We start from the raw sequence: 57,671 nt of genomic DNA, 5'->3' as shown, positions 1-57,671 counted from the left end.
AGGAAGGGGTTGTAGTAGTTGAGCACCACGATCTGCGCCTGCGGCCCGGCGGCGGCGCGGACCGTGCGCACGATGGTGGGGACATTGCGCGCGACGGCCGCCAGGCCGGACTGCACACACGGCAGGTCGATCACGCCCGTGCGGGTGACACAGGTCTGCACGTCATTGGCACCGATGTCGATGGTGACCAGCCGAACCCGGCCCTTGTCCTTGGCGAGCACCTTCGTCGCGGCGGCGAGCTGGCTGCCCTCGGCGTAGGCGCACTTGCCGCCCGCGATCATCGTCACCGAGGTCTCCCCCGAGCGGGCCAGGTTGACCAGCTTGGCGCCGCGGTGCTTGCTGCGCAGCGTCTGATAGACGCCGCCGACATAGCCACCGGTCTTGTCGTCACCCAAACCGGGCTGGTAACCGGCCGCGAGCGAATCCCCTAGTGCCACATAGACACCCGACTGCGCCTGCTGCGGCGGGCTGGCCTTCGCCGGAGCCGCGGCGGCCGCTCCCCAGGCGGTCGCGCCCGAGGCGGCGAAGACGGCGGTGACGGCAACGGTGACGAAACGACGGCGCATGGGTCCTCCTGATGTGAGCCTCATCACAGCCTGGCACACCGATACCCTCGCGCCGATGGAACGGTGGCACGAGGATCGCTGGCGGGCAGCCGCGCAGGCTCACGAGGCGCGCGTCGATGCCGCCGTCGCCGGTCACCTGCACCGCCGCGACCGCGGCATCCGGCACCCGGTCGAGGACTTCCTCTTCCAGTACTACCGTCACCAGCCCTCCCACCTGCGGGTCTGGCACCCCGGCCTCGGCATCGCACTCGAGGGCGCTCGCGAGCGGGCCGCGTGGCCCTTCTACACGTATGCCGACCGCGCGGCCTTCGTCGACGACGTCGCCTTTGCGTCCGACCGGCAGGGGCTGGTGCGTTCGACGGTGGCGTTGCTGCGCGCCACCCTCGAGCGGCCGGCAACCTTCTCCTGCTTCGGGCTGCACGAATGGGCGATGGTCTATCGGAGCGCGCCGGCCGACATCCGGCACACCGGCCTGCCGTTACGTCTCGGCCATGACGGCACCGATGCGGTGGTCGAGCAGCACCCCTTGCGGTGCAGTCACTTCGACGCCTACCGCTTCTTCACCGACCCGGCGAAGCCTCGCAATTCCGTTGCGCTGCAAGCGGACTCGCGGACGGCATACGAACAACCGGGCTGCCTGCACGCCGGCATGGACCTGTATAAACACGCCTACCGGCTGAGCCCGGCGGTGGGCTCGGACCTGGTGATGGACTGCTTCGAGCTGGCCCGCGAGATCCGCACCCTCGACATGCAGGCCTCGCCCTACGACGTGAGTTCGCTCGGGCTGGAGCCGGTCGCGATCGAGACGACCGAGGGCCGCGCGGAGTACGCGCGTCGGCAGCGCGAGTTCAGTGAACGGGCACGGCCGCTGCGCGAACGTCTGCTGGCAGCGGTTGCTCCTCTGCGGACAGCCGCACCGGCACGCCGCGCCGCATCAGCCCGTAGGTGAAGGAGTCGACCAGCGCGATCCAGCTGGCATGCACGATATTGGGCGCCACCCCGATCGTGTCCCAGGTGTCGTCGCCACCGGTGGTCTCGATGAGCACCCGCGTGGTGGCATCGGTGCCCTGCGCGGTGTCGAGGATGCGCACGCGGAAGTCGCTGAGCCGGAACTCCGCCAGCTCGGGATAGGCATCGGCGAGCGCCTCGCGCAGCGCGTGGTCGAGGGCGTTGACCGGGCCGTTGCCCTCGCCGGTCGCGACGACCCGGCGGCCGCCCGCGCGCAGCTTCACCGTCGCCTCGGACAACGACTTCGCCGCGAACGACTCGGACTCGGTGATGATCCGCCACGATTCGATGTCGAAATAGTCCAGCCGGTCGCCGGTGATCTCCTCGCGCAGCAGCAGCTCGAAGGACGCGTCCGCCGCATCGAACGTCCAGCCTTGCAGCTCAAGGCTTTTCACCCGCTCGACGACCCGCTGGAGCAGCTCGGGCTGACCGCTGAGGTCATACCCCAGCTCCTGGCCCTTGAGCTCGATGCTGGCCCGGCCGGCCATATCCGACACGAGGGTGCGCATCGAGTTGCCGACCTTGGCCGGGTCGATGTGCTGGTAAAGGTCGGCGTCAACCCGTAACGCACTCGCGTGCAGCCCGGCCTTGTGCGCGAAGGCGCTGGCGCCGACATACGGCTGACGACCATAGGGGACGACATTGGTGACCTCGCTGATCGCGTGCGACAGGTGCAGCGCCTGGGCGAGCCGGTCGGGGTCAACGACCTCACGGCCGAGCTTGAGCTGCAGGTTGGCGACGACGCTGACCAGGTCGGCATTGCCGGTGCGTTCGCCATAACCGTTGACCGTGCCCTGCACGTGCATCGCGCCCGCCTCGACCGCGGCGACCGAGTTGGCGACCGCGCAGCCGGCGTCGTTGTGGCAGTGGATGCCGAGTCCGACATCGACGCTCTCGGCGACCGCGGACACCACCTCGGTGATCCAGGGCGGCAGCATCCCGCCGTTGGTGTCACACAAGGCGACCACATCGGCGCCGGCATCGGCAGCGGCACGCAACACCTCGACGGCATACTCCCGGTCGGTGCGATAGCCATCGAAGAAGTGTTCGGCGTCCAGGAACACGCGCCGGCCCTCACTCCGGAGCAAGGCCACGGTGTCGTGCACCATCGCGAGGTTCTCCTCGCGGGTGGTGCGCAGCGCATCGGTGACATGCCGGCTGTGCGACTTGGCGACGAGGGTGACCACCGGGGTCTGGGCCTCGAGCAGCGCGCGGACCTGCGGGTCATCCTCGGCGCGGACGCCGGCTCGCCGGGTCGAGCCGAAGGCCGCCAGCACCGCATTGCGCAGGTCGAGTTCGTCGCGGGCCCGGGCGAAGAATTCGGTGTCCTTGGGGTTCGCGCCGGGCCAGCCGCCCTCGATGAAGCCCACACCCAACTGGTCCAGGAAGCCCGCGATCGCCACCTTGTCGGCGACCGACAGGTTGAGACCCTCCTGCTGGGCGCCGTCGCGCAGCGTCGTGTCGTAGACGTGGAACTCGTTCATCTGACTGCCTTCATCCGTATGCCGGTCGTATGCCGCTTCCGCCGGACCGGTCCTTCGCTGCTCGCCGGGTGTGGGTGGCCCGGCCAAACAAAAAACCTCCCGGGGTGACGGGAGGTTGCGCGTCGGACCAGGTCCGACGCGCTAGACGATAATGAGGGTGGCGGTGGTGGCCGCGATCGCTCGGGACGTCATGAGCGACAGTGTGGCCGAGGCCGCGCGGACCTGTCCAGCACGTGGGCCATCCGTCTCACCCCCCGAAACGTCAGTAGAACCTCGCAAAGCGTCAGTAATGACTCGCGAAGCGTCACGAATACCTCGCGAAGCGTCACGAATACCTCGCGAAGCGTCAGTAATACCTCGCGAAACGTCAGTCATGCTTCGCGAAACGTCACCAGCTCCCGACGACGCGGATCCGCCTCCTCGGCTACGACGTCACGCGATCGAAGTGGGCCGTGAGCGCGCCGGCGACCGGGTCGATCGTGACGTCCTGGCCGTAGGGCAGCACCAACTGCGGCAGGGTGTGGCCGCAGTCGACGTCCAGCACGGCCACGGCGCCGGGGTTGTAAGTGTCGAGCGCCGCGAGCACCTGCTCCCGATGCTCGGTCCGGGTCGCGGCGGCTGCCCCAACATTCGACGGCACCATCGGGCCCTCCTCCACCTTCGGGCGGGCCCAGATGAGACCGGCGACCGGCGCCAGCAGCCCGCGCTCCCCGAGCACGCGCAGCATCCGGCGCACCTCATCCGGGGTCGGGCACTCCTCGGACGTCTCGAGCAGCAGCACCCCGTCGCGCAACTCCTCCGGCTCCGGGATCCACCTGCCGACACCCAGAATCCATTGCAGCACTTCGAGATTGCCACCCCACACCCGACCACGGACGGCGCGATCACCACGCCATACCCACTCGGACGCCGGGTAGGTGTCCGCCGCGAGCACCGATTCGGGCGTGCCCCATCGCTGGGTGCCCTCGCTGATCCGCGCGGGCGGAGTCAGCCGCACGTCGCCTCCGAAGAGGGCGGCCCGCATGGTCGCCTCGTGGCCCGGATGGACCGCCGGACCGGGCGCCAAGTGCACCTGGGTCGAGCTACCGTGCACCGACGGAACCCCTTGTGCCGCAAGCCAGTTCAGCAGATTGGTGTTGTCGGAGTAGCCGAAGAACGGCTTGGGATTGGCCCGCACCACCGTCGGATCTAGATGAGGTATGACGGTGAGTTGGTCTTCGCCTCCGATCGTCGCCAGCACCGCCGTGATCGTCGGGTCACCGAAGGCCGCCATCAGGTCGCGGGCTCGCTCCTGCGCAGTGCCCTGGAGGCGGGTCGTGGGGTATTCCACCGGCTCGACGTCGAAAAGGTGGCGCAGCCGCCGGAGCGCGACCTCATGCTCGGCCGGGAAGTGCTGCGGTGCGCACCACGACGGCGAGACGACGGCGACCCGGTCACCCGGGCGGACGGCATACAGGGGAAGCATGCGGCATTGCACCACGCGAGGCCGTAGGCACGCCAACGGATTTCAGCGGCGATGACTGCCCGCTCGGCGGAAGCGATTGGTGCTTCAGGCGAGGCGGGTGAGCCAGCCGCGCGAGTCCTCGGCGCGGCCGTACTGGATGTCGAGCAGCTTCTGCCGGATCGACAGCGCCACGGCATCCTGGTGGCCGTCGCGACGGTGGTCGCACGAGCCGCCGTTCCACTTCAGCTCGCCGACCGGCGTGATGACCGCGGCGGTGCCACAGGCGAAGACCTCCGCCAGTTCACCCGAGGCGGCCGCGTCCTTCCATTCCTGGATCGGGACGCGCCGCTCCTCCGGCTCCAGACCCAGCTCCTTGGCGAGCTCCAGGATCGAGCTGCGGGTGACGCCCTCGAGGATCGTGCCCGTCAGCTCCGGGGTGACGATCCGGCCGTCCTTGAACACGAGGAACAGGTTCATGCCGCCGAGCTCTTCGATGTAGGTGTGCGTCGAGGAGTCGAGGAAGACCGCCTGGTCGCAGCCGGCCTCGATGCCCTCGAGCTGCCCGGCGAGCGAGGAGGCGTAGTTGCCGCCGCACTTGGCCGCGCCCGTGCCGCCCTCACCGGCGCGCGCGTAGTCGGTCGAGACCCACAGCGACACCGGCTTCACCCCACCGGAGAAATACGAGCCCGCTGGCGAGGCGATCACGCAATAGGTGACCTCGTTGGCCGGCCGCACGCCGAGGAAGGCCTCGGAGGCGAACATGAACGGCCGCAGGTAGAGCGAGGTCTCCGCGCCGTCGGCCGCCTCGGGCACCCACGCGCTGTCGAGCTGCACGAGCGCCTTGAGGGAGTCGATGAACGAGTCCTCGTCGAGCTCGGGCAGCGCCATCCGCCGCGCGCTGCGCTGGAAACGCTGCGCGTTTGCCTCCGGCCGGAAGGTCCAGATCGACCCGTCCGCGTGCCGGTAGGCCTTCATCCCCTCGAAGATCTCCTGGGCGTAGTGCAGCACCGCCGCGGCGGGCGAGATCGACAACGGCCCGTATGCCGTGACCTGGCCGTCGTGCCAGCCCTCGTCCTTGGTCCAGGTCGCGCGGACCATGTGATCGGTGAAGTGCACGCCGAAGCCGGGGTTGGCGAGGATCGCGTCGCGGTCGGCCGTGCTGAGGCGGTCCGGGCGTTCGGAGACGGTGAACTGCAGTGCCATCGGGGCGTTCCTCTCGGGGATATGTCGTGCGCCGAGGGTGTGGCGCAGCTAACAAGGTCGCGGTGAGGCTCAGGCTACGCCCGGGCCCCGCGCCCCGTCATACCCGTGCCGCGATGGCGTCCCCGATCTGCGTGGTGGACCGGACGGCCGAGCCACGCTCGGCCAGATCCGCGGCCACCGCTGCTTCCACCCGGGCCGATTCCTCGTCGCGGCCGAGGTGCTGCAGCAGCATCGCGACCGACAGGATCGTGGCGGTCGGGTCGGCCTTGCCCTGCCCGGCGATATCGGGCGCCGAGCCGTGCACCGGCTCGAACATCGAGGGCACCGAACGGTCGGGGTTGATATTGCCGGAGGCGGCCAGACCGATGCCCCCGGTCACCGCCGCGGCCAGGTCGGTGACGATGTCGCCGAAGAGGTTGTCGGTCACGATGACGTCGAAGCGGCCCGGGTCGGTCGCCAGATAGATCATCGCCGCGTCGATATGCGCGTAGTCGTGGCTGACGTCAGGGAACTCGGCGCCGACCTCTTCGACGGTGCGGCGCCAGAGGTGACCGGCATACGACAGCACATTGTGCTTGTGGAGCAGGGTGAGCTTCTTGCGCTCGCGCGCCTGCGCGCGGGCGAAGGCATCGCGCACGACCCGCTCCGCGCCGAAGCGAGTGTTGACGCTGACCTCGGTCGCGAGTTCGTTCGGCGTGCCGACCCGCAGCGCGCCGCCGTTGCCGGTGTAGGGGCCCTCGGTGCCTTCGCGCACCACGACCAGGTCGATGCCGTCCGGGGCGACCCGCGCGACATCGAGCGGTGAGGCGACGCCCGGGAACAGCTTGGCTGGGCGCAGGTTGACGTGGTGGTCGAGCTCGAACCGGATGCGCAACAGCAGCTGGCGCTCGAGCACGCCGCTCGGCACCGACGGGTCGCCGATCGCGCCGAGCAGGATCGCGTCGTGCCCGCGCAACTCCTCCAGCACCGAGTCGGGCAGGGTCTCACCGGTCGCATGCCAGCGGCGGGCGCCGAGGTCGTATTCGGTGCGCTCGACCTTGGCGTCGGAGACCGCATCGAGCACCTTGAGCCCTTCGGCGACGACCTCGGGTCCGATGCCGTCACCGCCGATGACGGCGAGATTGATGGTGTCCGCTGCCTGTTCGGTCATGGCGCCAGGTTAGACGCGCGTCTTGACATGTGAAACTCGCGTCTCATCCATCGGTCGTCCCGGTTCGCGCATCCCGGAGCCGATTCACGACCTATGCTGACCGGGCCCGTTGTCCCCGACATCCCGGTCACCCGTGCCCTCTCCCCGCTCGCGCTTCGCCCCGGCCGCGCACCGCCCTGCCCTCGACGGCCTGCGGTCGTTCGCCGTGCTGTCGGTGATGCTCTACCACCTGCCCGTCTCCTGGGCGCGGGGCGGATTCCTCGGTGTCGACGTCTTCTTCGTGCTGTCGGGCTACCTGATCACCACCCTGCTGGTCAACGAGGAGCAGAAGTGGGGGCACATGGACCTCTTCGGGTTCTACGTGCGCCGTGCCCGCCGGCTGCTGCCCGCGCTCTTCCTCGTCGTCGCCTTCATCACCCTCGTCGGACCGCACGTGCTTACCGACGCGGCCCGCTCCAGCCTGCGCGGGGATGGCCTGGCCACCGTGCTCTATGTCGCCAACTGGCGATTCATCCTGCAGGGGCAGTCGTATTTCTCGCAGTTCGGCGACCCCTCGCCCTACCGGCACATGTGGTCGCTGGCGATCGAGGAGCAGTTCTATCTCGTCCTGCCGCTGCTGCTCGTGCTGCTCATCGCGGTGCTGGGCCGCCGCCGCAAGCGGCTCGCGGTCGCGCTCGGCGGGCTCGCGATCCTCTCGGCGATCTGGTGCGCAATGCTGTTCGACCCGCTCTCGGATCCCTCACGCCCCTACTACGGCACCGACACCCGCGCGCAGGAGTTGCTCGTCGGCTCCACCCTCTCGCTGCTGTTGCCGCTCGTGCGCCGCCGCCTGCGCGATCGTCCCGCCATCGGGTATGCCGGTGGGCTCGCCTTGCTCGGCATACTCGCGTCTTTCGTCCTGGTGTCCGACACGTCCAACGCGCTCTACCGAGGTGGCTTCCTCGCCTTCTGCGTGGTCGTCGCGGTGCTGATCGCCTCGGTCGAACTCGCACCCGGCGGCCCGGTCGGGCGGCTGGTGAGCCTGCCGCCGCTGGTGTGGATCGGGTCCATCTCTTATGGGCTCTACCTGTGGCACTGGCCGGTTTATGTGTTCCTGTCCCCCGATCGCACCGGCCTGCCGGGCATCGTGCTGTTCGCGCTGCGGATGGCGGCGACCTTCGGCGCGGCGGCGGCGTCCTATTACCTGCTGGAACGGCCGATCCGGGAGGGCCGGATGCGGCGCAGCCTCGGCTCGACCCGCAGCGCGCTCATCGGGCTGGCCGCACCCCTCGCGGTGATCATTGCCGTGGTGGCCACCACGACCGGCATACCGTATGTCCCGCCGGCCAAGGCGGGGTCGCAGCTCGACGTCGGCAACGGCAGCGCCGGCAAGTCCGCGCGCATCCTCGTGGTCGGCGACTCGGTTGGCTTCGCCCTCGGTTATGCCTTCCCGCAGAGCAGGTTCCCGGACGTCGGCGTGCTCGGCAAGATCAAGATCGGCTGCGGCACCGCGGAGCAATGGCTGGTGGTCAACGGCGTGCGCCAGGCCGGGAGCAATCCCGACTGCAACGATCTGTTCCAGACCTGGCAACAGGGCGTGCAGAGTCAAAAGCCCCAGGTCGTGCTATGGATGCTCGGCCCGTGGGATGTCTTCGACCATTACGTCGACGGGAAGGTGCTCAAGGAGCAGTCCCCGGCATACGCCAGCTATTTCACCGGGCGGCTCGAGCAGGGGCTGAAGGCACTCGGCCCGGACGCGAAGGTCGTCATCCCGAATGTGCCGTGCTACAAGCAGCCGAGCTTCGTGGTCGAGGGGCAGGACATTGCGCCCAACCGCAATGACCCGGGCCGCGCTGCGGCGCTCAACAAGATCCTCGCCGGGTTCGCCGCCAAGCACCCCGACCGCGTGCGGATCCTGGACTACGCGTCCTGGATCTGTCCGAGCGGCAAGTACACCGACACGATGAACGGGCAAAAGGTGCGCCAGGACGGCGTGCACCTGACCAACACGGGGGTCGAGTACTTCTGGACCTGGGCGATGCCGCAGCTACGCCCCTGGCTCCGGTCTCCCGCTGGTTGAGCGCCGTCCTGAGCGAGCGCAGCGAGTCGAAGGGCGAGGCCCTCCCCCGCTGGTTGAGCGAGGCCCGACGAAGGAGGGCCGAGTCGAAACCACCTGCGGCGCACCGGGTTTCGACGCGCTCCTCCGCTTCGCTCCCCCGCTTGCTCAACCAGCGGTGCTGTTTCGATGCGCTCAACCAACGGGAGGTGGCTCAGGAGCGGGCGGCGGAGCCCTCGGTGTAGTCGCTGTCGGTGTCCTTGATCCAGCTCATCAGGCCGCGCAACTCCTTGCCGGTCTTCTCGATCGGGTGCTGAGCGCCCTTGTCGCGCAACGCCTTGAACTCCGGCGCACCGGCGTCCTGGTCGTCGATGAAGTGCTTGGCGAAGGTGCCGTCCTTGATCTCCGCCAGGATCGTCTTCATGTTCTCCTTCACGTGCGGGTCGATCACCCGCGGGCCGGAGACATAGTCGCCGAACTCGGCGGTGTCGGAGATCGACCAGCGCTGCTTGGCGATGCCGCCCTCGATCATCAGGTCGACGATCAGCTTCAGCTCGTGCAGGCACTCGAAGTAAGCAACCTCGGGCTGGTAACCCGCCTCGGTCAGCACCTCGAAGCCGTACATCACCAACTGCGAGGTGCCACCACACAGCACCGCCTGCTCGCCGAACAGGTCGGTCTCGGTCTCCTCGGTGAAGGTGGTCTTGATGCCGCCGGCGCGCAGGCCGCCAATGGCGGCGGCATACGAGATCGCCAGATCCCAGGCCTTGCCGGACGCGTCGACCTCGACGGCGACGAGCACCGGCACGCCGCGGCCGTCGACATACTCCCGGCGGACCAGGTGACCCGGGCCCTTCGGCGCGACCATCGCGACGTCGACGCCCTCGGGCGCGGTGATGTAGCCGAAGCGGATGTTGAAGCCGTGCGCGAAGAAGAGCGCGTCGCCGGACTTCAGGTTGGGCTGGATCTCGCTCTCGTAGAGGCCACGCTGCACCTGGTCCGGCGCAAGGATCATCACCACATCGGACTGCTTGACCGCGTCCGCGACCGACAGCACCGTGAGGCCCTCGGCCTTGGCCTTCGCCGCCGACGACGAGCCATCCCGCAGACCGACGACGACCTGGACGCCCGAGTCACGCAGATTGAGCGCGTGCGCGTGACCCTGGCTGCCGTAGCCGATGATGGCGACCTTGCGCCCCTGGATCACCGAAAGGTCGGCATCGTCCTCATAGAACATCTCGGCCACTGGTTCGTCTCCTTCTGATCAATTTCGTTGCGGTTCAAACGTTTTGGTATGCCGTCGTCACGCCGACCGGCGCGCTCGGTCGGTGATGGAGCGACCACCGCGGCCGATGCCCACCATGCCGGACTGCACGAGTTCGCGCACGCCGTAGGGCTGCAGCACCTCGAGCAGCGCGGAGAGCTTCTCGGGGGTGCCGGTCGCCTCCAGGACGACCGAGTCGACCGCGACGTCCACGACATTGCAGCGGAACATCGTGGTCAGGTCGAGGATCTCACTGCGGGTGGAAGCGTCGCTGCGCACCTTGATGAGCACCAGCTCGCGCTGCACCGAGGCGTCCCGGTCGAGCTCGACCACCTTGAGCACCTCGATGAGTTTGTTGAGCTGCTTGGTGACCTGCTCGAGTGCGATCTCGTCGACGTCGACGACGACCGTCATCCGGGAGATCTCCTCGTGCTCGGTCGGGCCGACCGCGAGCGAGTCGATATTGAAGCCGCGGCGGGAGATCAGGCCGGCGATGCGCGCGAGCACACCGGGCTTGTTCTCCACGAGGACGGACAAGGTATGCCGGGCCATCAGCTCTCCTCCCGAGGAACGTCGTCACCGTCGTCGTCGCGGTCCCACACCGGCGTCATCGCACGGGCCATGGTGACCATGTCGTTGCTGACGCCGGCCGGCACCATCGGCCAAACCATCGCGTCGCGCTCGACGACGAAGTCGATGACGACGGGAACATCGTTGATCTCCAACGCTTTTCGGATCGTCGCGTCGACATCTTCGGGCTTGTCGCAACGCAATCCGACGCAGCCGTAGGCGTCGGCCAGCTTGACGAAGTCCGGCACCCGCGAACCGACCGCGGTGTGCAGGTCGGTGTTGGAGTAGCGCTCGTTGTAGAACAGCGTCTGCCACTGGCGGACCATGCCAAGGCTGGAGTTGTTGATGATCGCGACCTTGATCGGGATCTTGTTGATGACGCAGGTCGCCAGCTCCTGGTTGGTCATCTGGAAGCAGCCGTCGCCATCGATCGCCCACACGGTGCGCTCGGGCTCGGCCGCCTTGGCGCCCATGGCCGCCGGCACCGAATAGCCCATCGTGCCGAGGCCGCCGGAGTTGAGCCAGGCGTTGGGCCGCTCGTACTGAACGAACTGGGCGGCCCACATCTGGTGCTGACCCACACCGGCGACATAGGTGCCCTCGGGTCCGGTCAGCGCGCCGATCCGCTCGATGACGTATTGCGGGGCGATCGCTTCCGCCTCCTCATCCGGGGTGTACCCGAGCGGGAACTCGCGGACCCAACGCTGGGTGCGCGCACGCCATTCGTCATACCGGCTGGTGTCGAAGTCCTCGCCAAGTTCGGCGATGAGGTCTTCGATGACCTCGCCGCAGTCGCCGACGATCGGCACGTCGGCGACGCGGTTCTTGGAGATCTCGGCCGGGTCGATGTCGGCGTGGATCACCTTGGCCTCAGGAGCGAAGGACGACAGCTCACCGGTCACCCGGTCATCGAAGCGTGCGCCGAGCGTGATCAGCAGGTCGGCCTTCTGCAGGGCGGTGACGGCCGAGACCGAGCCGTGCATGCCCGGCATACCGAGATGGAGGTCGTGGCTGTCCGGCACCGCGCCGCGCGCCATCAGCGTGGTCACCAGCGGGATCTGGGTCTGCTCGACCAGCCGGCGCAGCCGGTCGCTGGCACCGGCGCGGATCACGCCACCGCCGACATAGAACACGGGGCGTTCGGCCGACCGGATCAGGTCGGCGGCGGCGCGAATCTGCTTGTGGTGCGGGCGCGTCACCGGGTGATAGCCCGGCAGGTCGATCTCCGGCGGCCACCGGAAGGTGGTGGTGGCCGTCAGCGCGTCCTTGGTGATGTCGACCAGCACCGGACCGGGACGGCCGGTGGCGGCGACGTGGAAGGCCTCGGCGATCGCCCGCGGGATCTCCGCCGGGTCGGTCACCAGATAGTTGTGCTTGGTGATCGGCATCGTGATGCCGCGGATGTCCGCCTCCTGGAAGGCGTCGGTGCCGATGGTGCGCGAGCTGACCTGACCGGTGATCGCGACCAGCGGGACCGAGTCCATGTAGGCGTCGGCGATGGGCGTGACGAGGTTGGTGGCACCCGGCCCGGAGGTCGCCATACAGACCCCGACCTTGCCGGTGGCCGACGCGTAACCCTGCGCCGCGTGCCCGGCGCCCTGCTCGTGGCGGACCAGCACGTGGCGCACCTTGACCGAGTCGAGCAGCGGGTCGTAGGCCGGCAGGATCGCGCCGCCCGGGATGCCGAAGACCGTGTCGACGCCGACCGACTCGAGCGACAGGACGAGCGACTGCGCGCCGCTGACGTCCTCGATCTGGACCGGCTGCGACGCCTGAGGGGCGCGCGCAGCGAGGTCGCTCGGTGTGGGAACGGCCTTGGCCTGGGTCACCGGGATCACCTCGTTATCTGCTGGCAGTGGGTGGGCTGGTCTCGGACACAAAAAAACCCTCCGGCCCATCGGGGGCAGTGAGGGTTTGCGCGCCGGCTGATCGAGGGATCAGCGAGCGCGCTTGGGAAGTACGAGAATCCGTGCCACGCGACGAGTCTCGCTCCCGGGCTCGCGATGCGTCAACAATGTGAGACGCGCATCTCACCATCTGGGCGTGTGCTCTCCCTCACACCTCCGCGAAACGTCACTAGATCCTCGCGAAACGTCAGTAATTCCTCGCGAAACGTCACCAGTTCTCCGCGAGACGTCACCAGTTCTCCGCGAGACGTCACTGCCGGCGGCCTTGTCGGTGCTCGCCCCTACCGTCACCCGTATGCCGACCCGCCCGCGCCTGATCGTCTCCCTCACCCCCTCGCTCGACGGTCGCATTGCGCTCAACCGAGCCACCCGGCTTCTGCAGCCGGAGATCCACGAGGCGTGGCGGCAGGGCTGGAGTGATGAGGTCGAGCCACTGCAACGGCGTGTGGCCGCGTGGATCGAGCAGACCTATGCGCCGACGGTGCTGCTCGAGGGCAGCGGCAGCTTCGTGGCCGATGACGCGCCCCCGCTCGACCTGCCGGTGGACCGCCCGCGGGAGGAGTTGCTCACCGACCATCTGCCCGGACGGGCGCCGCGACGCTGGTTCGCGGTGGTCGACGGTCGCGGCCGGGTGCCCTGGGAGTTCTTCGGCGACGACGACACTCGGCTGATCGTCATCGCTTGTCGCACAACGCCTTTGGGATATCTCGCCGACCTTCGCCGGAGAGCGGTCCCCTACCTGATAGCGGGCGACGAGCGAGTCGACCTCACCCAGCTGCCCGGCGTGTTGGCGGACCGGCTCGGTGCACAGTGCATCGTCAGCGAGGGTGGTGGCGGGCTCAATGGCGCCCTGCTGCGGGCAGGTCTGGTCGACGAGGTCAACCTCGTGATCGCGCCGATGGTGGTCGGTGGGCGGGGCACTCCGGCGACCTTCGACGGTGAGCCGCTGGCGGACGGCATACCGGCGACGGCGATGCGGCTGGAGCACGTCGAGCGGGAGGGCGACGCGCTGTGGTTGCGCTATCTACGGAAGTGAGGTTGCGGCGGCGTCGAGGTCCGCCCGGGTGAAGACGCTGAGGGTGCGCACGCCGAGGCCGGGCAACCGGCTGCTGTCGGCCGAGCTGCGGTCGATCGCGCACACCACGGCCTCGACGGTCGCGCCGCGGGAGCGCAACGCGGTCGTCGCATCGCAGACCGCACCGCCGGTGGTGATGATGTCCTCGACGAGGGTGACACGCCGACCATCCACCTCACCGCCTTCGGCGAGTCGGCAGGTGCCGTAGGTCTTGGCCTGCTTGCGCACGAACAGCGCGGGCAGCCCGGTGAGGCTGCTCATGACGGTCACGATCGGTATGCCGCCGAGCTCCAGCCCGCCCAGCACGTCCGTCCCGGCAGGCACGAGCGGCACCATCGCCTCGGCGACGCGACGCAGCAGCACCGGGTCGGCCTCGAAGAGGTATTTGTCGAAATACTCCGTCGCCACCTGACCAGAGCGCAGCGTGAACTCACCGCGCAAACGACAGGTGCGGTCGATGTCCGCGGCAAGCGCAGCGAGATCGGGCGTCATGAGCGGCAGCCTGCCACACGGCATACGGGACAACCCGCGCGCTCAGCCGCAGACCGCTCCCACCGACGCGCTTTGCACGAGCTGGCGGTATTTCGCCATGACGCCACGGGTGTACTTCGGCTCGGGCGCGGTGACGCCCTCGGCGCGCCGGCGCTCCATCTCAGCCTCGTCGACGAGCAGGTCCAGGGTGCCGCTGGCGACATCGAGGCGGATGCGGTCGCCGTCGCGCACGAACGCGATCGGTCCCAGGTCCACCGCCTCCGGGGCGACATGGCCCACGCACAACCCGGTCGTGCCACCAGAGAAGCGGCCGTCGGTGAGCAACAGCACGTCCTTGCCCAGCCCCGCGCCCTTGATCGCGCCGGTGACCGCGAGCATCTCGCGCATGCCCGGGCCGCCCTTGGGCCCCTCGTAGCGGATGACGACCACGTCGCCGGCGCTCATCGTGCCGTCCGCGATCGAGTCCATCGCGGCCCGCTCACCATCGAAAACCCTTGCGGTGCCTTCGAATACGTCGTTGTCGAAGCCCGCCGACTTCACCACGGCACCGTCGGGCGCCAGTGAACCGGTGAGGATCGTCAGGCCGCCGGTGCGGTGGATCGGGGTGTCCATCTGCCGGATCACCTTGCCGTCGATATGCGGCGGGTTGAGCTCGGTGAGGTTTTCGGCCATCGTCTTGCCGGTGACGGTGAGGCAGTCGCCGTGCAGCAGGCCCGCGTCGAGCAGGGTCTTCATCACCACGGGGATGCCGCCGATGTGGTCGATGTCCTTCATCACAAACTCGCCGAAGGGCTTCACGTCGGCCAGGTGCGGCACCTTGGCGCCGATCCGGCGGAAGTCTTCGAGGGTCAGGTCGACATCGGCCTCACGAGCGATCGCGAGCAGGTGCAGCACCGCGTTGGTCGAGCCGCCGAACGCCATGACGACGGCGATGGCGTTCTCGAAAGCCTCCTTGGTCATGATGTCGCGCGCGGTAATACCCTTGCGCAACAAGCCGACCACGGCCTCTCCGGAGCGGCGAGCGAAGCCGTCGCGCCGCCGGTCGGTGGCGGGCGGCGCGGCCGAGCCGGGGATCGACATACCGATCGCCTCGGCGACCGCGGCCATCGTGTTCGCGGTGTAGAACCCGCCACACGCGCCCTCGCCCGGGCAGATCGCCCGCTCGATCGCGTCAACATCTTCGCGCGGCATCAGCCCGCGTTGACAGGCGCCGACCGCTTCGAAGGCGTCGATGATCGTGACTTCCTTCTCCGAACCGTCGGACAGCTTGGCGATGCCGGGCAGGATCGACCCGGCATACAGGAAGACCGAGGCGAGATCGAGGCGAGCCGCGGCCATCAGCATGCCGGGCAGCGACTTGTCACAGCCGGCGAGCAGCACCGAGCCGTCGAGCCGCTCGGCGCTCATCACGGTCTCGACCGAGTCGGCGATGATCTCGCGGCTGACCAGGCTGAAGTGCATGCCTTCGTGGCCCATCGAGATGCCGTCGGAGACACTGATCGTGCCGAACTCCAGCGGATAGCCGCCGGCCGCAAAGACACCATCCTTGACCGCCTTGGCGAGCCGGTCCAGCGACAGATTGCACGGCGTAATCTCGTTCCAGGAGCTGGCGACACCGATCTGCGGCTTGGCGAAATCCTCATCGCCCATGCCGACCGCGCGGAGCATGCCGCGCGACGCGGCCTTCTCCAGGCCGTCGGTGACGTCACGGCTGCGGGGCTTCAGATCCGGGGTCTCGCTCATGTCCGCATCGTAGGACGCGCGTCCGAGGGATGGGATACCTGTTCCGTATGCCGGTCGCTGGGCGCGTCCCGCTCGCCGTCCCGTGACGTCTCGCGGGGATCTGGTGACGTTTCGCGAGGCACTAGTGACGTTTCGCGGGGATCTGGTGACGTTTCGCGAGGCACTAGTGACGTCTCGCGGGGATCTGGTGACGTTTCGCGAGGTATTACTGACGTTTCGCGAGGCACTAGTGACGTTTCGCGGGGATCTGGTGACGTTTCGCGAGGTATTACTGACGTTTCGCGGTTTAGGCGTTGTCGGCGCGGCCGACGTGCAGCGCTTCGACGGTGCACGTGCCCGGCGCCAACTCGGCCCATTCGACCGGCACGTCGAGCACGGCGGCCGCGGCGGTGACGAAATGCTGCTCCAGCTCAGCCGGCTGCGCACTGCCCTCGCTCAGCACCGCGACCAGCCCGGGGATGCCCGGAGCGTGGCCGACGATCGCGACCGTCCGCGCCTTCTTCGGTGTCTCGCGCAGCACCTGCAGCAAGGTCGGCACCGAGGCGTTGTAGATGCGCTGCTCGTGATCGACCAGCCCACCGGAGGCCGAGGCCTCGACGATCTCGGCCCAGGTCTGGCGGGTGCGCGCGGCCGTGGAGCACCACACGAAGTCGGCGTGCAGCCCGTGCTCCTTGAACCACGCACCGAGGGCACGGGCATCGGCGGAACCCCGCTCGGTGAGATTGCGCTCGTGATCGGGCGCCGAGTCGGCAGCCTCGGCCTTGGCGTGACGGATGGCGATGAGCCTGCGCGGGGAGTCGCTCATGATGCACAGATTCTCACGACGAGCGCAGGGCGTGTCGAGCCGGGCGCCGCGGGCCGGTCAGCAGGCTGAGCAACAGCCCGAAGACCGCCCACCACACGAGCGTGGCGACCGACCAGGGCTGCACCGAGCCGGGCAGATAGAGCAGGGCGCGCACTCCCCCGACCGCGGACCCTGCGGGGGTCCATGGCAGGACGGCGCGCCACCAGGCCGGCACCACCCCGAGCCCGAAGGCTCCGGCGAACTGCGGGTCGGCGACGACGAGCAACTGCGCCACCGCGGCCAGCGCGAAACCGATCGGGCCGAAGGCGCCGCCCAGCCCGTCCGTCAGCAGCGACCCGGCCAGCACGATCGCGGTGCCGATCCCCAACAGCGGCAACGCAACGAAGCTCCACGTCGGCACCATCATCTGCGCGACGCCGACGCCGGCCGCCGCAGCGGACACCGCACCGACGAGGTGCGCGAGCAGGCGCACGCGCAACCGGCGCAGCAGATCCAACGCCCGCAGCGCCGCCCCCAGCCCGAAGCCCGCGACCACCCAGGCGACCGCCAGCCGATAGCCGCCGAGCGACCGCGGGTCGCCCACCTGGGTCGACGTCACGTCGGTGGTGGTGACCGACCGACCTTCGGCGGCCAGCACCTGCCGCACGGTGGTCGCCACCAGACCATTGGCGCCCTGCCCCTGAGCCGAGCTCACCGACAGGGCGTCGGCCGGAGCGGCAGGGTCCACCGCGAGCACCGCTTGGGTGCGATCACCGGCCAGGTCGGCGTGCGCGGTCGCCCGGTTGGTCACGACGAAGGCCCGCACGGGGTGGCCTTCCACCGCGTTGATGCGGTTGGCAACCAGGCCGGACCACCCCGAGTCGGCCGACACCACGAGCACCGAGGGCGAGGAGGTGGGCCCGGAGTCGGCCATCGAGAAGCCGATCAGGACCAGGCACTGCAGCCCGACGACCGCGAGCAGGGACACCACGATCTGCCATGCTGCCCGCGCCCGCATCGCCTCAACTCCCCGTCGCGACCACGTGCTCGAGCGCACCGGTCTCGGCATACCGGGTGAGCTGCTCGCGCAGCAGCCGCACCAGGCGCGGCGAAAAAGCCGAGGTGGCTCCCCCCACATGCCCGGTGATCAGCACGCCCGGGCAGGACATCAGTGGGTGCCCGGCGGGCAGCGGTTCGGGGTCGGTGACATCGAGGGCGGCGCGAACCCGCCCCGACGCGCACGCCTCGACCAGGGCCTCGGTGTCCACGACGCCACCACGAGCAACGTTGACCAGCAACGCATTTCGCGGCATACGGGCCAGGAAGTCCGCGTCGACGAGGCGGCGCGTCGCGTCGGTCAACGGGACGATGAGGATGACGATCTCGGCCTCGGGCAGCAGGTCCGGCAGCTCGGACACCGCGTGCACGCGATCAACCAGGTCGTCGCCCTCCCGCGCCGACGAAGCGCAGACGGTCACCTCGACCTCAAACGGCAACAGCCGCCGCACGATCGCCCGGCCGATCGAGCCATAACCGACGACGAGCACCTTGCGGTCGGCGAGGGAGGGCTGCCAGGCCAGGTGCTCCCATTCGCCCCGGTCCTGCGCCCGCACGGCCTGCGGTATGCCGCGCTGCGCGGCCAGGGCCAGCGTCAGCGCCAGCTCCGCGGTGGAGGTGTCGTGCACCCCCTTGGCATTGGCCAGCACCACGCCTTCGGGCAGGTGTGGCAAGGCGTGCTCGAATCCAGCGGTCGGGAGCTGAATCGCCTTGAGCGACTTCAGGTTTCGCAAAACTGCCAGCCGGCGCGAGGACACCTCGTAAGGCGGCACCAAAACCTCGATGTCGTCCCGCGGCGGCGGGCCGCTGAGGTCCCACACGGTGACCGTCAGCCCGGGCAGGTCGGCGATGCCCTCGGCCCAGTCGACCCGCGGCACGCTGACGACGGTCACGACGCGTCCGGGGCCAGCTTGGCGAGGATCAACTCGCGTGCCTTGGCGGCATCGGCCTGGCCCTTCATCTCCTTCATCACCTGGCCGATCAGCGCACCGGCGGCGTTGAGCTTGCCGTCGCGCACCTTCGCGGCGATCGGTTCGTTGGCCGCGATGACCTTGTCGACCGCGGCTTCGAGCGCGGAGTCGTCCTGGACGAGTTCCAGCCCGCGCGTGTCGGCGACCTGCGTGGGTGTGCCCTCACCGGCGATGACGCCGTCCATGACCTGGCGGGCCATCGAGTCGTTGAGCCGGCCCGCCTTGACCAGCCCGTCGAGCTCGGCGACATGCGCCGGCGTGACACCGAAGTCGGAGACCGTCTTGCCCTCGGCGTTGGCGCGGCGGGCGAGTTCACCGCTCCACCACTTGCGCGCACCGGCCGGTGAGGCGCCCGCCTCGACGGTCTGCTCGATGAGGTCGACCGCGCCCGCGTTGACCACATCGCGCATCTCCAAATCCGAATAACCCCAGGCGGATTGGAGTCGCTTGCGACGTTGGGCCGGTGGCTCGGGCAGCGTCTCGCGCAGCCGGTCGACCTCGGCGCGCGAGGGGGCGATCGGCACCAGGTCCGGCTCGGGGAAATAGCGGTAGTCGTCGGCATCCGACTTGGGCCGGCCCGAGGTCGTCACCCCGGTGTCCTCGTGCCAGTGCCGCGTCTCCTGCAGGATCGAGCCGCCGGCGTTGAGGACGGCCGCCTGCCGGCTGATCTCATAACGCACCGCGCGCTCCACCGAACGCAGCGAGTTGACGTTCTTGGTCTCGGTCCGGGTGCCGAACTTCTCCGCGCCCTTGGGCATGATCGAGACATTCGCGTCGCAGCGCATCGAGCCCTGTTCCATCCGAACATCGCTGACGTTCAACGCTTTCAGCAGGTCTCGCAACGCGGCGACATACGCCTTGGCCACCAGCGGAGCCTTCGCACCGGTGCCGGTCAACGGCTTGGTGACGATCTCGATCAGCGGGATGCCCGCCCGGTTGTAATCGACCAGCGAATACTCCGCGCCCTGGATCCGGCCGGTCGAGCCGCCGACGTGCAGCGATTTGCCGGTGTCCTCCTCCATGTGCGCGCGCTCGATCTCCACGCGGTAGGTCGACCCGTCCTCCAGCTCGACGTCCAGATAACCGTCGAAGGCGATCGGCTCGTCATACTGGCTGGTCTGGAAGTTCTTGGGCATGTCCGGGTAGAAGTAGTTCTTCCGCGCGAACCGGCACCAGTCGGCGATCGAGCAGTTGAGTGCCAGACCGATCCGTATGGCGGCCTCAACCCCCTTCTCGTTCACGACCGGCAGCGCGCCGGGCAGGCCGAGGCACACCGGGCACACCTGGGTGTTGGGCTCGGCGCCGAAACCGGTCGCGCAACCGCAAAACATCTTGGTGGCGGTGTTGAGCTCGACGTGGACCTCCAGGCCGAGCACCGGGTCATAGGCGGCGAGCGCCTCGTCGTAGTCGACGACCTCGTCGGTGATGCTCATCGGGATTCCTCCAGTCGCGGTGCCTTGGTCCACAGCGGCGCACCCCACTGCGCTTCGAGGGCGCGCTCAAGGGCGCCGCCGACCTGATAGAGCCGTTCGTCCCGGGTGGCCGGGGCGAGGATCTGCAGGCCGCTCGGCAGCCCATCCTCGTCGGCCAGGCCGTTCGGGATCGAGATGCCGGGCACGCCGGCCAGGTTGGCGGGGATGGTGGCGACATCGTTGAGGTACATCGCCATCGGGTCGTCCAGCTTCTCGCCCAGCTTGAACGCCGTGGTCGGCGCGGTCGGCGTGACGAGCACGTCGACCTGCTCGAAGGCAGCGGCGAAATCGCGCGCGATGAGCGTGCGGACCTTCTGCGCCTGGCCGTAGTAGGCGTCGTAGTAGCCGCTCGACAGGGCGTAGGTGCCGAGGATGATGCGCCGCTTGACCTCGTCGCCGAAGCCCGCGTCACGCGTCGCCGCCATCACCTGCTCGGCGCTCGGCGCGACCACGCCCTCCGGACCGACCCGCAGGCCGTACCGCATGGCGTCGAATTTGGCGAGATTGGACGATGCCTCGCTGGGCAGGATCAGGTAGTAGGCGGCCAGGCCCTTCTCGAAGGAGGGGCAGCTCACCTCGACGATCTCGGCGCCGAGCTCGGCCAGCAGGTCGAGCGATTCGGTGAACCGGGCGCGCACCCCCGCCTGGAAGCCCTTGCCGGACACCTCCGTGATGACCCCGACGCGCAGGCCCTTGACGTCACCGCGGCGGGCCGCCTCGACCACCGGGGGCACCGGCGCGTCGATCGAGGTCGAGTCCATCGGGTCGTGCCCGCCGATCAGCTCGTGCAGCAACGCCGCGTCGAGCACCGACCGGGTGCATGGCCCGGCCTGGTCGAGCGAGCTCGCGAGCGCGATCAGGCCGAACCGGGAGACCCCGCCATACGTCGGTTTGGTGCCGACGGTGCCGGTGACGGCGGCCGGCTGGCGGATCGAACCGCCGGTGTCGGTGCCGATCGCGAGCGGCGCTTCGAAGGCCGCGACCGCGGCGGACGAGCCACCGCCGGAGCCGCCCGGGATCCGCTCGAGGTCCCAGGGGTTGTGCGTCGGGCCGTATGCCGAGTGCTCGGTGGAGGAGCCCATCGCGAACTCGTCCATATTGGTCTTGCCGAGGATCGGCATACCGGCGGCCTTGAGGCGGGTGACCAGCGTCGCGTCATACGGCGGGATCCAGCCCTGCAAGATCTTCGAGCCCGCGGTCGTCGGCAGCCCCTGGGTCGCCACGACGTCCTTGACGGCGATCGGGACCCCGGCGAGTGCGGGCAGCGTCTCGCCCGCGGCCCGCCGGTCGTCGATGGCGCGAGCCGTGGCGAGGGCACCCTCGGCGTCGACGTGCAGGAATGCGTGCACCGCGCCGTCGACGGCGGCGATGCGATCCAGGTGAGCCTGGGTGACCTCGACGGAGCTGAGCTGCTTGGCCGCGAGTGCGTCGGCGAGGTCAGCGGCGGAGGTGTGGATGATGTCGGTCAACGTGTCGCCTTCGAATTCCGTTGTGGGTCAGTCCTCGTCGAGGATGCGCGGCACCTCGAAGCGGCCAAGATCGCTGGCTGGAGCATTGGCGAGCGCCTGCTCCTGGGTCAGGCTGGGGCGCACCTCGTCCGGCCGGGTGACGTTGACCAGCGGCAACGGGTGCGACATCGGCGGCACGTCGTCGGCCGCGATCTCGTTGACCTGGCCGACATAGCCGACGATCTGGTCCAGCTGGCCGGCGAGCTTGTCCAACTCCTCGTCGGACAACTGGATGCGGGCGAGCATCGCGACATGCGCGACCTCGTCACGGGAGAGCGAAGACATGCCGGTCAGTTTATGGGTGCGCGTATGCCGCCCGCCCGGCCCGTCCGCATCTGCGCACCTGTCGGGCTGTGGCGGGCACCCGCCGTCGCGACATCTGGCACGCCGCCGCACATCTGGCACGGCATACGGTGCCAGTCGCCACCTGCCGTGCCAGTTGTGACATTCGCGTGCCGGATGCGACGGGTCGCCCCGGCGGCCTCACTCGTTCCAGCCGGGGCCACGCCCATCCCGCACACCGAAGGCATCCAAAGCCTCCAGATCGGAGGCGCGGTGCACGACATACTCCTCGACCCATTCGACGACCTGCGGAAAGGAGCTGCCGCCGATGACCGCTGCCCCGGCTGCCTCGGGGTCGATGGGCGTCGTGCGCAGGTGCACGCCGCGGCTGTCGAGGAGCGCCCAGGGCACGCCGGTGCTGCCGTACGGCATACCCGTGCTCCCGCTATTGACCACCCAGCGCCGGTCGACCAGCCGCGCGAACGGCATATGCGTGTGCCCGCAACACACCACGCGCACGCTGTCCGGCAGGCCCGCGAAGGCCTCGGCCCAGCGCGACGGCCGGGTGTCGACGAGCACCACCTCGTTGTCGTCGCGCGGTGAGCCATGGCAGAAGAGCACCTCACCGACCCCGGTCAGATCGACCGTCCACGGGTGCGGCAGGCTCGCCAGCAACTCGACCTGCTCAGCGGACAGTTGCTGCGCGGCCCACCGGTCGATCGCGGGCAGGCCGGGCGGCGCCGTCTCGCCCCGAGCCAGCGCCACCAGGTCGCGGTCGGCGTTGCCGCGCACCAGCTGCACCCGTTCGCCGAGGCCGACCAGCCGGTCCAGCACCTCCCCTGGTTGCGGCCCGGCCGCGAGGTCCCCGGTCACCACGACCAGATCCGCGGCCTGCACGTCCGGCTCGGCCAGCACCGCCTCCAGCGTCGGCAACACGCCATGGGTATCGCTGAGCACCGCAATCGTGTGGACCATTCACCCACCCTCGTGCCCGGCCGGTCTCGGCGCCAGCGCTTTCGCCCAGGGCGCAACACCCAGATCAGGAGTGGGGGTGCCGCTCGGCTGCGACTCAGTGACGTTTCGCGAGGAACTACTGACGTTTCGCGGAGCACAAGTGACGCTTCGCGGAGCACTACTGACGTTTCGCGGAGCACAAGTGACGTTTCGCGGGATCAGCGGGGGTCGGCGCGCACCAGATCGGCCGTCAGGTCCAGGTGTCCGCGATGCTGAGCCAGCTCCTCGTACAGATGCATCAGCACCCCGCCGCAGGTGCGCACCGCCCGCAGTTGTTCCGGCGTCCAGTGATCGCGGCGACCGGTGACGGCATACGGCCGAGCTCCGTCGAAGCCCGCCAGATCCTCGGTGAGTTGCGCTCGCTGCCGGCGCACGCGCTGCACGAGCTCGGCCACGCGCCCGGTCGCGCGGAACTCCGCCTCCCGATCGCGCTCGATCTCCCGCCCGGCGAGTCGCGCGCCGGCCCAGTACTCGATCACGCCGAGACAGTGCGTGACGATCGCGTATGCCGAATTCGCCCCCGGCAGATCCGGCCGACGGTTGACCAGCTCGTCCCCGAGCGACTCCACGGTGGCGCACATCCCGTCGAGCGCGAGGTCGATGTGGTCGAGCACAGCCTCGATCGGGATGTCGGTGCTCATCAGTTTTCCTCGAGGGTGAAGCTGCCGTCGGTGCCGGTGAAGGTCACGGTGAGACCGGTGTCCCAGCCTTCGACTTTGCCCTTGCAGTTGCTCGTCGCGCCGTCCTGCAAGGCGGCAACGTCGTCGCAGTTCATCGTCGCCGACCCGCCGTCCTTGTCATACGCGTCCTGCACCGCGGTCGCGATCTGCTGCCCCGACACCGGTTGGCCTGCCGACACCTGCGGAACCTGTCCGTCCAGCGTGTACCCGCCCTCCATCGGGCCGACACCTGCCGACAGCGCGACCACCAGAGCTGCCGCCGCCAGCAGGCAGGCGACGCCGCTGAGCACCACCGCAACCACCCCGAGGGTGCGCCCCGGCCGCGGCTGGGCCACTGCCGAGCCGCTCGATGGATAACCCCCGGCGCCATAGACGGGGTATGCCGGGTGCGCGGCATACGGACCGCCCGGCGGACCCGACCACGCGGGCCCCGACGCAGGCAACGGCGGCGCGGGCTGCGCCGGCGCGGACCACGCGGCTGGTTGTTGCGGGACCGGACGGGTCGTCGCGTCGCCTGAGGGTGGCGCCCAGGGGTCGGGTGCTTCGGTCGCGGACATGGCCGCAGCGTAGGGCCACTCCGGCGAAGCGGCGCGCATTCCCGCCCGCTCGGGCGGTGATGACTGCCCGCTCGGGCGGTGATTACTGCCCGATCGGCAGATCGCTCGCTTGATCGTCGCTCGGCGGTGTTCTCTCGCCGGCTCCTCAGCGCTCCGATCCGCCTCGCCCGCTCGGCAGATCAGTCGCTTGATCGTCGCTCGGCGGTGGGCCGTCGGCGAGAAGGGCCTTGAAACCGTCCTCATCGAGGATCGGCACCCCCAACTGCTCGGCCTTGTCCGCCTTCGACCCGGCGTTCGCGCCGATCACCACGAAGTCGGTCTTCTTGCTGACCGAGCCGGCCGCCTTGCCGCCGCGAGCGATGATCGCCTCCTTGGCACCGTCGCGGCTGAAGTCCTCCAGCGAACCGGTCACCACGACCGTCAGTCCCTCCAGCGTGCGTTCGATCGACTCGTCGCGCTCGTCGGCCATCCGCACACCGGCGGCGGCCCACCGGTCGACGATCTCGCGGTGCCAGTCGCTCTGGTCGCCGTCGAACCATTCGCGCACCGCCTCGGCGATGACCGGCCCGACCCCCTCGGTCGCCGCGAGGGCCTCGACATCGGCGGTGCGGATCGCCTCGATCGAGCCGAACTCGGTCGCGAGCGCCCGCGCCGCGGTGGGCCCGACATGCCGGATCGACAGCGCGACGATGACCCGCCACAGCGGCTGGGCCTTGGCCTTCTCCAGCTCCGCGAAAAGCTTGTCGGTCGTCGCCCGCGGCACCGCCGGCTTGGCCGCCGTGCCCTTGGTGAAGAAGAAGGGTTCGCGTGCCGGGGGCTGCTCCTCGCCGCCCTTCTTGCGCCGCCGCCATACCGTCACCTCGGCGAGATCCTCGGGGCGCAGGTCGAACAGCCCGGCCTCGCTCGACAGCACCGGTCGCTGCGGCGGGTCCTGGTCGGGATCGGCGTCCTCCGGCCGGCCGTAGTCGGGATCGGTGAGCGCGATCGCCGCCTCCCAGCCCATCGCCTCGATGTCGAAGGCGCCACGCGACCCGAGCGAAAACATCCGCTCCCGCAATTGCGAGGGGCAGGTGCGCGCGTTGGGGCAGCGGATGTCCTTGTCGCCCTCGCGTTCGTAGGCGAGTTTCGTTGCGCACGAAGGACATTCGGTCGGCATGACGAACTCGCGCTCGCTGCCGTCACGCAGGTCGACCACCGGTCCGACGATCTCCGGTATGACGTCGCCGGCCTTGCGCAGCACCACCGTGTCACCGATGAGCACGCCCTTGCGCTTCACCTCGAAGGCGTTGTGCAAGGTGGCCATCTCCACCGTCGAGCCGGCCACCTTGACCGGCTCCATCACGCCATACGGCGTGACCCGGCCGGTGCGCCCGACATTGACGCGGATGTCGAGCAGCTTGGTGTTGACCTCCTCCGGCGGGTACTTGTAGGCGATCGCCCACCGGGGCGCGCGCGAGGTCGAGCCGAGCGCCCGCTGGGCCGGGACCTCGTCCACCTTGACCACGATGCCGTCGAGCTCGTGCTCCACCGAATGCCGATGCTCGCCGTAGTAGCGGACGAACTCCACCACCTCGTCGGGCTTCGCGACGACCTTGGAGTGATCGCTCACCGGCAGCCCCCACGCGCGCAGCAGGTCATAGGCCTCGCTCTGCCGGGCGATGGTGAAGCCCTCGCGGTGACCGATGCCGTGCACGAGCATCCGCAACGGCCGCGAGGCGGTCACCCGCGGATCCTTCTGCCGCAGCGACCCGGCCGCGGTGTTGCGCGGGTTGGCATAGGGCGGCTTGCCCGCCTCGACGAGTTGGGCGTTGAGCTGCTCGAAGGCCTCGACCGGCAAGAAGACCTCGCCGCGGATCTCCACCCTTTTCGGGATCGCGACGTCCTTGGTGGCCGTCAGCCGCTGCGGTATGACGTCGATCGTGCGCGCGTTGAGCGTGACATCCTCACCGGTCGTGCCGTCGCCCCGGGTCGCCGCGCGGGTGAGCACGCCGTCCTCGTAGAGCAGATTGATCGCTAGCCCGTCGATCTTGAGCTCGCACAGGAAGTGGATGTCGCCACCGGCATCGCGCTCGGCCCGGGCGAGCCACTCGCGCAGCTCGTCCTCGCTGAACACATTGTCCAGGCTGAGCATCCGCTCCAGGTGCTGCGCCGGCGCGAAATCGGTGTTGAACGCCCCGCCGACCTTCTGGGTCGGGCTGTCCGGCGTGCGCAGCGCGGGATGGGCGTCCTCCAGCTCGTTCAGCCGGCGCATCAGCGCGTCATACTCCCCGTCACTGACCGTCGGCGCGTCCTTGACGTGATAGGCGAACTGATGCGCGGTGACCTGCTCGGCCAGCTCGGTCCACTCGTGCCGGGCGTCGTCGGGGATGTCGCTGCTCACGTGCGCCATCCTGCCGCAGCGCGCTGACAGTCGTCAGTCGGTGGCGCGTTCGGCGAGTATGCCGGCCGCCTCGCCGGCCGTGCGCAGTGCGGTCCGCGCCGCCTGCTCGGTGGCGCCCGCCAGGCCGCACGCCGGTGTCACCACGACCTGGGCGAAGCGGTCAGGCTCCAGCCCGAGCCGGTCGAAGCGGCCCAGCAGCGGCTCGGTGATGGCGTCGGGCCGGGCGTCGAGCCGGTCGGTGGGCAGCAGTCCGGCATACAGCGTGCGACCGGATTCGAGCAGACCGGCGATCTCGTCCCACTGCCGATCGCCTGCCAGCGCCGTGTCGAGCGACACGTCCGCGCCGGCTTCAGTGAGCAGGCGCACCGGCACGTCCGGCGCGCAGGAGTGCACGACGACCGGCGCTCCCACGGCGTCGACGATCGCGCGCAGCCCGTCGCGAACTACACCCGGGTCGGCCGCGCGCAGCCGGCCGTAACCGCTCGCGGTGGGGATCGAGCCGGCGAGCACGCCCGGCAGGCCGGACTCGTCCAGTTGCAGCACCGGCTCGATGCCCGGCACGAGCGCGCGGACTCGGGCGAGCTGGTCACGGGCCGCCTCGGCCAGCGACTGGGTCAGGTCCCGCGTTGCGCCGTGGTCGGACAGCATCCGTTCACCGCGCGGCAGCGCGAGCGTCGCCGCGAGCGTCCACGGCCCGGTGAGTTGCACCTTGAACCGGCCGGACCATCCGTCATACGCCTCGGCGACCTCGTCCAGATCTTCGCGCAGGTATGCCGTGGCGCGCCGGGCGTCGCGCCCGGGCGCATCGGTGAGTCGCCACCCGGACGGTTGCAGGTCGACGGCCAGCCCGGGCAGCAGCGCGGCGGTGCGACCGATCAGGTCGGCGCCGGGGCCGCGCCCAGGGAGCTCGGGCAGGAAGGGCAGGTGCCCGTCGGCCAGCATGTCGCGCACGACCCGCACCGCTTCGCGCGGCGAGGTGCCCGGCCACGACCCGATCCCCGACGCGACGGTGGGCATCAGCGCTGCAGCGGCTTCTTGCCGATGCCGGCCAGCGATCCCTTGATCGGCTTGCCGTCGGCGGTCTGCACGAAGCAGACGTAGAGCTGGTTGCCCTGCTTGGTCCAGTTGGGTTCGCCGGCGTGGTTCTCGGCCACAACCAGGTCGCTGCGCTCGACATTGCCGAGGTACTTCTTCACCTGCGGGCGGCAGAACGCCTGCGCCTGCTGCGCGATGCTGGGCCCCGGGAAGGGTGCGCCGAAGGGCGCGGTGAGCTTGGCCCCCACGGCCTCTGACGCGTGCGGCTCGTCGCACCCGATGATCACCGGGTTGTCGTCACTGGCGCGGCCCTTGATGCACAGCTTGTATTTGTTGAAGGCGCCGGCCGGCTTGAGCGCGCCCTTGTTGGCGGTCGTCACGATCTCGTAGCCGCTGTCGTCTTCCTTGGTCAGCGCGATGAGGCAGATGAGTTTGTTGGGGTCGGGCGAGGCCGAGGTCGGGACGGAGTCGGCGATGAAGCGGGTCGCGTTGACCGAACCGCCGAGATAGCCGTAGGCCTGCTGCTGGCAGGTGAAATTGGCCCAGGCCTTGCGCTTGATCAGATCCTTGGCATAGGCCGTGCCGTCGACGATGGCAGACACCTCGAGCTTGTGACCGCTGGTGCAGGGCGTGACCGAGTAATCCTTCGTGCTCACCACACAGTCGCCGACCTTGAAGTTCGCGGCTGTCGAGGACGACGAACTGGACGAGGTGTCCGAACTGGTCGAGCTCTCCGACGAACTCGAGGACGAACTGTCCGAACTCGAGGACGAACTCGAAGAACTCGACGAGGTCGAGGAGCTGGTGCTCGTCGAGCTCGGCGCCCCCACCGTCGGTCCCCCGGAGTCGCTTCCGCACCCGGTCAACAGCCCCGCCCCGATCGTCACGGCGGCCAACGCCGCCGCAGCCGTCTGTCGGCCCATCACTCCCACCTCCGCGTGTTGTGTCCGGGCCTACGACAACGCTGCGGCCCGAACGGTTCCGTCATTGTGTCGTGACACCGACCCGTGTGGCGGCGGTGATCGTCGCCGACCCCACCACCCGGCTGCCGTCATACAACACGATCGACTGTCCGGCGGCCACCCCGCGAGTGCGCCGGTCGAGTTCGGCGACCACCCGGTCACCGTCCACGCGCACCGTCGCGGGCAGCTCCTCACCGTGGGCGCGCAACTGCGCGCCGAGGCGGACGGTGCCCGCGGGAGCCGGGCCGCACCAGCGCAGGTGGTCGCCGACGACGCGGTCCACGCCGAGCAGGTCCGCGGTGCCGACCACGACCGTGTTGCGCTGCGGGTCCACGGAGGTGACATAGCGCTTGGCGCCGTCCGGACGCGGCACCTTCAGCCCCAGCCCCCGCCGCTGACCAACGGTGTAAGCGAACGAGCCTTCATGTTCGCCGACGACCTCACCGGTTTCGTCCACGATCGGACCTGGCTGCGCGCCCAGCCGACCCGCGAGCCACCCGGCGGTGTCTCCGTCGGCGATGAAACAGATGTCGTGGCTATCCGGCTTCTTGGCGACGGAAAACCCGCGCTCGGCCGCCTCCTGGCGGATCTGTGGCTTGGTCGTGTCCCCCAGCGGGAAGAACGAGCGGGCCAACTGCTCGGCGTCCAACACCCCCAGCACATAGGACTGGTCCTTGGCCGCATCCACCGCGCGGTGCAGCTCGCGCCCATGCGGCCCGTCGACGATCTGCGCGTAGTGCCCGGTGGCCACCGCGTCGAAGCCCAGCGCAAGCGCCTTGTCCAGCAGCGCCGCGAACTTGATCCGCTCGTTGCACCGCAAGCACGGGTTCGGGGTGCGGCCGGCCGCGTATTCGGCGACGAAGTCCTCGACCACGTCCTGCTTGAACCGCTCGGCCATGTCCCAGACATAAAACGGTATGCCGAGCCGGTCGGCCACCCGTCGCGCGTCACCTGCGTCTTCGATCGTGCAGCAGCCCCGCGCCGACTCGCGCAGCGTCGCCGCCGACTGCGACAGCGCGAGATGCACCCCCACCACGTCATGGCCGGCGTCGAGCATCCGGGCCGCGGCGACCGCCGAATCGACTCCGCCACTCATGGCCGCGACGACGCGCATCAGCCGCGCCCCGCCGTCGCCTGGTGGGCCCGGCGGGCCCGCTCGACCGCGCCGGGCAGGGCGGCGATCACCGCATCGACATCGGCCTCGGTGCTGGTGTGGCCCAGGGTGAGGCGCAGCGCCCCGCGAGCCTGCTCGTCGGCATACCCCATGGCGAGCAGCACGTGACTCGGCTGCGGCACTCCGGCCTGGCATGCGGACCCGGTCGAGCACTGCACGCCGGCCGCGTCGAGCAGGTAGAGCAATGAGTCACCGTCGCACCCGGGGACGCGCAAATGAACATTGCCGGGCAACCGGTCCTCGGCGCTGCCCTCGGTGTGCGCCCCGCTGAGCTCGATGCCCAGCCCGAGTTGCAGGGCACCCTGAATCAGCTTGTCCCGCAACGCAATCAGTCGTGCGCGCTCGGCATCGAGTTCGTCCGTGGCGGCTGCGACGGCGACGGCGAGGCCACGGATCGAGGCGACGTCGAGCGTGCCGCTGCGCAGCTGCCGCTCCTGACCGCCGCCAAAAGTCAGCGGGGTGAGCTGCACGTCGCGGCGCACCAGCAACGCGCCCACACCCTGCGGACCGCCGATCTTGTGACCGGACAGGCTGAGCAGGTCGGCACCGCACTCACCGAACGCGACCGGCACGTGTCCGACCGCCTGCACCGCGTCGGTGTGGAAGGGCACGCCGCGCTCGCGGGCGGCGGCGGCGACCTGAGCCACCGGCTGGAGGGTGCCGACTTCGTTGTTGGCCCACATCATCGACACCAGGGCGAGCTGATCGGCGGCCTGGGTGATCGCGGCGGCTGCCGCCTCCGCGTCGACCACGCCCGCACGGTCGACCTCAAGCCAGTCGACCTTCGCACCCTCGGCGTCGACCAGCCGGCCGACCGGATCGAGCACGGCGTGGTGCTCGATCGTGCTCACCAGCAGCCGGGAGCGCGCCGGATCGACCGTATGCCGCTGCCGCCACGCGCCGAGCACCGCGAGGTTGTCGGCCTCGGTGCCACCAGAGGTGAAGACGACCTCCGAAGGGGTCGCGCCGAGCCGGTCGGCGATCAGCTCACGCGACTCCTCGACGACCCGGCGGGCAGCCCGCCCGGCGGTGTGCAGGGAAGAGGCGTTGCCGAGGTGACCCATCTGTGCGGCGATCGCTTCGATGACCTCCGGCCGGATGGCCGTGGTCGCAGCGTGGTCGAGATAGGCCGGGGTGGACACGGCCTTAAGTCTAAGGCGGCTCACCGACCGGCCCGCACGGCGTTCCGGCGGACTCCCGGCGCGGCCGGCGAGCCGATTTGCCAGACTTGGCCACCGACTCGCCCCGTCACCCGATCAGCCGAAGGACCCCGATGACCTCCCGACGTGTCCGCAGCGCCGCGGTGGCGTGCGCCGTCGCAGCCCTGTCCGCCTGCTCCTCCCCCGGCGCGGCGCCGTCCTCCACGTCGGTGCAGCCGACCCCGACGAGCGCGACGAATTGCGCCGGCGGGAAGGCCCCGGCATACCGCGGTGGACAGACGGCGTATGACGCCCCCGCACCGGTCGAGCAGACCAAGGCGCTGGAGGCGCAGGCGTCCGAGCCGGCGATGACGAGCACGCCCTCGCGGCGCGAGGGCTACCGGATCGCGCAGGTGAAGGTCAGCGCGAAGGTGCGCACCAACGGCATCTTCGGGGTCGAGCCGGGCAACTTCGTGCTCGTCGACGGCTCGGGCAAACGATGCGAGCAGCCGGCGACCAACCCGCTGCCCAACGCGTTCTCGGTGCTGCAGGTGGACGAAGCCACGACCGGGTCGGGCACCGTCGCCTTCCTCGTGCCGGCCGAGGCGAACCTGTCCGATTACACCGTGTACTACCTCCCGCGGCCGGACGCGAGCACCGCCACCGCCGCCTGGTCCGGCAGCGGCACCGCCCCAACGGTCGCCACCCAGACCGCCTGCTCGACCACCAAGTCGCAGGTCACCTCCGACGGCGTGACCGCGCACGACTTCGGCACGCCCTTCACCGCCGGCGACAGCGTCGTGTCCCAGGTCGTGACGCCGAGCAAGCCGACGATGCGCACCCTGCCGCCCAGCGCCAAGCAACCGAATGACGTTACCGGCGTCGCGATCGACGTCACCGTGCAGGCCAAGGGCGCCGAAGGTTTCGTCGAGCGCTCGCAGTTCGAGTTGATCGACACCGCCCGCAACCGGTGCGGTTACAGCGCGCTCGGCAGCGACGGTGAGACCCTCACCAATGCGCTGGTGCCCAAGGATAAGTCGCAGAAGTTCACGCTCATCTTCTGGACTCCGAAGGGCAGCACCGTGCACTCCTGGATGCTGCTGTACGTGCCCGACCCCAAGAGCCGCAAGGCCACCGCGGCCTGGTGGATGAAGACCGGCCAGTAAGCCGACGGGAGTTGGGGCGAGGCTGAGACCTCAGACTCCGCGCCGATCGCCCAGTTGGGCGTTTTGCGCCAGCCGCACCACCCACACCCGACGCCGATCGCCCAGTTGGGCGTTTTGCGCCAACCGCACCACCCAGGCCCGACCCCGATCGCCCAACTGGGCGTTTTGTGAGAACAACACCGCCGCCCACCCCAGTCGTGGGGTGGGCGGCGGTGATTTCGGCGGGGCTCAACCGACAACACAGCCGGGTGAGCGTCGAGGGCGAGCGGTCAGCCGTTCTTGGCGGACTTGATCGCCTCGGTCGCCTGCGGCAACACCTGGAACAGGTCACCGACGACACCGAAGTCGACCAGCTCGAAGATCGGTGCCTCCTCGTCCTTGTTGATCGCGACGATCGTCTTGGAGGTCTGCATGCCGGCCCGGTGCTGGATGGCGCCGGAGATGCCCGCCGCGACATACAGCTGGGGCGAGACCTGCTTGCCGGTCTGACCGACCTGGTTGCTGTGCGGATACCAACCGGCGTCGACCGCGGCGCGCGAGGCACCGACGGCGGCGCCGAGGGTGTCGGCGAGCGCCTCGACCGGCGAGAAGTCGCCGGAGGTGCCACGGCCACCGGAGACCACGATGGCGGCCTCGGTCAGCTCAGGGCGACCGGACTTCTCCTTCGGCTTGGTCTCGGTGATCTTGGCGCCCTTGGCGGCGTCGGAGACGGTGACCTCGACCGGCACCGGGGTGGCGGACGCCTGGGCGGCGGTCGGCGCGGTCACATTGGGCTTGACGGTGATGATCGGCGTGCCCTGGGTGACCTTGGAACGGGTGGTGTATGACGCCGCGAAAGCCTGCTTCAGCACGTTCACCGCGCCGTCGGCGACCTCGACCCCGGTGGCATCGGTGATGACGCCGGAGTTGAGCTTGATCGCGAGGCGGCCGGCGGCCTCCTTGTAGTGCGCCGTCGTCGGCAGCAGGATCGCAGCGGGCTGCGCCTGCTCGGCGATGGTCGCGAGGGCTTCCGCCAGCGGGGCGACGAGATAACCGGTGACATCGGGGTTGTCCACGACATACACCTTCTCGGCGCCGAACTGCGCGAGCCGCGGGCGCGCCGCGTCGACATTGGAGCCGACGAAGACGGCGGACGGCGTGCCGATCTCACGGGCGATCGTGAGCAACTCGGCAGTGGTCTTCTTCACCTGTCCGTCGGTGTGATCCACCAGGACGAGAACTTCAGCCATGTCGAATCTCCTTGTGGCTCAGACGAACTTGTGGGTGGACAGGAACTCGGCGAGCTTGGTGCCACCGTCGCCCTCGTCGGTGACGACCTGGCCCTGCTCACGCGGCGGGCGGGCCTCGAAGGACTCCACCTGCACCCACGCGTTGTTCAGGCCGACCTGGCCCGCGTCGACACCGAGGTCGCCGAGCGACCAGGTCTCGACCGGCTTCTTCTTGGCGGCCATGATGCCCTTGAAGGACGGGTAGCGCGGCTCGTTGGTCTGGTCGGTGACCGACACCAGCGCGGGCAGCGAGGCCTCGATGGTCTCCGAGGCGGTGTCGCCGTCGCGACGCCCGGTCACGGTCGAACCGTTGACCTCCAGGCTGGAGACCAGCGTGACCGCCGGCAGGCCGAGGCGCTCGGCGACCATCGTCGGGACGATGTTCATCAGCCCGTCGGTCGAGCCCATGCCGGTGAGGATGAGGTCGGGCTGGCCGATCTTCTTGATCGCCTCGGCGAGCAGCAGCGAGGTCGCCACGGCGTCCGAGCCGTGGATCGCGTCGTCGCTGATGTGCACGCCCTTGTCGGCGCCCATCTGCAGGGCCTTCTTCACCGCCTCGGCAGCCTCGTCCGGGCCGATGGTCACTACGGTGACCTCGCCCTCGCCGGCCTCGACCAGCTTGAGCGCCTCTTCCACCGCGTACTCGTCGAGCTCGGAGAGCAGCCCGTCGACGCCCGCGCGGTCGGTGGTCTTGTCGTCGGAGAACGTCCGGTCGCTCTGGGCGTCCGGGACGTACTTGACGCACACGACGATGTTCATAGTTCGCCTGTCCTGTCGTCGCTGTATGACGCGGCCTGTCGGCCGCCTTGCATGGGTCTCACCCTACGTGGCCAAGTTACCCGTGAGTACGGGACCCGGCAGATCAGGAGTAACGCGCCCAGATGATCAGCATGCCGACCAGCGTCAGCAGCACGATCAGCCAGGGCGCGATCTTGTTCAGGAACAGCTGCCGGCCGGTCGGCTTCTGGCCCGGGTCGAGCGCATACACGTCGGCCCGCGAGCCGAGCACGACATCGGTGATCGCGGCGCCGAGCGTCAGGATCAGGCCGATCACGAAGGGGACCACGGGCGACATACCGAGCAGGGAATCAACCTGGCGGCGCATGCCGGTCCAGCCCCACAGGGTGAGGAACATGCCGATCAACCCGACGATCTGCAACACGATCGCGCGCGCCCGGCTGGCCTTGGCCGCCTGGGTGCCGGGCAGCACGATGCCCTCGGCGTATTTCTCCGGGTCGCCGAAGAGCTCCCGTGCCGGCTTGCCCTTGGCCAGGCACTCCTGGTCAACACCCGAGAGCGCCCCATTGATGGCGTGCCCGTCGGCGCCGCGCCGGGTGAGCGCCGCCACGAAGGGCTCCTGCCACTCGGGCTCGATATTCCATTTCTTGGTGGTCACGTCCGCGCTTTCCTTCCGCCGATTCTCCGCGCGCAGCCTAGCGGTCGTATGCCGATCGTCAGCGGCCTTCGAAGGAAGCCTTCCCCGGGCCGTTCTCGATGAAGGAGGTCATGCCGATCTCCCGGTCCTTGGTGGCGAACAGTCCGGCGAACAGCATGCTCTCGATCCCGAGGCCGGTGCCGAGGTCGCCGTCGAGCCCTCGGTCGATGGCTTCCTTGGCGGCGCGCAGCGCGACGGCCGGGCCGGTGAGGAAGGGCGCGACCTTGGCCTTGGCGGCCTCGAGCGCCGCGCCGGGCTCGGCGATCTGGTCGACCAGCCCGATCCGCTCGGCCTCGGCCGCATCGATCATCCGGCCGGTGAAGATCAGGTCCTTGGCCCGGGCCGGGCCGACCAGGCGGGCCAGCCGCTGGGTGCCGCCCGCACCCGGGATCAGGCCCAGCAGGATCTCGGGCTGCCCGAGCTTGGCGTCGCTCGCCGCCACCCGGAAGTCGCAGGTGAGCGCGAGTTCGCAGCCGCCGCCGAGCGCATAGCCCTCGATCGCGGCGACGGTCGGCACGGGGATCCGCGCCACCGCGGTGAAGCATTCGGAGAGACGACCGGAGCGCCGGACCATGTCGACATACGACATCTCCCGCATCTGCTTGATGTCGGCGCCGGCGGCGAAGACCTTCTCCCCTCCCCAGACGATCACCCCGCGCACGGCCGGGTCGGCCGACAGGGCGGCGGCCGCGGCGGCCAGGCCCTCCTGGACCTCGTCGTTGAGCGCGTTCATCTTCGGGCGGTCGACCCGAAGGACGGCGAGCCCGTCGGTCACCTGGGTGCTGACGAACTCGCCGTAGGACGCGTCGGTCACGCCCGGCCCTCGGGACCCTCAGCGCCCGGCTGGGTCTGCGGCAGGATGTCGCCGGCTTCGGCGGGGTCGGCGGTCGCGGCGTGCGGACCGCCCGAGGTCACCGACTGGTGCCACAGGCCGACCGCGTGCAGCACCATGCCGGTCGTGGACTGCACCAGCATCGGCAGGTCGGAGCCGTCGTTGATGAGGTGTTCGCCCATGACGACGAGGTTGCCGTTGGCGATGCCGCACTTGATGATGTTGAGACTCAGGGTGACGTCGTTGGCGGCCAGCAGGTGCACCTGCACGTCCTGGGGCAGTTCGTCAGAGATCTGCCACTGGCCGAAGATGCGGATCACCGCGGGCTGGCCGGCCTCCTGGCTCTCGACCACGCGGGCGAAGAGCTGGTTGCCTTCGACGCGGTAGCTGACGTCGTCGTCGACGTCGATCTCGGGGCGGAAGCCGTCCTGCTGGAGCACGGCCACCACCTGGTCGCGCACGGGCGTCGCACCGGGGGCTCCGTTGGAGTTCGGACCGGACGGCTGGCCACCGCCCTGGGGGGAGAAATTGGGCAGTGAAGTCGGATCAGTCATACGGCCAACGTAATGCACTCCCGTAGGTTGTGGCCCATGCCCACACCCTCGGTTGCGACTGTGCTGCGCTCGCTCGACGCCCCGCCGCCGCTCGGCGCGACGGCCTGTCCCACCGGCACCGAGTTCGGGGTGTATGCCGCCCACGCCACCGCGGTCTGGGTGTGCCTCTTCGACGAGCACGGCACCGAGCAACGCGTGCCCTTGGCTCAGCACGCGGGCGGCGTCTGGGGCGGTCATGTCGAAGGGGTCGGTCCCGGGGAGCGCTACGCCTTCCGCGCCGACGGTCCGTGGGCGCCGCGCGAGGGTCACCGCTACAACCCGGCCAAGCTACTGCTCGATCCCTACGGCCGGGCGATCGAGAGCGAGGTGCAGTGGTCGCCGGAGGTCTTCGGCCACCAGGTGGATGACTCCTTCGCCGGTGACGACACGATCATCGACCAGCGCGACAGTGCGGCCAAGATGCCCCGCAATGTCGTGATCGACCCCGGCTTCGACTGGGGTGCCGACGCGCGCCCGCACGTCGGGTGGGACCGCACCGTGCTCTACGAGACCCACGTGCGCGGCCTGACGATGACCAATCCCGATGTGCCCCAACACCTTCGAGGCACGTATGCCGGGGTCGCGCATCCCGCGACGATCGCTCACCTGCACCGGCTCGGTGTCACCTCGGTCGAGTTGCTGCCGGTCCACGCGTCCACCGACGAGCCGCGCCTGGCACAGTCCGGCCGCACGAACTACTGGGGTTACAACACCCTCGGCTTCTTCGCCCCGCAGGCGAGGTATGCCGCCGCCTCCGATCCGCAGGGTGTGATCGATGAGTTCAAGGGCATGGTCAAGCTGCTGCACGCCGCCGGCATCGAGGTGATCCTCGATGTGGTCTACAACCACACCGCGGAGCAGTCCGCGCCGGCCGGCGCGACCCTGTCCTGGCGGGGGCTGGACGCCGCGGAGTATTACCGCTTGGACGAGCGCGGCGCCGACATCGACGTGACCGGTTGCGGCAACAGCGTCGACACCGCCCAGCATCCGACGCTGCAATTGGTCCTGGACTCGCTGCGCTATTGGGTCACCGAGATGCATGTCGACGGCTTCCGGTTCGACCTGGCGGTCACCCTCGGCCGGGGCGCGGACGACTTCTTCACCCCCGATCACCCCTTCTTCGCCGCGCTGCGCACCGACCCGACCTTCTCGGGCGTCAAGCTCATCGCCGAGCCGTGGGATCTCGGCCCGCACGGCTGGCGCACCGGCCAGTTCCCCTCGCCCTGGGCGGATTGGAACGACCGTTTCCGCGATTGCGCGCGCACCTTCTGGGTGGCCGACCTCGGCGCCGTCACCTCCGGGCAGAGCGGCCACGGCGTCGCAGAGCTGGCGACCCGCATTGCGGGATCTCCGGACGTCTTCGCCAGCCGGTCGCCCCTGGCCTCGGTCAACTTCGTCACCGCGCACGACGGCTTCCCGCTGGCCGACCTCACGGCATACGACAGCAAGCACAACGAGGCCAACGGCGAGGACAACCGGGACGGCTCCAACGACAACCGGTCGTGGAACTTCGGGGTCGAGGGGCACGACGGGGCGAGCAAGGATGTCCAGACGATGCGGCGGCGGGCCGGGCGCAACCTGCTCGCGACGTTGCTGCTGTCCAGCGGTGTGCCGATGCTGCTCGGTGGCGACGAGCTTCGCCGCACCCAGGGCGGCAACAACAACGCCTACTGTCAGGACAACGAAACCAGTTGGTATGACTGGCAACTCGACGATCAGGACCAGGCGCTGATCGACACGACGGCGTTCTTGATCGAGCTGCGAGCAGCCCACCCGGTGCTGCGGCAGCGCAGCTTCTTCCCCGGTGATCCGATCGAGGGTGACGAGCTCGCGGCGCTGCACTGGCACAACATCGGCGGCGAGCTGATGAGCACGCTGGAGTGGCAGAACCCCGCGACCCGCACCGTTCAGGCAGTCTTCGACGGCACCGACATCGGTGACACCCAACTGCTGCTGGTGCTGCACGGCGATGTGACCGAGGCGCAGATCACGCTGCCTGCCGCGCAGAACGTCACGGCATGGAAACTGTTGTGGGACAGCGCATGCGAGCGTCCACAGGACGTGCCGAGCACGCAACTGCCGGTCGGCGGCAGCTACCCGATGCGCGCTGCCAGCTTCGCCGTCTTCGCTGCTGGCTGACCGATCAGCGCGAGCGTCGCAGCCACCAGAGGCCGACGATCGGGAGCACCAGCGGGACATAGCCGTAGCCCTGGCCGAACTTGCTCCACACCGTCGTGTCGCTGTTCGAGCCGGGGGCGACGAAGGCGGACGGGTCGGCATACGACCAGATGCCGACGGCGAGGACGCCGAGCAGCTCGATGCTGATTGTGACGAGCGCGACCCGAGCGCTGGTGCGGTCGCCGCGGGCGAGCGCGACGGTGGCGACCAGATAGATCACCGCGGCGACGGCGGACAGCACGAACGGCATCGGTGGGTGGGGCCAGGTCTGCGAGATCTGCAGCACCGAACGCCCGGTCGCGGCCAGCGCGAAGAGTCCGTAGACCGCCACGAGGACCCGGCCGAAGCCGCGCCCGGTCGCGCGCTCAGGCATGCCCGCCCCACAACTGCACCAACCGCACCACCATCACCATGAGGCCGAGCGTAGCGACCAGCAAAACCCCTGTGCCCCAACGGGTTTCGCGCTCCGCGAAGGACCAGAAGGCTGCCACCGGCAGCACGAGCACCATGCCGGCGAGGTAGGCGATGAAGACCGCGTGCGACATCCGGGCACTCGAGCCGTGGATGCGCGCGATGCCGGTGACTAGCTGCACGATGAGCAGCACCTCGGCCAGACAGGCGAGGTAAAACAACGGGTTGTCGATGGCGCGGCTGCGCAGCGTGAGCCAGCCGCTCCAGCCTGCCAGGGCGGCGAGAGCGACGAAGATCGCGATGGTCAGGGGGTCGAACACGGCCGCCATCCTACGAAGGACCCGGTTTCCAGGGAGTTCCCAGGCCAGTTGCGCCCCATGGGCGGTCCGCGCCACCGACAGTGGGAGGACCACCCGTCCGACGAGGAAGGCCATCCGTGGGAGCCAAGTCCGCCCTCGGTGCGCTCGGCGCTGCCGCCGCAGCCCTGACCGCACACGACCTGATCCAAAAGAAGCACTCGGTGCTGCGCAACTACCCGGTCGTCGGGCACCTGCGCTATCTGCTCGAAGACATCCGGCCCGAGCTGCAGCAGTACTTCATCGAGCGCAACTGGGATGGCCGGCCCTTCGACCGCGACACCCGCACGATCGTCTACGAACGAGCCAAGGGCATCCACGGCGAGCAGGCCTTCGGCACCGAGCGCGACGTGAATCAGCCGGGCTACGAGTACCTCATCCACTCCACCGCGCCGCTCGATCCGCCCAAGGAGGAGCACCGGGTGATGGTCGGCGGTCCGGACTGCTCCAAGCCCTACTCGATGTCGCTGCTCAATGTCTCCGCGATGAGCTTCGGAGCGTTGTCCGCCAACGCGATTCGAGCCCTCAACAAGGGTGCGGCGATGGGCGGCTTCGCGCACGACACCGGTGAGGGCGGGCTGTCGTCATACCACCGGGAAAACGGAGGTGACCTGGTCTGGGAGGTGGGTTCGGGCTACTTCGGCACCCGCACCAAGGACGGCGACTTCGACCCGGACGAGTTCGCCGAGAAGTCACAGATCGACCAGGTCAAATGCGTGTCCCTCAAACTCAGCCAGGGCGCCAAGCCCGGCATCGGCGGAGTGCTGCCGGCCGCGAAGGTGACCAAGGAGATCGCCGAGATCCGCGAGGTGCCGCAGGGCCAGAAATGTGTCAGCCCGTCGGCCCACAAGGTGTTTCGCACCCCGGTCGAGTTGATCGAGTTCATCGCCAGGATGCGCGAACTGTCGGGTGGCAAACCAGCCGGCTTCAAATTGTGCGTCGGCTCGCGGATGGACGTGCTGGCGATCTGCAAGGCGATCCTCCAGGTCGGCACCGCACCGGACTTCATCATCGTCGACGGGTCCGAGGGCGGGACCGCCGCCGCGCCCCAGGAGTATGAGGACCACGTCGGTATGCCGCTCACACACGGGCTGATGACGGTGCACAACGCGCTCGTCGGCACCGGGCTGCGCGACCGCATCCGGATCGGCGCGAGCGGCAAGGTCGCGACCGGCAGCGACATCGTCAAGCGCCTGATCCAGGGCGCTGACTACACCAACGCCGCCCGCGCGATGATGATGGCGGTCGGCTGCATCCAGGCCCAGCAGTGCCACACCGATCACTGCCCGGTCGGGGTCGCGACCCAGAGTCATCGTCGAGCCCGAGCGCTCGACGTCGGCGACAAGAGCGAACGGGTCAAGCGGTTCCACGAGGCGACGGTGCAGCAGGCGGCCCAGATCATCGGCTCGATGGGAGCGCACGCCCCTGCCGAGCTCACCCCGCACCTGCTGCGGATCAACCTGTCCGAGACCGAATCCCGTTCCTACGCAGAGCTCTACGAGTGGCTGGAACCTGGTGAACTGTTGGCCGAGGCGCCACAGTCCTGGGCTGCGGACTGGAACGCCGCCCGCGCCGACAACTTCCTGCCGGCGACCCACCACCTCCGGGGAGGCATTACGCCATGACCACCGTCGCTCGCATGATCGTCGACGCTCTCGCCACACAGGGCGTGCGCCAGGTCTGGGGCGTGGTCGGCGACGCGCTCAACCCGGTCACCGACGCGATCCGCACCGACGACCGGATCGAGTGGATCGGCGTCCGGCACGAGGAAGCCGGCGCCTTCGCCGCGTCCGCCCAGGCGCAACTCACCCAAGACCTCGCGGTCTGCATGGGCACCGTCGGGCCGGGCGCGATTCACCTGCTCAACGGCCTGTATGACGCCAAGAAGTCGCACGCGCCCGTCCTGGCGATCACCGGGCAGGTCCCGCTGGAGGAACTCGGCACCGACTTCTTCCAGGAGGTCGACAACGACCTGCTGTTTCGGGATGTGTCGGTCTTCTGCCGCACGGTGACCTCACCCGACCAGATGCCGGCCCTGCTCGAGCAGGCGGTCAATGCGGCGATCACCCGGCGCGGCGTGGCCGTGCTGACGCTGCCCGGCGACGTGGGCTCCAAGGACCTCCCGGACGGTGTCCGCACGCCCACCTTCGTGCGGCCGCCCCAACCGCAGGTCGCCCCGGCGGACCAGGTCGCCGACGCTGCCTCGGCTATTGCCCAGGCCGACAAGGTGACGCTGCTCGTGGGCTGCGGTGCGCTCGACGCGCGCGACGACGTGCTCGCCCTGGCCGACCGTCTCAAGGCGCCAATGGTGTTGTCGCTCAAGGCAAAACCGGTCCTCGAGCATGACAACCCCTACCAGGTCGGGCAGTCCGGGCTGATCGGCAACCGGGCCGCCGCCAAGGCGCTGCACGAGGCCGACCTGCTGGTGATGGTCGGCACCGACTTCCCCTACCGCGAGTTCTATCCGAAGGGCACGCCGGCTGTGCAGATCGACGTGCGCGGCGAGCACATCGGCCGCCGCCACCCGATCGCGCACCCGGTGGTCGGCGACGCCGGGCGCACCGTGCGGGCGATCCTGGCCGCGCTGCCGCAGAAGGACAAGCGCTCGGACAAACACCTGCGCAAGTGCGTCTCGGAGTACGAGGACTGGGTCAAGGACCAGCGCTCGCTCATCCGTGGGCCCGGACGCACCAGCGTCGTCGGCCGCGTGCGGCAGGTCTTCGAGAACCCGCACCGCCGCATCCGCCCCGAGTTGCTCGCCGCCACCGTCGATGAATATGCCGCCGACGACGCGGTCTTCACCAGTGACACCGGTATGTCGACCGTCTGGCTCTCGCGGTTCGTCACCATGCGCGGGACTCGCCGGATGGTCGGCTCCTACAACCTCGGCTCGATGGCCAACGCCATGCCGCAGGCGCTCGGCGCCAGCGCGCTCGACCGGTCGCGCCAGGTCATCGCCTTCTGCGGCGACGGCGGCCTGATGATGCTGCTCGGCGACCTGCGCACCGCGGTCACCTTCAACCTGCCGGTGGTCTTCGTGGTCTTCGACAACGGCCGCCTCGGCATGGTCAAGCTCGAACAGGAACAGGGCGGGCTGCCCGAGTTCGGCACCGAGCTGGACAACCCCGACCTGGCCGCCGTCGCCACGTCACTCGGCCTCCAGGCCGAGCGGGTCACCGAGGAGAGCGAGCTGGCAGGTGCGGTGCAGCGGGCGGTGGCCAGCGGGTCGCCATACCTGCTGGACGTGGTGACCAATCCGGACGAAGTGGCCGTGCCCGCGCAGGTGACCCTGTCGCAGGGCTGGGGCTTCGCGATCGCCAAATCCAAGGAGATGCTCGAAAGCCGCTGAGCCACACCGGCGGTGACCACCGTCACACGCGGCGGGGCAGCTTTGCGGTCAGGCTCCCCGTGCGGGCAGACTCATTCCTCGGGGTGGCCGACTCCGGCTGCCCGGAGCCAGCCAAAACCCACGGAGCGACCACACCGATGAGCGACGACGCCAGCAACGGCTTCACGACCGACGAGCTGCAGACCACCGACGTCCACCGCGTCGGGCCGACCCTGCCGGTCAGCAGCGAACTGGCGGCCGGCCCGGTCGAGCCGCCCGCCTCGACGGTGGAGGGGTTCATCGAGGCGTTCCTGCGGGAGCTGAACTACGGCCAGGGTGTGCTGCTGTCGCGCTCGACGATCAACGACCAGTACCTCGCGCTGGCCCGCACCGTGCGGGAGTACCTGATGGCGGGCTGGCTGGAGACCGGTGCGCTGCGCCGCGAGGGCGACCGCAAGATCGTCGGCTACCTGTCCGCGGAGTATCTGCTCGGTCGGCAGCTCGGCAATGCGCTGCTCGCGACCAACCTGCAGGACATCGCCGAGGAGGCCATGCGCCGGTGTGGCATCGACATCGCCGCATTGCGTGCCCAGGAGATCGAGCCGGGCCTGGGCAACGGCGGTCTCGGCCGGCTGGCGGCCTGCTTCGTCGACTCGCTGGCGACGATGGACGTGCCGTGCATCGGCTACGGCATCCGCTACGAATACGGCATCTTCCGCCAGACCTTTGAGAACGGCCGGCAGGTCGAGGTGCCGGACTCGTGGCTGGCGCTGGGCAGCCCGTGGGAGTTCCCGCACCCCGAGCGGCAGGTGCGCGTCGACTTCGGCGGGCACACCGAGAAGTGGACCGACGACCAGGGCCGCGAGCGCACCCGGTGGGTGCCGGGCTGGAATGTGCTCGGCATCCCGTATCACCACATGGTGCCGGGCTTCCGCAATGGGACCGTCAACACGCTGCGCCTGTGGAGCGCCAAGGCGACCCAGGCCTTCGACCTGCAGATCTTCAACTCCGGTGACTACGCCACCGCGGTGCGCGCGCAGACCTTCGCCGAGAACATCTCCAAGGTGCTCTACCCCGAGGACTCCACGCCGCAGGGCAAGGAGTTGCGCCTGCAGCAGCAGTACTTCTTCGTGGCCTGCTCGCTGCACGACTTCATCGCCAACACGCTGCCCAAGGACTTCGACCTGCGGCAGCTGCCCGAGCGGATCATCTTCCAGCTCAACGACACCCACCCGGTCATCGCCATACCGGAGTTGATGCGAATCCTGGTGGATATCAAGGGTTTTGACTGGGACGAAGCGTGGGACATCACCCGCCGCTGCTTCGCCTACACCTGCCACACGCTGCTGCCCGAAGCGCTCGAGGTGTGGTCGGTGGAGCTGCTCGGCCGGTTGCTGCCGCGCCACCTGGAGATCATCTACCAGATCAACGAGCTGTTCCTGGAGGAGGTGCGCCAGGCCTTCCCCGGCGACGAGATGCGGGCCCGCCGGATGTCGATCATCGCCGAGCACCCGGAGCGGTCGGTGCGGATGGCCTATCTCGCCACCATCGGCTCGGCCAAGGTCAACGGCGTCGCCGAACTGCAGTCACAACTGTTGCGCGACAAGGTGTTGCCGGACTTCTCCGAATACGAGCCGGCCAAATTCACCAATGTCACCAATGGCGTCACCCCGCGCCGGTTCATCTATCTCGCCAACCGCCGCCTGTCCAACCTGATCACCGACACGATCGGCTCGGAGTGGGTCACCGACCTGGACCGACTGCGCGAACTCGAGCCGTATGCCGACGACGCGGGCTTCCGCGCCGAGTTCGCCGCGGTGAAGCAGGCCAACAAGGAGCGGCTCTTCCGGCTGCTGAGCGTCCGTGACGGGTTGGAGTTGCCGCAGCACGCGATGCTGGACGTGCTGGTGAAGCGGTTGCACGAGTACAAGCGACAGACCTTGAAGTTGCTGCACATCGTCTCGCTCTACGAGGACGTCATCTCCGGCACGGTGGCGATCGATCAGGTGGTGCCGCGGACGTTCATCTTCGGCGCCAAGGCTGCCCCCGGTTATCACCTGGCCAAGGAGATCATCTTCTTGATCAACTCGGTCGCCGCCACGATCAACGCCGACGAGCGGGTCAAGGGTGTGCTGTCGGTGGCCTTCCCGGCCAACTACAACGTGACGCTCGCCGAGAAGATCATCCCGGCCGCCGACCTGTCCGAGCAGATCTCGCTCGCCGGCAAGGAGGCGTCCGGCACCGGCAATATGAAGTTTGCGCTCAACGGCGCGCTGACGATCGGCACCGACGACGGCGCGAATGTCGAGATCCGCCAGCTCGTCGGCGACGACAACTTCTTCCTCTTCGGCATGACCGAACCGGAGGTCGAGGCGCTGCACGCCCGGGGCTACAACCCGGCGGAGTACTACGAGTCCAACGACAAGCTGCAGCGCACGATCAACCTCATCGCCAGCGGTCACTTCACCGACGGGGACCGGGCGTTGTCGGCCCAGGTGGTCGACAATCTGGTCACCCAGGACCCGTTCATGGTGCTCGCCGACTTCCAGTCCTATCTGGATGCGCAGGCTCGGGTGGACGCGGCATACCGCGACCCGGAGCGGTGGACCCGCTCGGCGATCCTCAATGTGGCCCGCAGCGGCTTCTTCTCCAGCGACCGGTCGATGCGCGACTACCTCGACCGCATCTGGCTCTCATCGCCGGTTGAGTAAGAGGCGAGGCACGAGCCCCGCGTCGAAACCGCACCTCGCCGGTTGAGTAAGGGGCGAGGGACGAGCCCCGCATCGAAACCGCACCTCGACCCTGGGTGGGTTTCGACGCGGGCTCCTTCGTCGCCCTTGCTCAACCACCGAAGCTCCGCTCGCTCAGGACGGCGCTCAACCAACGGGAGGGTTTCGACAGGCGTCGCGGCTACGACGCAGAGCGCCGGTCCGTGTAGCGTCGGTCCGGTGACGGATCAGCACTCCCCCACGCGATCAACCACGCCCACCCCCGACCTGAATATGGACGCCTCACCACGCCCGATCGGCCGCATTCCCGTGCAGGATGTGCAACCGATCGTCGACGGTGGAGCCCTGCCGACCACGTCGGTGGTCGACGAGCCCTTCGAGATCAGCGCCACGGTCTTCCGCGAGGGCCACGACGCGGTCAATGCGACGCTCGTGCTCACCGACCCCGACGGCGCCGAGACCGCGTTGCCGATGACCTGCACCAACCCCGGCCTGGACCACTGGGTGCGCACCGTCGAGGCGCCGACCGAGGGGCGCTGGACCTTCCGGGTCGAAGGCTGGTCGGACCCTTATGGCACCTGGGAACACGACGCCACCATCAAGGTGCACGCCGGCGTCGACACCGAGCTGATGCTCGAAGAAGGTGCCCGCGTGCTCGAGCGCGCCCTGCGGGAGGTCGACCACACCGACGCCGACCGCACCACCCTCGAACAGGCCGTCACGACCCTGCGCGACACCGATCAGGACGCCCTCGCCCGCCTGCACGGTGGCACCGACGAGGCCGTCGCGGAGGTGATGCACCGCGCACCGCTGCGCGACAGCGTGAGCCCGTCGCCGACATACCTCTGGCTGGTCGAACGCGAGCGGGCACTCACCGGCGCGTGGTACGAGATCTTCCCGCGCTCGGAGGGCGCGCATGTCGACCCCGCGACCGGCAAGTGGGTGAGCGGCACCTTCCGCACCGCGGCGAAGCGGCTGCCGGCGATCGCCGCGATGGGCTTCGATGTCGTCTACCTGACCCCGGTCCACCCGATCGGCGAGGTCAACCGCAAGGGCCCCAACAACACTCTGACCGCCGGCCCGGACGACCCCGGCTCGCCCTACGCGATCGGGTCCAAGGACGGCGGCCACGACGCGCTGCACCCCGACCTCGGCGATTGGGACGACTTCGATTTCTTTGTGGCACAAGCGAAAGCGAACGGCTTGGAGGTGGCGCTCGACATCGCTTTGCAGTGCGCGCCGGACCATCCGTGGGTGACCGAACACCCGGAGTGGTTCACCACCCGCGCCGACGGCACGATCGCCTTCGCCGAGAATCCGCCGAAGAAGTATCAGGACATCTACCCGCTGAACTTCGACAACGATCCCGAGGGCATCGACGCCGAGATGCGTCGGGTGATCCAGGTCTGGATCGACCACGGCGTCAAGATCTTCCGGGTCGACAACCCGCACACCAAGCCGGTGGAGTTCTGGCAGTGGCTGATCGACGATGTCGCCGCCGATCACCCCGACGTGATCTGGCTCGCCGAGGCGTTCACCCGCCCCGCGATGATGCACACCCTGGCCAAGATCGGCTTCCAGCAGAGCTATACCTATTACGCCTGGCGCAATGACGCCAAGGAACTGCGGGAGTATGCCGAATCCCTCGCCACCGAGTCGGCGCACTACATGCGTCCGTCCTTCTGGCCGACGACGCACGACATCCTCACGCCCTACATGCAGTTCGGCGGCCCGACCGCATGGAAGCTGCGCGCCGCGCTCGCCGCGACCCTGGTGCCGACCTACGGCATCTACGCCGGTTACGAGCTGCAGGAGCATGTCGCGCGCCCGGGCGCCGAGGAACAGATCGACAACGAGAAGTACGAGTACAAGAACCGGCACTGGGAGGACTACGAGCCGAGCGGGCCGAAGTATGGCGAGTCGCTCGCGCCATATCTGACCAAGCTCAACGCGATTCGCCGCGACCACCCCTCGCTGGGGTTGTTGCGCAACCTGCGCTTCCATGAGGCCGATGACGACCAGCTGCTCGTCTTCTCCAAGCGCCGCGGCGACGACACGATCATCGTGGTCGCCAACTGCGACCCGCATTCCACCCGCGAGTCGTGGATCCACCTCGATCCGGAGGAGCTCGGGCTGCAGCCGGGTGAGGGCTTCATCGCCCACGACCTGATCACCGACGCCGAATGGCATTGGGGCGAGCACAACTGGGTGCGCCTCGGTGTCGACGCCGAACCGATCCACATCGTCCACGTCCGGAGGTTCTGAGTGACGACGCAAGGCTTCAACCTGCACCAACCGGGCCTGCGCCATGACCCTCAGTGGTTCCGCAAAGCAGTGTTCTACGAAGTGCTGGTGCGCGCCTTCGGCGACTCCACCGGCAATGGCACCGGCGACTTCACCGGGCTGACCAACCGGCTGGACTACCTGCAGTGGCTCGGCGTCGACTGCCTGTGGTTGCCGCCGTTCTACGCCTCCCCGTTGCGCGACGGCGGTTACGACATCGCCGACTACAAGGCGGTCCTGCCCGAGTTCGGCACGCTGCCGGAGTTCCAGGAGCTGGTCGCGCAGGCGCACGCACGCGGCATACGGATCATCACTGATCTGGTGATGAACCACACGAGTGACCAGCACCCGTGGTTCCAGGCCTCGCGCTCGGACCCGGAGGGTCCGTATGGCGACTACTACACCTGGTCCGACACCGACGACAAATACACCGAGGCGCGGATCATCTTCATCGACACCGAGGTGTCGAACTGGACCTTCGACCCGGTGCGGCGGCAGTTCTTCTGGCACCGCTTCTTCTCCCACCAGCCGGATCTCAACTACGAGAACCCGAAGGTCAAGGAGGAGATGTTCGACGTCGTCCGGTTCTGGATGGACATGGGCATCGACGGTTTCCGCCTGGACGCCGTGCCCTATCTGTTCCAGGAGGAGGGCCACAACGGCGAGAACCACCCGCGCACCCACGAGTTCCTCGCCGAGCTGCGTGCGATGGTCGACGAGGAATACCCCGGGCGGGTGCTGCTCGCCGAGGCCAACCAGATGCCGCACGAGGTGGTCGACTACTTCGGCACGCCGGACGCCCCGGAATGCCACATGTGTTTCCACTTCCCGGTGATGCCGCGGCTGTTCTACGCGCTGCGGGCGGAGAAGGCGACGCCGATCGTCGACGTGCTCGGTGAGACCCCGCAGATCCCGCCGGGCACCCAGTGGGGCACCTTCTTGCGCAACCACGACGAGCTCACCCTCGAGATGGTGACGCCGGAGGAGCGGGCCGCGATGTACGGGTGGTATGCCCCCGACTCGCGGATGCGCGCGAATGTCGGCATCCGTCGTCGCCTCGCCACGTTGCTCGACAACAGCCGGGCCGAGACCGAACTCATCCACGCGCTGCTGCTGTCGCTGCCCGGGTCGCCGTGCCTTTACTACGGCGACGAGATCGGGATGGGTGACAACATCTGGCTCGAGGACCGCGACGCGGTGCGCACGCCGATGCAGTGGACCCCGGACCGCAACGCCGGATTCTCCACCGCGGACCCCGGAAAGCTTTATCTGCCAGTCGTTTCCAGCCTCGTCTACCACTACAACAATGTGAACGTCGAAGCGCAGATGGCGACCTCGTCGTCGTTGCTGCACTGGCTGCGGGAGATGCTGTCCATCCGGTCGCGCTATCCCGTCTTCGGTCTCGGCGACTTCCGCATCGTCGACTCCGACAACGAGGCGATCTTGAGCTTCACCCGGTCGATCACCGCCGACGAGGCCGACGAAGCCGAGACCGAGACCCGGCACGTGCTGTGCCTGACCAATCTGTCCAGCCGTCCGCAGTCGGTCACCGTCGCGCTGCCGCCGGAGTATGCCGGAGCGCGCGTGCGCGATCTGTTCGGCGGCTCGCGCTTCCCGACGATCGACGACGACGGGACCGCCACCTTCACGCTGGGCTCGCGCGACTTCTTCTGGTTGTCGTTGCGCCCCACCGGAAGCGAGGAGTGAGTTATGGCCATCGTGCACCGGGCGACGCTGAACCCCAGCAAGCGCGCCCTCGTCCAGGACTGGATCGGCGAACAGCGTTGGTATGTCGGCAAATCCGGCGAGCCGTCGCTGCGCCCGATCGGCAGCTACCGCTTCGACGACCCCGACGGTGAGGTCGGGCTCGAGGTGAGTTTCCTGCTCGATGAGTCCGGCAAGACCCCGACGCTCTACCAGGTGCCGCTCACCTATCGGGCCGAGCCGCTGGCCGGGGCCGAGGCCGCGCTGATCGGCACGTCCGAGCACTCCGTGCTCGGCACCCGTTATGTGTATGACGGCTGCCACGACCCGGTCTTCGCCGCCGCCTTGCTGCACACCATCCTGACCGGCGCCTCGCAGGCCGAGATGCAGTTCGCCCCCGGCACCGAAGGTGTCGCTGCCGGACCGCTGCCGCCGACGGTGCGGGTGCAAGGCAGCGGGTCACGCGAGCGCACCCTCCCCAGGATCACCGGCAGCCGCGTGCTGAGTGGCGAGCAGTCCAACACCTCGATCATCATCGACACCGAAGCCGAGGACGGCACGCCAAAACCGTTGATTGTCAAGGTTTTTCGCGTCCTGCAGGATGGGCTCAACCCTGACGTGCAGCTTCAGTCAGCCCTATCGGCTGCAGGCAGCGACCGAGTGCCGACCACCGTCGGGCACCTGACCGGTCAGTGGCCGGACGAGCGGATGCCGACCGGCAATGCCGCGGGACACCTGGCCTTCGCCCAGGAGTTTCTGCCCGGTGTGCGGGACGCCTGGCGCGAGGCCTTGGACGCCGCCCGCGACGACACCGACTGGTCGGAGCCCGCGCGCATGCTGGGCCGCGCGACCGCCGAGGTGCACCGCACCCTCGCCCGTGCGCTGCCGACCGTTGAGCCGTCGCCGTCGCGCATCGCCGCGCTGCTGGCCGGCATGCGGGCCCGCTTCGAGGACGCGTGCGACGCCAGCCCCACGGTCGCGCAATATCGCGAGGGCTTCCACGCCCTGCTGGAGGATGCGCAGGATGCGAAATGGCCTGCGATGCAACGCATTCACGGCGATTACCACCTCGGTCAGGTGCTCGACGCTCCGCACCGCGGTTGGGTGCTGCTGGACTTCGAGGGTGAGCCGCTGCGGCCGCTCGCCGAGCGCAGCGAACTCGACAGCCCGTTGCGGGATGTCGCGGGCATGCTGCGGTCCTTCGACTATGCCGCTGCCTCCGTCGAGGGCGACCGCGCCCAGTGGGCCGCCCATTGCCGGCACGCCTTCCTGGAGGGATACGCCGCACTCGCCGGCATCGACCTGGCTGAGCATCAGCCGGTGCTCGACGCCTTCGAGGCCGACAAGGCGGCATACGAAGTGACCTATGAGGCCGCCAACCGGCCGAGCTGGCTGCCGATCCCCCTCGGCGCGCTCGGAAACCTGTTGCGCGCCAACGCTCCTCGCCGCCCGGGCGCCACCGCGCTGCCCCGGCCGAAGAACACCGAACCGCCGCACCCGGGCATCGACCCAGGCATCGCCGACTCGATTCTCGCGGGCACGCACACCGATCCGCACAGCGTGCTGGGCGGTCAGACGGACGCGCACGGTGCCTACGTGCGCACCTTCCGCCCGATGGCAGCGAAGGTGCACGCGACGATGCCCGACGGCGCCCGTGTCGAGCTGCGGCACGACCACGAGGGCTTCTGGTCCGGCCGGCTGCCCGGCCGTGAGGTGCCCGACTACCGCATCGCCACGGACTACGGCGACGGCTACGAGCATGTCGCCGACGATCCCTACCGCTTCCTGCCCAGCCTCGGCGAGATGGACCTGCACCTCATCGGTGAGGGGCGCCACGAAGAACTGTGGACCGTCCTCGGCGCGCACGTGCGCCGGTATGACGGCCCGCAGGGTCAGGTGACCGGCACGTCGTTCGCAGTCTGGGCGCCAAATGCGTTGGGCGTCAGGGTGATTGGCGACTTCAACCAGTGGGACGGTTATGCCCACCCGATGCGCCGACTCGGCGGCACCGGCGTCTGGGAGATCTTCGTCCCCGACGTCGGGGCGGGCACGCGCTACAAGTTCAACGTGCTGTGCGCCGACCACGTCTGGCGGGCCAAGGCCGACCCGATGGCGCGGTTCAGCGAGACCGCCCCCTCCACCGCATCGATCGTCACCGAGTCGCACTACGAGTGGGGCGATGCGGCATGGATGGAGCAGCGTTCGCACCGCGACCCGCACGACGGGCCGATGAGCATCTACGAGGTGCACCCCACCTCGTGGCGCCAGGGACAGTCCTACGACGAGCTGGCCGAGCACCTGGTCAACTACGTCAAGGACCTCGGCTTCACCCACGTCGAGTTCATGCCGATCATGGAGCATCCTTACCCGCCGTCCTGGGGTTATCACGTCACCGGCTACTACTCGCCGAACTCGCGGATGGGCGACCCCGACGGCTTCCGCCGGTTGGTGGATACCTTGCACCGCAACGGAATTGGCGTGATCCTCGACTGGGTCCCGGGCCACTTCGCCACCGACGAGTGGGCGCTTGCGCGCTTCGACGGGACACCGCTGTACGAGCACCCCGACCCGCGCCGCGGCTGGCACAAGGAGTGGGGCAGCTACATCTTCGACTTCGGTCGGCCGCAGGTGCGCAACTTCCTGGTCGCCAACGCGCTCTACTGGCTGCAGGAGTTCCACGCCGACGGGCTGCGCGTCGACGGCGTCGCCTCGATGCTCTATCTCGACTATTCGCGCAACCCTGGTGAGTGGGTGCCCAATATCTACGGCGGCCGCGAAAACCTCGAGGCCGTGCGGTTGCTGCAGGAGACGAACGCCACGGCATACCGCCGATCCCCCGGCACGGTGATGATCGCCGAGGAGTCGACGTCGTGGCCCGGCGTCACCCGCCCGACCTCGGCCGACGGGCTCGGCTTCGGCTTCAAGTGGAATATGGGCTGGATGCACGACTCGCTCGACTATCTCGCCGAGTCCCCGATCAACCGGCAGTATCACCACCACAAGATGACCTTCTCGCTGGTCTATGCCTGGAGCGAGCAATATGTCCTGCCGATCAGCCACGACGAGGTGGTGCACGGCAAGGGTTCGCTGCTGCGCAAGATGCCCGGCGACCGCTGGGAGCAGCTGGCCAACCTGCGCGCGTTCCTCGGCTACATGTGGAGTCACCCGGGCAAACAGCTGCTCTTCATGGGCTCGGAGTTCGCGCAGGAGTCGGAGTGGGCCGACGGGCGCAGCCTCGACTGGTGGCTGCTGGACCAGCCGGCGCATTGGGGTGTCCACGCGCTGGTCAAGGATCTCAACCGGATCTACAAGGAACACCCGGCGCTGTGGGATCTCGACAACGACCCGAGCGGCTTCACCTGGCTGGACGCCGACGACAGCGCGGGCAACACCTTCTCCTATCTCCGCTACGGCCGGCCGGCCAAGGACGGCTCGCGCGACATCGTCGCCGCGCTGGTCAACCTCAGCGGCAGTGAGCATCGCGACGTGCGCGTCGGGCTGCCTCTTGCGGGTCGCTGGGACGAGGTGCTCAACACCGACGCCTCCGGGTATGGCGGTGGCGGCCGCGGCAATCTCGGTGCGGTCGAGGCGATCGAGGCGTCCGGCGACGACGCCCGCCAGGGCCAGCCGGCGGTGGCGACGGTGACACTGCCGCCGCTGTCGACGATCTGGCTGACCCCGGCGAAGGACTGAGGGGTTAGGCGTCGAGCTCGATCGCTCGCTGAGCAGCGGCGAGCGCATCGGCTGACCCGGTGCGCTGGTAGGAACGCACCGCCGTGTCGGCGAACTTGATGACGTGCTCACCACCGTGGGCGGCCGCGCTCTCGATGACCTCCTCGGGCGTTGCCGGCACCCGCTGCCCGCTGACTTCAGCCGCCGGGCGGTATGCCGCGACGACCGCGGCGGTCGCCGTCCACGCCGCCTCGAGGCTCGGCCGCTGGTGTTCGGGCCGCAGGAGAGGCATTACCCGAGCCACCGCGTTCGGCGCGGTGGCCGCATGCACGAGCATCGTCGGCTGACCGTGCCCGTGCGTGGCGTAGAAGGCCACCGCCGCGTCCGCGATCTGCTCGACCTTCGCTCGCTCCTGGCCCGGCTCCCCGGCCGCGAATTTGGCTGCCGCAGAAGCGAATTCGTCGTCCAGTTGGGCGATGCGAGACCGTATGCCGAACCGCTGGTCACCGACCGCGGGCACCCCGCTGATCGCCGCTGCCGGGTCAGCGCCACCCTGCGGACGGACCACCGGGACCGGCAACCAGCGGGCGGCCCAGTAGGCCAGCGCGTGTCCGAACTCCTCGATCCGTGGCTCGTTCTCAACCACCTCGAGCGCTGCGACGGCATGCCCGACGCGGATCACGCCATGGGTGGCGCCGGCCGCGATGCCGGGCAGCAGCCGCGGCCACCAGATGTCGAGAACGTCACGCCACGGTCGCTCGCGCACCTCACGCAGGAAGAAGTCGATCCAGTCGCCGGTGCGCAGCGGATCGCCCAGCGGGTCACGCCAGCCCTCCGGGGTGATCGGTGACAGCCCTCGCGGTCGCTCATCGAGCCGGTTGAGGTAGTCGTCGGTCCAGGCGTGGATCTGGGCGTCATGGCCGTTGCGTGCCAGCGCCTCGACCGCCATCGGGCCATGGTTGGACAACCAGCCCTCGAACTCGGGGCCGGTGCGGTGGAAGCGCTCGAGGGCTTCATCGAAGGGACCTTCGTGCGCGACTGCTTCGTCGATCGTCATAGCTGACAGCCAACTACCTCAAGCACGCTTGAGGTCAACCCGAGCGCCCGGCATACCGGATCTCGGATGATGAGAAGCAGCAAGCGGGTGGCACGAAAGTGGAACCGCACCGCCGGGCCCGCCGTCGGTCGTATGTCGCTGTCCCGCAAGGACATTGACCAAGGGGAAAGATCACACAACCAAGGGGAATTTGTCATGCGCTTTTCACTTCGCCGCACCACTGCACTCGTCGGCCTGTCCACAATCGCCGTTTCTGGCGGCTTCGTCGCCATCGCCCAGCAGTCACAAGCCGCCGGTCGTGACGGTGTCTGTGACGAGACCGAGGTGTGCTATTTCTACAACAGCGACCAGCAAGGATCCGTCTCCGATTTCACCCAGAGCCTGGACAACTACGGCTCGACCCAGCCGGACTGCTACGAGTTCAAGGGCGAGGGCGCCGGCCAAGGCCTGTGTGTGAAGAACAACGCCGCCTCCGTCTGGAACCGCAGCACCAAGCCGGTCACGATCTACTTCAACAGCGGCTTCGCCGGAGAGCAGCAGACGGTCGCGCCCGGTGAGCGGGTCAATCTCGTGCCCGCGTTGAAGAACAACAACGCCTCACATCGCTTCGTCGAGGGTGACCCGGCCCCGGCGCCGGCACCGCCGCCGGCTGACGGCTCGCAGGTCGACGGCACGATCTCCCGGGCCGAGGTGCTGGACCGGGCCAACGACTGGGTGAAGATCAACGTGCCCTACAGCATGAACGACCAGCACCCGGACCGGAACGGCCGCGACTACCGCACCGACTGCTCCGGCTTCGTGTCGATGGCCTTCCACACGTCCACCTCCTACAGCACCGTCAGCCTGCCCGACGTCGTCACGCCGATCAGCTGGGACGAGCTCAAGCCCGGTGACATCGTCGGAACGCTCGGCGGGGGCACCGGCGGCGCCGGCGGGCATGTGGTGATCTTCACCGGCTGGGCCGACGACGCCCACACCCGGTTCAACACCGTCGAGGAACGAGGTGGTGGCCACGGTGCCATCGCCTACACCCGTTCGGTCGATGAGACGGTCGGTGGAGTGCCGTTCAAGCCCTACCGCTACAACAAGATCGCCGACTGAGCTCGCCCGTCGACGCGCTCGGGTCTGCTCGCGCAGGCCCGAGCGCGTCATTGTCGGAGAAGGCCCGGCGGGAGGGCTGCCCCGAAGGTCAGGCGGCTGGTTGACTGGGGTCATGAGCAGCGATCGAGCCGGCCAGCCTGCCCGCCCCGAGGACCTCGTCGACGTCCCCCACCTGGTGACGTCCTATTACGCCGGCATCCCCGATCCGGAGAATGTCGACCAGCAGGTGGTCTTCGGCACCTCCGGCCACCGCGGATCCTCGCTCAACACCGCGTTCAACGAGCAGCACATCCTGGCGACCACCCAGGCGATCGTGGACTACCGGCGGTCGCAGGGCACCGACGGCACGCTCTTCCTGGGCCGTGACACCCACGGTCTGTCCGAGCCGGCGTGGGTCTCCGCCCTCGAAGTGCTCGCAGCGAATGACGTTGCGGTTGCTGTGGATTCGCGTGATGGCTACACGCCGACGCCGGCGGTCTCGCACGCCATCCTGCGCGCCAATCGCGGCCGCACGACCGGCAGCGGGCTGGCCGACGGCATCGTGGTGACGCCGTCGCACAACCCACCCTCGGATGGCGGTTTCAAGTACAACCCGCCGCATGGCGGACCGGCCGACAGTGACGCCACGAAGGTCATCGCCGCTGCGGCCAACGACTACCTGCGCGCGGGCCTCAAGGGGGTCAAGCGGGTGCCCTTCGCGAAGGCGCGCGCGGCAGCGTCGGCATACGACTTCATGGGGACCTATGTCGACGACCTGCCCAATGTCGTTGACCTGCAACGGATCAAGGACGCCGGGGCGCGGATCGGCGCCGACCCACTGGGCGGGGCGTCGGTCGCCTATTGGGCCGCGATCGCCGAACGGCACGGTCTCGACCTCACCGTCGTCAACCCCTTGGTGGACCCGACCTGGCGGTTCATGACGCTCGATTGGGACGGCAAGATCCGGATGGACTGTTCGTCGCCGGCCGCGATGGCGTCGCTCATCGCGCAGCGGGAGAAGTTCGACCTGGCGACCGGCAACGATGCCGACGCCGACCGGCACGGGATCGTCACGCCCGACGCCGGGCTGATGAACCCCAATCACTATCTGTCCGTTGCCATCGACTATCTGTATGGCGGCGCGCGGCCGGGCTGGTCGTCGGACCGGGTCGGCAAGACCCTGGTGTCGTCCTCGATGATCGACCGCGTCGTCGATTCGATCGGCGCCACGCTCTGGGAGGTGCCGGTCGGGTTCAAATGGTTCGTGCCCGGATTGCTCGACGGCTCAGTGGGTTTCGGCGGCGAAGAGTCGGCCGGTGCGTCCTTCCTGCGCATGGATGGCACCGTCTGGACGACCGACAAGGACGGCATCCTGCTCGCCCTGCTGGCCTCGGAGATCCTGGCCGCCACCGGTGAGACGCCGTCACAGCATTACGCGCGGTTGACCGAGAAGTTCGGCAGCCCGGCATACGCCCGCATCGACGCGCCCGCCAACCGTGAGCAAAAGGCCCGCCTCGCGGCGCTTTCACCCGACGACGTCACCGCGGATTCCGTTGCGGGAGAAGCGATTACCGCCAAGTTGACCAAGGCGCCCGGCAACGATGCGGCGATCGGCGGCCTCAAGGTGACGACCGAGAACGCGTGGTTCGCGGCCCGTCCGTCGGGCACCGAGGATGTCTACAAGATCTATGCCGAGTCCTTCCGCGGGCCCGACCATCTGGCCGAGGTCCAGTCCGCAGCGAAGGAGATCGTCTCGGCCACCCTCGGGGCGAGCTGAGCGTCGGGATAGGTTCGAGCGGTGACCGATGACGCGCCTCAGGAACCCAGCGGCCGCCTGTTCGTCATCTCCGGCGCGCAGGGCGTCGGCAAGACGACGATCGGCCGCGCGTTGGCGGAGGCGCTGACCAAGGCGGTCTTCATCGACGGCGACGACATCGGCAACCTGGTCGTGTCCGGCAAGGTGACGATGACCGAACCGCCGACCAATGACGGGCTGGAGCAGCTGTTCCTGCGGTATGCCGGGGCGCTCACCCTGGCCGAGGTCTACCGCTTCGCGGGCTTCGACGCGGTGATCGCCGACAACGTGTTTGGAGCGCATCTGGAGCACTTCCTCGACCTGGCCCAGCCGTCGCCGGTGCACTTCGTGATGCTGCGGGCGAGCATCGAGACGATCTACGGCCGGTCGACGCGGCGCGGCGGTGGTGGGGCCTACCGCGACGGGTTCACTGTCGAGCAGTGCTGGGAGGACGTCGAGGCCAGTCCGCGCGTTGGGCTCTGGCTCGACGTCGACAACCAGTCGGTGGCGCACACCGTGACCCAGATCCTGCGCCGCCAATCCGAAGCACTGATCGCACCGTCGGGGGCCTAAGCCGGCCCCGGCATACGGTCCAGTGTCCGCAGATCTGCCGCACCATTCGTGCGCACACGCGGACACAGCAAGCGAAAGGCGTTGCGCTGCACGTGGTTTCGACGCGCTCGCTCCTTCGTCGCTCGCTTGCTCAACCAGCTGTAAGTGTGTGGGTGGCTGGCCTGGGGCTGGCTGGCAGGGTAGGTGTTGGCTCTCGCGTGGTCTGTCTCATCAACCAGCTGACCCGGCCCGTGTGGTCGGTGTCTTTGCCTCGATT

The 57,671-nt window shown here is 68.9% G+C and carries 46 protein-coding genes (1 of these 46 running past the window's edge); 14 read left to right on the top strand and 32 right to left on the bottom strand.

Annotation, left to right across the window (positions count from 1 at the left end; genetic code table 11):
* Positions 1–566: the 5' portion of an SGNH/GDSL hydrolase family protein gene (locus tag G9U51_RS08080; protein ID WP_166195829.1), read on the bottom strand. It extends 292 nt beyond the left edge of the window; the window shows 566 of its 858 coding nt (coding positions 1–566); its start codon is at positions 564–566; its stop codon lies off the left edge, out of view.
* A 55-nt stretch (positions 567–621) separates the two neighbouring features.
* On the opposite strand from G9U51_RS08080, the gene G9U51_RS08075 reads away from it, so the two are divergent.
* Complete coding sequence (locus tag G9U51_RS08075) at positions 622–1,515, top strand: 3-methyladenine DNA glycosylase (RefSeq protein WP_166195827.1); 894 nt, start codon at positions 622–624, stop codon at positions 1,513–1,515.
* Here G9U51_RS08075 and cimA read toward each other — a convergent pair.
* The 4 genes from cimA to G9U51_RS08055 form a co-directional block, all read right to left on the bottom strand.
* On the bottom strand, positions 1,415–3,058 hold the full coding sequence (cimA, locus tag G9U51_RS08070; RefSeq protein ID WP_166196182.1) for a citramalate synthase: 1,644 nt from the start codon (positions 3,056–3,058) through the stop codon (positions 1,415–1,417). The two genes, G9U51_RS08075 and cimA, sit on opposite strands and share 101 nt — an antisense overlap.
* Before the next feature lie 424 nt (positions 3,059–3,482).
* Positions 3,483–4,523, bottom strand: a complete 1,041-nt coding sequence (locus G9U51_RS08065; RefSeq protein WP_166195825.1) for a S66 family peptidase — start codon at positions 4,521–4,523, stop codon at positions 3,483–3,485.
* 84 nt (positions 4,524–4,607) lie between these two features.
* Positions 4,608–5,705, bottom strand: coding sequence for a branched-chain amino acid aminotransferase (locus tag G9U51_RS08060; RefSeq protein WP_166195822.1), 1,098 nt, complete (start codon positions 5,703–5,705; stop codon positions 4,608–4,610).
* 97 nt (positions 5,706–5,802) lie between these two features.
* Positions 5,803–6,855, bottom strand: a complete 1,053-nt coding sequence (locus tag G9U51_RS08055) for a 3-isopropylmalate dehydrogenase (protein ID WP_166195820.1) — start codon at positions 6,853–6,855, stop codon at positions 5,803–5,805.
* A gap of 133 nt (positions 6,856–6,988) precedes the next feature.
* Between G9U51_RS08055 and G9U51_RS08050 the strand changes: the two genes are divergently transcribed.
* Positions 6,989–8,914: a DUF459 domain-containing protein gene (locus G9U51_RS08050; protein WP_166195818.1), complete on the top strand. Its 1,926-nt coding sequence runs from the start codon at positions 6,989–6,991 to the stop codon at positions 8,912–8,914.
* Positions 8,915–9,104: 190 nt separating this feature from the next.
* Here the strand turns inward: G9U51_RS08050 and ilvC are convergent, their stop codons facing one another.
* Genes ilvC through G9U51_RS08035 form a run of 3 tightly spaced genes read right to left on the bottom strand, consistent with a single transcriptional unit; the run spans position 9,105 to position 12,622 of the window.
* Positions 9,105–10,136 carry a ketol-acid reductoisomerase gene (ilvC, locus tag G9U51_RS08045; protein WP_166195816.1) on the bottom strand — a complete coding sequence of 344 codons (1,032 nt, stop codon included), beginning with the start codon at positions 10,134–10,136 and terminating at the stop codon, positions 9,105–9,107.
* A gap of 57 nt (positions 10,137–10,193) precedes the next feature.
* Positions 10,194–10,706 carry an acetolactate synthase small subunit gene (ilvN, locus tag G9U51_RS08040; RefSeq protein ID WP_166195814.1) on the bottom strand — a complete coding sequence of 171 codons (513 nt, stop codon included), beginning with the start codon at positions 10,704–10,706 and terminating at the stop codon, positions 10,194–10,196.
* Complete coding sequence (locus G9U51_RS08035) at positions 10,706–12,622, bottom strand: acetolactate synthase large subunit (protein ID WP_166195804.1); 1,917 nt, start codon at positions 12,620–12,622, stop codon at positions 10,706–10,708. Before G9U51_RS08035 ends, ilvN begins: the two co-directional genes overlap by 1 nt.
* A gap of 304 nt (positions 12,623–12,926) precedes the next feature.
* Between G9U51_RS08035 and G9U51_RS08030 the strand changes: the two genes are divergently transcribed.
* Complete coding sequence (locus tag G9U51_RS08030; protein WP_166195774.1) at positions 12,927–13,667, top strand: RibD family protein; 741 nt, start codon at positions 12,927–12,929, stop codon at positions 13,665–13,667.
* On the opposite strand, the gene G9U51_RS08025 is transcribed toward G9U51_RS08030, so the two are convergent.
* The 16 genes from G9U51_RS08025 to G9U51_RS07950 all read right to left on the bottom strand — a co-directional run bounded on the left by G9U51_RS08025 (position 13,656) and on the right by G9U51_RS07950 (position 30,958).
* The gene (locus tag G9U51_RS08025) at positions 13,656–14,198 is read right to left on the bottom strand and encodes an orotate phosphoribosyltransferase (protein ID WP_166195772.1); all 543 of its coding nucleotides are present in this window, start codon (positions 14,196–14,198) and stop codon (positions 13,656–13,658) included. The genes G9U51_RS08030 and G9U51_RS08025 overlap by 12 nt on opposite strands.
* Before the next feature lie 42 nt (positions 14,199–14,240).
* Positions 14,241–15,941, bottom strand: coding sequence for a dihydroxy-acid dehydratase (gene ilvD, locus G9U51_RS08020; protein WP_166195770.1), 1,701 nt, complete (start codon positions 15,939–15,941; stop codon positions 14,241–14,243).
* A gap of 286 nt (positions 15,942–16,227) precedes the next feature.
* Positions 16,228–16,746: a SixA phosphatase family protein gene (locus G9U51_RS08015; RefSeq protein ID WP_166195768.1), complete on the bottom strand. Its 519-nt coding sequence runs from the start codon at positions 16,744–16,746 to the stop codon at positions 16,228–16,230.
* A gap of 13 nt (positions 16,747–16,759) precedes the next feature.
* Positions 16,760–17,743, bottom strand: coding sequence for a YhgE/Pip domain-containing protein (locus G9U51_RS08010; RefSeq protein ID WP_166195766.1), 984 nt, complete (start codon positions 17,741–17,743; stop codon positions 16,760–16,762).
* 4 nt (positions 17,744–17,747) lie between these two features.
* On the bottom strand, positions 17,748–18,674 hold the full coding sequence (locus G9U51_RS08005) for a 2-hydroxyacid dehydrogenase (protein ID WP_166195764.1): 927 nt from the start codon (positions 18,672–18,674) through the stop codon (positions 17,748–17,750).
* Positions 18,671–20,185 carry an Asp-tRNA(Asn)/Glu-tRNA(Gln) amidotransferase subunit GatB gene (gene gatB / locus G9U51_RS08000; RefSeq protein ID WP_166195762.1) on the bottom strand — a complete coding sequence of 505 codons (1,515 nt, stop codon included), beginning with the start codon at positions 20,183–20,185 and terminating at the stop codon, positions 18,671–18,673. Before gatB ends, G9U51_RS08005 begins: the two co-directional genes overlap by 4 nt.
* Positions 20,182–21,693 carry an Asp-tRNA(Asn)/Glu-tRNA(Gln) amidotransferase subunit GatA gene (gene gatA / locus G9U51_RS07995; protein ID WP_166195760.1) on the bottom strand — a complete coding sequence of 504 codons (1,512 nt, stop codon included), beginning with the start codon at positions 21,691–21,693 and terminating at the stop codon, positions 20,182–20,184. Before gatA ends, gatB begins: the two co-directional genes overlap by 4 nt.
* 27 nt (positions 21,694–21,720) lie before the next feature.
* Positions 21,721–22,017, bottom strand: coding sequence for an Asp-tRNA(Asn)/Glu-tRNA(Gln) amidotransferase subunit GatC (gatC, locus tag G9U51_RS07990; RefSeq protein ID WP_166195758.1), 297 nt, complete (start codon positions 22,015–22,017; stop codon positions 21,721–21,723).
* 198 nt (positions 22,018–22,215) lie between these two features.
* Entirely contained in the window at positions 22,216–22,989 is a 774-nt protein-coding gene (locus G9U51_RS07985) for a metallophosphoesterase family protein (RefSeq protein WP_166195756.1), read from the bottom strand.
* Positions 22,990–23,186: 197 nt separating this feature from the next.
* Positions 23,187–23,669: a mycothiol transferase gene (locus tag G9U51_RS07980; RefSeq protein ID WP_166195754.1), complete on the bottom strand. Its 483-nt coding sequence runs from the start codon at positions 23,667–23,669 to the stop codon at positions 23,187–23,189.
* Positions 23,669–24,265 carry a DUF4333 domain-containing protein gene (locus G9U51_RS07975; protein ID WP_166195752.1) on the bottom strand — a complete coding sequence of 199 codons (597 nt, stop codon included), beginning with the start codon at positions 24,263–24,265 and terminating at the stop codon, positions 23,669–23,671. The genes G9U51_RS07980 and G9U51_RS07975 overlap by 1 nt, the downstream gene beginning before the upstream one ends.
* A gap of 145 nt (positions 24,266–24,410) precedes the next feature.
* Positions 24,411–26,645: an NAD-dependent DNA ligase LigA gene (gene ligA / locus G9U51_RS07970; protein WP_407941429.1), complete on the bottom strand. Its 2,235-nt coding sequence runs from the start codon at positions 26,643–26,645 to the stop codon at positions 24,411–24,413.
* Between the two features lie 33 nt (positions 26,646–26,678).
* Positions 26,679–27,662 (bottom strand): uroporphyrinogen decarboxylase/cobalamine-independent methonine synthase family protein, encoded by a 984-nt coding sequence (locus G9U51_RS07965; protein WP_166195748.1) that lies wholly within the window; start codon positions 27,660–27,662, stop codon positions 26,679–26,681.
* Positions 27,662–28,336: a septum formation family protein gene (locus G9U51_RS07960; RefSeq protein WP_166195746.1), complete on the bottom strand. Its 675-nt coding sequence runs from the start codon at positions 28,334–28,336 to the stop codon at positions 27,662–27,664. The genes G9U51_RS07965 and G9U51_RS07960 overlap by 1 nt, the downstream gene beginning before the upstream one ends.
* Before the next feature lie 328 nt (positions 28,337–28,664).
* The gene (gene mnmA, locus G9U51_RS07955) at positions 28,665–29,756 is read right to left on the bottom strand and encodes a tRNA 2-thiouridine(34) synthase MnmA (protein ID WP_166195744.1); all 1,092 of its coding nucleotides are present in this window, start codon (positions 29,754–29,756) and stop codon (positions 28,665–28,667) included.
* On the bottom strand, positions 29,756–30,958 hold the full coding sequence (locus tag G9U51_RS07950) for a cysteine desulfurase family protein (RefSeq protein WP_166195742.1): 1,203 nt from the start codon (positions 30,956–30,958) through the stop codon (positions 29,756–29,758). The genes mnmA and G9U51_RS07950 overlap by 1 nt, the downstream gene beginning before the upstream one ends.
* Before the next feature lie 131 nt (positions 30,959–31,089).
* Between G9U51_RS07950 and G9U51_RS07945 the strand changes: the two genes are divergently transcribed.
* On the top strand, positions 31,090–32,121 hold the full coding sequence (locus G9U51_RS07945; protein ID WP_166195740.1) for a hypothetical protein: 1,032 nt from the start codon (positions 31,090–31,092) through the stop codon (positions 32,119–32,121).
* A 269-nt stretch (positions 32,122–32,390) separates the two neighbouring features.
* Here the strand turns inward: G9U51_RS07945 and G9U51_RS07940 are convergent, their stop codons facing one another.
* The 5 genes from G9U51_RS07940 to G9U51_RS07920 form a co-directional block, all read right to left on the bottom strand.
* Positions 32,391–33,350: an electron transfer flavoprotein subunit alpha/FixB family protein gene (locus tag G9U51_RS07940; protein WP_166195739.1), complete on the bottom strand. Its 960-nt coding sequence runs from the start codon at positions 33,348–33,350 to the stop codon at positions 32,391–32,393.
* 18 nt (positions 33,351–33,368) lie between these two features.
* Positions 33,369–34,148, bottom strand: coding sequence for an electron transfer flavoprotein subunit beta/FixA family protein (locus G9U51_RS07935; RefSeq protein WP_166195738.1), 780 nt, complete (start codon positions 34,146–34,148; stop codon positions 33,369–33,371).
* 103 nt (positions 34,149–34,251) lie between these two features.
* Positions 34,252–34,785 (bottom strand): DUF1129 domain-containing protein, encoded by a 534-nt coding sequence (locus tag G9U51_RS07930; protein ID WP_166195737.1) that lies wholly within the window; start codon positions 34,783–34,785, stop codon positions 34,252–34,254.
* Positions 34,786–34,843: 58 nt separating this feature from the next.
* Complete coding sequence (locus tag G9U51_RS07925) at positions 34,844–35,638, bottom strand: enoyl-CoA hydratase/isomerase family protein (protein ID WP_328823379.1); 795 nt, start codon at positions 35,636–35,638, stop codon at positions 34,844–34,846.
* Entirely contained in the window at positions 35,635–36,210 is a 576-nt protein-coding gene (locus G9U51_RS07920; RefSeq protein WP_174878650.1) for a hypothetical protein, read from the bottom strand. Before G9U51_RS07920 ends, G9U51_RS07925 begins: the two co-directional genes overlap by 4 nt.
* Positions 36,211–36,246: 36 nt before the next feature.
* Between G9U51_RS07920 and glgX the strand changes: the two genes are divergently transcribed.
* On the top strand, positions 36,247–38,388 hold the full coding sequence (gene glgX / locus G9U51_RS07915) for a glycogen debranching protein GlgX (RefSeq protein WP_166195736.1): 2,142 nt from the start codon (positions 36,247–36,249) through the stop codon (positions 38,386–38,388).
* Between the two features lie 4 nt (positions 38,389–38,392).
* Here the strand turns inward: glgX and G9U51_RS07910 are convergent, their stop codons facing one another.
* Positions 38,393–38,800 carry a hypothetical protein gene (locus G9U51_RS07910; RefSeq protein ID WP_166195735.1) on the bottom strand — a complete coding sequence of 136 codons (408 nt, stop codon included), beginning with the start codon at positions 38,798–38,800 and terminating at the stop codon, positions 38,393–38,395.
* On the bottom strand, positions 38,793–39,158 hold the full coding sequence (locus G9U51_RS07905; protein ID WP_166195734.1) for a hypothetical protein: 366 nt from the start codon (positions 39,156–39,158) through the stop codon (positions 38,793–38,795). The genes G9U51_RS07910 and G9U51_RS07905 overlap by 8 nt, the downstream gene beginning before the upstream one ends.
* A gap of 116 nt (positions 39,159–39,274) precedes the next feature.
* On the opposite strand from G9U51_RS07905, the gene G9U51_RS07900 reads away from it, so the two are divergent.
* The 6 genes from G9U51_RS07900 to glgB all read left to right on the top strand — a co-directional run bounded on the left by G9U51_RS07900 (position 39,275) and on the right by glgB (position 52,931).
* Positions 39,275–40,819 (top strand): FMN-binding glutamate synthase family protein, encoded by a 1,545-nt coding sequence (locus G9U51_RS07900; protein ID WP_328823378.1) that lies wholly within the window; start codon positions 39,275–39,277, stop codon positions 40,817–40,819.
* Positions 40,816–42,543, top strand: a complete 1,728-nt coding sequence (locus G9U51_RS07895) for a thiamine pyrophosphate-dependent enzyme (protein ID WP_166195732.1) — start codon at positions 40,816–40,818, stop codon at positions 42,541–42,543. Before G9U51_RS07900 ends, G9U51_RS07895 begins: the two co-directional genes overlap by 4 nt.
* A 137-nt stretch (positions 42,544–42,680) precedes the next feature.
* Positions 42,681–45,233 carry a glycogen/starch/alpha-glucan phosphorylase gene (locus G9U51_RS07890; protein WP_166195731.1) on the top strand — a complete coding sequence of 851 codons (2,553 nt, stop codon included), beginning with the start codon at positions 42,681–42,683 and terminating at the stop codon, positions 45,231–45,233.
* Between the two features lie 291 nt (positions 45,234–45,524).
* Entirely contained in the window at positions 45,525–47,516 is a 1,992-nt protein-coding gene (locus G9U51_RS07885; RefSeq protein WP_166196178.1) for an alpha-1,4-glucan--maltose-1-phosphate maltosyltransferase, read from the top strand.
* Positions 47,517–49,241 carry a maltose alpha-D-glucosyltransferase gene (gene treS / locus G9U51_RS07880; RefSeq protein ID WP_166195730.1) on the top strand — a complete coding sequence of 575 codons (1,725 nt, stop codon included), beginning with the start codon at positions 47,517–47,519 and terminating at the stop codon, positions 49,239–49,241.
* Between the two features lie 3 nt (positions 49,242–49,244).
* Positions 49,245–52,931 carry a 1,4-alpha-glucan branching protein GlgB gene (glgB, locus tag G9U51_RS07875; RefSeq protein ID WP_166195728.1) on the top strand — a complete coding sequence of 1,229 codons (3,687 nt, stop codon included), beginning with the start codon at positions 49,245–49,247 and terminating at the stop codon, positions 52,929–52,931.
* Between the two features lie 4 nt (positions 52,932–52,935).
* Here glgB and G9U51_RS07870 read toward each other — a convergent pair whose 3' ends face one another.
* Entirely contained in the window at positions 52,936–53,967 is a 1,032-nt protein-coding gene (locus tag G9U51_RS07870) for a questin oxidase family protein (protein ID WP_166195726.1), read from the bottom strand.
* 195 nt (positions 53,968–54,162) lie between these two features.
* Between G9U51_RS07870 and G9U51_RS17065 the strand changes: the two genes are divergently transcribed.
* From G9U51_RS17065 to G9U51_RS07855, 3 genes are all read left to right on the top strand, one after another.
* Entirely contained in the window at positions 54,163–55,068 is a 906-nt protein-coding gene (locus tag G9U51_RS17065) for a peptidase inhibitor family I36 protein (RefSeq protein ID WP_207948145.1), read from the top strand.
* Between the two features lie 112 nt (positions 55,069–55,180).
* Entirely contained in the window at positions 55,181–56,824 is a 1,644-nt protein-coding gene (pgm, locus tag G9U51_RS07860; protein ID WP_166195724.1) for a phosphoglucomutase (alpha-D-glucose-1,6-bisphosphate-dependent), read from the top strand.
* Between the two features lie 21 nt (positions 56,825–56,845).
* Positions 56,846–57,415, top strand: coding sequence for an AAA family ATPase (locus G9U51_RS07855; RefSeq protein ID WP_166195721.1), 570 nt, complete (start codon positions 56,846–56,848; stop codon positions 57,413–57,415).
* Positions 57,416–57,671: the final 256 nt, after the last annotated feature.

The sequence above is a fragment of the Metallococcus carri genome (assembly GCF_011440275.1).
In the GTDB taxonomy this organism is placed as follows: Bacteria; Actinomycetota; Actinomycetes; order Actinomycetales; family Dermatophilaceae; genus Metallococcus; species Metallococcus carri.
Note: the sequence above shows the minus strand (reverse complement) of the source record. Positions and strands in the feature narration are given on the sequence as shown.

Bases quoted from the DNA above. Each gene is read 5' to 3' on its own strand.
- G9U51_RS08075 (WP_166195827.1), top strand. From the start codon at position 622: ATGGAACGGTGGCACGAGGATCGCTGGCGGGCAGCCGCGCAGGCTCAC.
- cimA (WP_166196182.1), bottom strand. From the start codon at position 3,058: ATGAACGAGTTCCACGTCTACGACACGACGCTGCGCGACGGCGCCCAG.
- G9U51_RS08065 (WP_166195825.1), bottom strand. From the start codon at position 4,523: ATGCTTCCCCTGTATGCCGTCCGCCCGGGTGACCGGGTCGCCGTCGTC.
- G9U51_RS08060 (WP_166195822.1), bottom strand. From the start codon at position 5,705: ATGGCACTGCAGTTCACCGTCTCCGAACGCCCGGACCGCCTCAGCACG.
- G9U51_RS08055 (WP_166195820.1), bottom strand. From the start codon at position 6,855: ATGACCGAACAGGCAGCGGACACCATCAATCTCGCCGTCATCGGCGGT.
- ilvN (WP_166195814.1), bottom strand. From the start codon at position 10,706: ATGGCCCGGCATACCTTGTCCGTCCTCGTGGAGAACAAGCCCGGTGTG.
- G9U51_RS08035 (WP_166195804.1), bottom strand. From the start codon at position 12,622: ATGGGCCGGAGGGTTTTTTTGTGTCCGAGACCAGCCCACCCACTGCCA.
- G9U51_RS08030 (WP_166195774.1), top strand. From the start codon at position 12,927: ATGCCGACCCGCCCGCGCCTGATCGTCTCCCTCACCCCCTCGCTCGAC.
- G9U51_RS08025 (WP_166195772.1), bottom strand. From the start codon at position 14,198: ATGACGCCCGATCTCGCTGCGCTTGCCGCGGACATCGACCGCACCTGT.
- ilvD (WP_166195770.1), bottom strand. From the start codon at position 15,941: ATGAGCGAGACCCCGGATCTGAAGCCCCGCAGCCGTGACGTCACCGAC.
- G9U51_RS08015 (WP_166195768.1), bottom strand. From the start codon at position 16,746: ATGAGCGACTCCCCGCGCAGGCTCATCGCCATCCGTCACGCCAAGGCC.
- G9U51_RS08010 (WP_166195766.1), bottom strand. From the start codon at position 17,743: ATGCGGGCGCGGGCAGCATGGCAGATCGTGGTGTCCCTGCTCGCGGTC.
- gatB (WP_166195762.1), bottom strand. From the start codon at position 20,185: ATGAGCATCACCGACGAGGTCGTCGACTACGACGAGGCGCTCGCCGCC.
- gatC (WP_166195758.1), bottom strand. From the start codon at position 22,017: ATGTCTTCGCTCTCCCGTGACGAGGTCGCGCATGTCGCGATGCTCGCC.
- G9U51_RS07985 (WP_166195756.1), bottom strand. From the start codon at position 22,989: ATGGTCCACACGATTGCGGTGCTCAGCGATACCCATGGCGTGTTGCCG.
- G9U51_RS07980 (WP_166195754.1), bottom strand. From the start codon at position 23,669: ATGAGCACCGACATCCCGATCGAGGCTGTGCTCGACCACATCGACCTC.
- G9U51_RS07975 (WP_166195752.1), bottom strand. From the start codon at position 24,265: ATGTCCGCGACCGAAGCACCCGACCCCTGGGCGCCACCCTCAGGCGAC.
- G9U51_RS07965 (WP_166195748.1), bottom strand. From the start codon at position 27,662: ATGCCCACCGTCGCGTCGGGGATCGGGTCGTGGCCGGGCACCTCGCCG.
- mnmA (WP_166195744.1), bottom strand. From the start codon at position 29,756: ATGCGCGTCGTCGCGGCCATGAGTGGCGGAGTCGATTCGGCGGTCGCC.
- G9U51_RS07945 (WP_166195740.1), top strand. From the start codon at position 31,090: ATGACCTCCCGACGTGTCCGCAGCGCCGCGGTGGCGTGCGCCGTCGCA.
- G9U51_RS07940 (WP_166195739.1), bottom strand. From the start codon at position 33,350: ATGGCTGAAGTTCTCGTCCTGGTGGATCACACCGACGGACAGGTGAAG.
- G9U51_RS07935 (WP_166195738.1), bottom strand. From the start codon at position 34,148: ATGAACATCGTCGTGTGCGTCAAGTACGTCCCGGACGCCCAGAGCGAC.
- G9U51_RS07920 (WP_174878650.1), bottom strand. From the start codon at position 36,210: ATGACTGATCCGACTTCACTGCCCAATTTCTCCCCCCAGGGCGGTGGC.
- glgX (WP_166195736.1), top strand. From the start codon at position 36,247: ATGCCCACACCCTCGGTTGCGACTGTGCTGCGCTCGCTCGACGCCCCG.
- G9U51_RS07910 (WP_166195735.1), bottom strand. From the start codon at position 38,800: ATGCCTGAGCGCGCGACCGGGCGCGGCTTCGGCCGGGTCCTCGTGGCG.
- G9U51_RS07895 (WP_166195732.1), top strand. From the start codon at position 40,816: ATGACCACCGTCGCTCGCATGATCGTCGACGCTCTCGCCACACAGGGC.
- G9U51_RS07890 (WP_166195731.1), top strand. From the start codon at position 42,681: ATGAGCGACGACGCCAGCAACGGCTTCACGACCGACGAGCTGCAGACC.
- G9U51_RS07885 (WP_166196178.1), top strand. From the start codon at position 45,525: ATGGACGCCTCACCACGCCCGATCGGCCGCATTCCCGTGCAGGATGTG.
- glgB (WP_166195728.1), top strand. From the start codon at position 49,245: ATGGCCATCGTGCACCGGGCGACGCTGAACCCCAGCAAGCGCGCCCTC.
- G9U51_RS07870 (WP_166195726.1), bottom strand. From the start codon at position 53,967: ATGACGATCGACGAAGCAGTCGCGCACGAAGGTCCCTTCGATGAAGCC.
- G9U51_RS17065 (WP_207948145.1), top strand. From the start codon at position 54,163: ATGCGCTTTTCACTTCGCCGCACCACTGCACTCGTCGGCCTGTCCACA.
- pgm (WP_166195724.1), top strand. From the start codon at position 55,181: ATGAGCAGCGATCGAGCCGGCCAGCCTGCCCGCCCCGAGGACCTCGTC.